Source organism: Streptomyces sp. NPDC002490 (genome assembly GCF_040296045.1).
Classification (GTDB): Bacteria; Actinomycetota; Actinomycetes; order Streptomycetales; family Streptomycetaceae; genus Streptomyces.
In genome coordinates this window covers 1-57385 of sequence record NZ_JBEOWM010000014.1, presented here as the reverse complement: position 1 = coordinate 57385, position 57385 = coordinate 1, and the positions used below count along the sequence as shown (strand labels likewise).

48 protein-coding genes, 1 pseudogene and 1 riboswitch (2 of these 50 running past the window's edge) are annotated in these 57385 nt (G+C 73.0%); of the genes and pseudogenes, 27 read left to right on the top strand and 22 right to left on the bottom strand.

Going from position 1 to position 57385, the window contains the following annotated elements; translation table 11 throughout:
- Positions 1 to 40, top strand: partial view of a small secreted hydrophilic protein gene (locus tag ABT092_RS11495; protein ID WP_351242405.1) — the end only. The gene continues 314 nt to the left of window position 1, outside the view; only the last 40 of its 354 coding nucleotides appear in the window; the start codon falls outside the window, past its left edge; it ends in the stop codon at positions 38 to 40.
- A protein-coding gene (locus ABT092_RS11490; protein WP_351242403.1) for a sensor histidine kinase crosses the window boundary here: on the top strand, positions 1 to 1511 show its 3' portion. The gene continues 4 nt to the left of window position 1, outside the view; only the last 1511 of its 1515 coding nucleotides appear in the window; its start codon lies off the left edge, out of view; it ends in the stop codon at positions 1509 to 1511. The genes ABT092_RS11495 and ABT092_RS11490 overlap by 44 nt, the downstream gene beginning before the upstream one ends.
- The gene (locus tag ABT092_RS11485; RefSeq protein ID WP_351242401.1) at positions 1508 to 2170 is read left to right on the top strand and encodes a response regulator transcription factor; all 663 of its coding nucleotides are present in this window, start codon (positions 1508 to 1510) and stop codon (positions 2168 to 2170) included. The genes ABT092_RS11490 and ABT092_RS11485 overlap by 4 nt, the downstream gene beginning before the upstream one ends.
- A 198-nt stretch (positions 2171 to 2368) precedes the next feature.
- Positions 2369 to 3763, top strand: a complete 1395-nt coding sequence (locus ABT092_RS11480; protein ID WP_445402905.1) for an SLC13 family permease — start codon at positions 2369 to 2371, stop codon at positions 3761 to 3763.
- A gap of 66 nt (positions 3764 to 3829) precedes the next feature.
- Positions 3830 to 5050: a glycerate kinase gene (locus ABT092_RS11475; RefSeq protein ID WP_351242397.1), complete on the top strand. Its 1221-nt coding sequence runs from the start codon at positions 3830 to 3832 to the stop codon at positions 5048 to 5050.
- Here ABT092_RS11475 and ABT092_RS11470 read toward each other — a convergent pair.
- From ABT092_RS11470 to ctaE, 6 genes are all read right to left on the bottom strand, one after another.
- Complete coding sequence (locus ABT092_RS11470) at positions 4993 to 6381, bottom strand: aminotransferase class V-fold PLP-dependent enzyme (protein ID WP_351242395.1); 1389 nt, start codon at positions 6379 to 6381, stop codon at positions 4993 to 4995. The genes ABT092_RS11475 and ABT092_RS11470 overlap by 58 nt on opposite strands.
- A gap of 245 nt (positions 6382 to 6626) precedes the next feature.
- Positions 6627 to 6743, bottom strand: a riboswitch (SAM riboswitch).
- A 107-nt stretch (positions 6744 to 6850) separates the two neighbouring features.
- A complete protein-coding gene (gene trpD / locus ABT092_RS11465) occupies positions 6851 to 7915 on the bottom strand; it encodes an anthranilate phosphoribosyltransferase (protein ID WP_351242393.1) in 1065 nt (354 codons plus the stop codon).
- Between the two features lie 219 nt (positions 7916 to 8134).
- On the bottom strand, positions 8135 to 9775 hold the full coding sequence (qcrB, locus tag ABT092_RS11460) for a cytochrome bc1 complex cytochrome b subunit (protein WP_351242391.1): 1641 nt from the start codon (positions 9773 to 9775) through the stop codon (positions 8135 to 8137).
- Complete coding sequence (gene qcrA, locus ABT092_RS11455) at positions 9772 to 10830, bottom strand: cytochrome bc1 complex Rieske iron-sulfur subunit (protein WP_351242389.1); 1059 nt, start codon at positions 10828 to 10830, stop codon at positions 9772 to 9774. The genes qcrB and qcrA overlap by 4 nt, the downstream gene beginning before the upstream one ends.
- Entirely contained in the window at positions 10827 to 11636 is an 810-nt protein-coding gene (gene qcrC, locus ABT092_RS11450; protein WP_351242387.1) for a cytochrome bc1 complex diheme cytochrome c subunit, read from the bottom strand. The genes qcrA and qcrC overlap by 4 nt, the downstream gene beginning before the upstream one ends.
- A 74-nt stretch (positions 11637 to 11710) precedes the next feature.
- On the bottom strand, positions 11711 to 12331 hold the full coding sequence (gene ctaE / locus ABT092_RS11445; RefSeq protein WP_351242385.1) for an aa3-type cytochrome oxidase subunit III: 621 nt from the start codon (positions 12329 to 12331) through the stop codon (positions 11711 to 11713).
- Between the two features lie 211 nt (positions 12332 to 12542).
- Between ctaE and ABT092_RS11440 the strand changes: the two genes are divergently transcribed.
- Positions 12543 to 12944 (top strand): DNA-binding transcriptional response regulator, encoded by a 402-nt coding sequence (locus ABT092_RS11440; RefSeq protein ID WP_351242383.1) that lies wholly within the window; start codon positions 12543 to 12545, stop codon positions 12942 to 12944.
- 40 nt (positions 12945 to 12984) lie between these two features.
- Here the strand turns inward: ABT092_RS11440 and ABT092_RS11435 are convergent, their stop codons facing one another.
- The 4 genes from ABT092_RS11435 to ctaC form a co-directional block, all read right to left on the bottom strand.
- Complete coding sequence (locus tag ABT092_RS11435) at positions 12985 to 14250, bottom strand: L,D-transpeptidase (protein WP_351242381.1); 1266 nt, start codon at positions 14248 to 14250, stop codon at positions 12985 to 12987.
- A gap of 129 nt (positions 14251 to 14379) precedes the next feature.
- On the bottom strand, positions 14380 to 14778 hold the full coding sequence (locus ABT092_RS11430; protein ID WP_351242379.1) for a cytochrome c oxidase subunit 4: 399 nt from the start codon (positions 14776 to 14778) through the stop codon (positions 14380 to 14382).
- Positions 14775 to 16523 (bottom strand): aa3-type cytochrome oxidase subunit I, encoded by a 1749-nt coding sequence (gene ctaD / locus ABT092_RS11425; RefSeq protein ID WP_502968421.1) that lies wholly within the window; start codon positions 16521 to 16523, stop codon positions 14775 to 14777. Before ctaD ends, ABT092_RS11430 begins: the two co-directional genes overlap by 4 nt.
- Before the next feature lie 2 nt (positions 16524 to 16525).
- Complete coding sequence (gene ctaC, locus ABT092_RS11420; RefSeq protein ID WP_351242376.1) at positions 16526 to 17485, bottom strand: aa3-type cytochrome oxidase subunit II; 960 nt, start codon at positions 17483 to 17485, stop codon at positions 16526 to 16528.
- A gap of 360 nt (positions 17486 to 17845) precedes the next feature.
- Between ctaC and ABT092_RS11415 the strand changes: the two genes are divergently transcribed.
- Complete coding sequence (locus ABT092_RS11415; RefSeq protein ID WP_351242374.1) at positions 17846 to 19231, top strand: cysteine desulfurase/sulfurtransferase TusA family protein; 1386 nt, start codon at positions 17846 to 17848, stop codon at positions 19229 to 19231.
- Positions 19232 to 19281: 50 nt separating this feature from the next.
- Here ABT092_RS11415 and ABT092_RS11410 read toward each other — a convergent pair whose 3' ends face one another.
- Entirely contained in the window at positions 19282 to 20262 is a 981-nt protein-coding gene (locus ABT092_RS11410; RefSeq protein ID WP_351242372.1) for a carbohydrate kinase family protein, read from the bottom strand.
- A 185-nt stretch (positions 20263 to 20447) separates the two neighbouring features.
- Between ABT092_RS11410 and ABT092_RS11405 the strand changes: the two genes are divergently transcribed.
- Positions 20448 to 20666, top strand: a complete 219-nt coding sequence (locus ABT092_RS11405) for a hypothetical protein (protein ID WP_351242370.1) — start codon at positions 20448 to 20450, stop codon at positions 20664 to 20666.
- 143 nt (positions 20667 to 20809) lie between these two features.
- Entirely contained in the window at positions 20810 to 22342 is a 1533-nt protein-coding gene (locus ABT092_RS11400; protein ID WP_351242368.1) for a hypothetical protein, read from the top strand.
- A 107-nt stretch (positions 22343 to 22449) separates the two neighbouring features.
- On the opposite strand, the gene erpA is transcribed toward ABT092_RS11400, so the two are convergent.
- Positions 22450 to 22806 carry an iron-sulfur cluster insertion protein ErpA gene (gene erpA / locus ABT092_RS11395; protein ID WP_351242366.1) on the bottom strand — a complete coding sequence of 119 codons (357 nt, stop codon included), beginning with the start codon at positions 22804 to 22806 and terminating at the stop codon, positions 22450 to 22452.
- A 403-nt stretch (positions 22807 to 23209) separates the two neighbouring features.
- Between erpA and nadA the strand changes: the two genes are divergently transcribed.
- Complete coding sequence (gene nadA, locus ABT092_RS11390) at positions 23210 to 24388, top strand: quinolinate synthase NadA (protein WP_351242364.1); 1179 nt, start codon at positions 23210 to 23212, stop codon at positions 24386 to 24388.
- A 78-nt stretch (positions 24389 to 24466) separates the two neighbouring features.
- On the opposite strand, the gene ABT092_RS11385 is transcribed toward nadA, so the two are convergent.
- The 5 genes from ABT092_RS11385 to ABT092_RS11365 form a co-directional block, all read right to left on the bottom strand.
- Positions 24467 to 27592: an efflux RND transporter permease subunit gene (locus ABT092_RS11385; RefSeq protein WP_351242362.1), complete on the bottom strand. Its 3126-nt coding sequence runs from the start codon at positions 27590 to 27592 to the stop codon at positions 24467 to 24469.
- 210 nt (positions 27593 to 27802) lie between these two features.
- A complete protein-coding gene (locus tag ABT092_RS11380) occupies positions 27803 to 28480 on the bottom strand; it encodes a response regulator (RefSeq protein ID WP_351242360.1) in 678 nt (225 codons plus the stop codon).
- Positions 28477 to 29859 (bottom strand): sensor histidine kinase, encoded by a 1383-nt coding sequence (locus ABT092_RS11375; protein ID WP_351242359.1) that lies wholly within the window; start codon positions 29857 to 29859, stop codon positions 28477 to 28479. The genes ABT092_RS11380 and ABT092_RS11375 overlap by 4 nt, the downstream gene beginning before the upstream one ends.
- Positions 29859 to 30137 (bottom strand): PspA-associated protein PspAA, encoded by a 279-nt coding sequence (gene pspAA, locus ABT092_RS11370; RefSeq protein ID WP_351242358.1) that lies wholly within the window; start codon positions 30135 to 30137, stop codon positions 29859 to 29861. The genes ABT092_RS11375 and pspAA overlap by 1 nt, the downstream gene beginning before the upstream one ends.
- 31 nt (positions 30138 to 30168) lie before the next feature.
- On the bottom strand, positions 30169 to 30951 hold the full coding sequence (locus ABT092_RS11365; protein WP_351242357.1) for a PspA/IM30 family protein: 783 nt from the start codon (positions 30949 to 30951) through the stop codon (positions 30169 to 30171).
- Between the two features lie 309 nt (positions 30952 to 31260).
- On the opposite strand from ABT092_RS11365, the gene ABT092_RS11360 reads away from it, so the two are divergent.
- From ABT092_RS11360 to ABT092_RS11350, 3 genes are all read left to right on the top strand, one after another.
- Positions 31261 to 31890 carry a DUF3043 domain-containing protein gene (locus tag ABT092_RS11360; protein WP_351242356.1) on the top strand — a complete coding sequence of 210 codons (630 nt, stop codon included), beginning with the start codon at positions 31261 to 31263 and terminating at the stop codon, positions 31888 to 31890.
- A 50-nt stretch (positions 31891 to 31940) separates the two neighbouring features.
- Positions 31941 to 32693 carry a class I SAM-dependent methyltransferase gene (locus ABT092_RS11355; RefSeq protein WP_351242354.1) on the top strand — a complete coding sequence of 251 codons (753 nt, stop codon included), beginning with the start codon at positions 31941 to 31943 and terminating at the stop codon, positions 32691 to 32693.
- Positions 32694 to 32767: 74 nt separating this feature from the next.
- A complete protein-coding gene (locus ABT092_RS11350; protein WP_351242352.1) occupies positions 32768 to 33832 on the top strand; it encodes a S1C family serine protease in 1065 nt (354 codons plus the stop codon).
- A gap of 120 nt (positions 33833 to 33952) precedes the next feature.
- On the opposite strand, the pseudogene ABT092_RS11345 reads toward ABT092_RS11350, so the two are convergent.
- Positions 33953 to 34156, bottom strand: a pseudogene (locus ABT092_RS11345) (hypothetical protein); the annotation flags it as partial.
- Positions 34157 to 34247: 91 nt separating this feature from the next.
- On the opposite strand from ABT092_RS11345, the gene ABT092_RS11340 reads away from it, so the two are divergent.
- Complete coding sequence (locus ABT092_RS11340) at positions 34248 to 35456, top strand: bifunctional adenosylcobinamide kinase/adenosylcobinamide-phosphate guanylyltransferase (RefSeq protein ID WP_351242348.1); 1209 nt, start codon at positions 34248 to 34250, stop codon at positions 35454 to 35456.
- A 7-nt stretch (positions 35457 to 35463) separates the two neighbouring features.
- Here the strand turns inward: ABT092_RS11340 and ABT092_RS11335 are convergent, their stop codons facing one another.
- On the bottom strand, positions 35464 to 36357 hold the full coding sequence (locus ABT092_RS11335; protein WP_351242346.1) for a class I SAM-dependent methyltransferase: 894 nt from the start codon (positions 36355 to 36357) through the stop codon (positions 35464 to 35466).
- Between the two features lie 170 nt (positions 36358 to 36527).
- On the opposite strand from ABT092_RS11335, the gene cobT reads away from it, so the two are divergent.
- The 8 genes from cobT to ABT092_RS11295 all read left to right on the top strand — a co-directional run bounded on the left by cobT (position 36528) and on the right by ABT092_RS11295 (position 48776).
- Entirely contained in the window at positions 36528 to 37574 is a 1047-nt protein-coding gene (gene cobT / locus ABT092_RS11330; protein WP_351242344.1) for a nicotinate-nucleotide--dimethylbenzimidazole phosphoribosyltransferase, read from the top strand.
- Positions 37575 to 37584: 10 nt separating this feature from the next.
- A complete protein-coding gene (locus ABT092_RS11325; protein ID WP_351242342.1) occupies positions 37585 to 38403 on the top strand; it encodes an adenosylcobinamide-GDP ribazoletransferase in 819 nt (272 codons plus the stop codon).
- Positions 38404 to 38574: 171 nt separating this feature from the next.
- Complete coding sequence (locus ABT092_RS11320; protein ID WP_351242340.1) at positions 38575 to 40131, top strand: leucyl aminopeptidase; 1557 nt, start codon at positions 38575 to 38577, stop codon at positions 40129 to 40131.
- Between the two features lie 240 nt (positions 40132 to 40371).
- A complete protein-coding gene (gene lpdA / locus ABT092_RS11315; protein WP_351242338.1) occupies positions 40372 to 41760 on the top strand; it encodes a dihydrolipoyl dehydrogenase in 1389 nt (462 codons plus the stop codon).
- Between the two features lie 62 nt (positions 41761 to 41822).
- Positions 41823 to 43673: a 2-oxoglutarate dehydrogenase, E2 component, dihydrolipoamide succinyltransferase gene (gene sucB, locus ABT092_RS11310; protein WP_351242336.1), complete on the top strand. Its 1851-nt coding sequence runs from the start codon at positions 41823 to 41825 to the stop codon at positions 43671 to 43673.
- A 323-nt stretch (positions 43674 to 43996) separates the two neighbouring features.
- Positions 43997 to 44641, top strand: coding sequence for a GntR family transcriptional regulator (locus ABT092_RS11305; protein ID WP_351242334.1), 645 nt, complete (start codon positions 43997 to 43999; stop codon positions 44639 to 44641).
- A gap of 355 nt (positions 44642 to 44996) precedes the next feature.
- Entirely contained in the window at positions 44997 to 47702 is a 2706-nt protein-coding gene (gene aceE / locus ABT092_RS11300; protein WP_351242332.1) for a pyruvate dehydrogenase (acetyl-transferring), homodimeric type, read from the top strand.
- Positions 47703 to 47813: 111 nt separating this feature from the next.
- Positions 47814 to 48776 (top strand): helix-turn-helix transcriptional regulator, encoded by a 963-nt coding sequence (locus ABT092_RS11295; RefSeq protein WP_351242330.1) that lies wholly within the window; start codon positions 47814 to 47816, stop codon positions 48774 to 48776.
- On the opposite strand, the gene ABT092_RS11290 is transcribed toward ABT092_RS11295, so the two are convergent.
- Positions 48767 to 49738, bottom strand: a complete 972-nt coding sequence (locus tag ABT092_RS11290) for an SDR family oxidoreductase (protein ID WP_351242328.1) — start codon at positions 49736 to 49738, stop codon at positions 48767 to 48769. The genes ABT092_RS11295 and ABT092_RS11290 overlap by 10 nt on opposite strands.
- A gap of 132 nt (positions 49739 to 49870) precedes the next feature.
- Here ABT092_RS11290 and ABT092_RS11285 point away from each other — a divergent pair, with 132 nt between their 5' ends.
- Positions 49871 to 50398 (top strand): DUF4240 domain-containing protein, encoded by a 528-nt coding sequence (locus ABT092_RS11285; protein WP_351242573.1) that lies wholly within the window; start codon positions 49871 to 49873, stop codon positions 50396 to 50398.
- A gap of 25 nt (positions 50399 to 50423) precedes the next feature.
- Here ABT092_RS11285 and ABT092_RS11280 read toward each other — a convergent pair whose 3' ends face one another.
- Positions 50424 to 50912, bottom strand: a complete 489-nt coding sequence (locus tag ABT092_RS11280) for a GNAT family N-acetyltransferase (RefSeq protein WP_351242326.1) — start codon at positions 50910 to 50912, stop codon at positions 50424 to 50426.
- 125 nt (positions 50913 to 51037) lie between these two features.
- Between ABT092_RS11280 and ABT092_RS11275 the strand changes: the two genes are divergently transcribed.
- Positions 51038 to 51937: a TIGR01777 family oxidoreductase gene (locus tag ABT092_RS11275; protein WP_351242324.1), complete on the top strand. Its 900-nt coding sequence runs from the start codon at positions 51038 to 51040 to the stop codon at positions 51935 to 51937.
- 204 nt (positions 51938 to 52141) lie between these two features.
- The gene (locus ABT092_RS11270; RefSeq protein WP_351242322.1) at positions 52142 to 53482 is read left to right on the top strand and encodes an NAD(P)/FAD-dependent oxidoreductase; all 1341 of its coding nucleotides are present in this window, start codon (positions 52142 to 52144) and stop codon (positions 53480 to 53482) included.
- Between the two features lie 42 nt (positions 53483 to 53524).
- Here the strand turns inward: ABT092_RS11270 and ABT092_RS11265 are convergent, their stop codons facing one another.
- On the bottom strand, positions 53525 to 55090 hold the full coding sequence (locus tag ABT092_RS11265; RefSeq protein WP_351242320.1) for an NsdA family TPR-like regulatory protein: 1566 nt from the start codon (positions 55088 to 55090) through the stop codon (positions 53525 to 53527).
- A gap of 225 nt (positions 55091 to 55315) precedes the next feature.
- On the opposite strand from ABT092_RS11265, the gene lipB reads away from it, so the two are divergent.
- Both lipB and lipA read left to right on the top strand, forming a co-directional pair.
- Positions 55316 to 56131 carry a lipoyl(octanoyl) transferase LipB gene (gene lipB, locus ABT092_RS11260; RefSeq protein ID WP_351242318.1) on the top strand — a complete coding sequence of 272 codons (816 nt, stop codon included), beginning with the start codon at positions 55316 to 55318 and terminating at the stop codon, positions 56129 to 56131.
- 189 nt (positions 56132 to 56320) lie between these two features.
- Complete coding sequence (gene lipA / locus ABT092_RS11255; protein ID WP_351242316.1) at positions 56321 to 57286, top strand: lipoyl synthase; 966 nt, start codon at positions 56321 to 56323, stop codon at positions 57284 to 57286.
- The last annotated feature ends 99 nt before the right edge of the window (positions 57287 to 57385 follow it).

The window sequence follows — 57385 nt, the reverse complement described above, 5'->3', positions numbered from 1 at the left end:
CGACGGCCCGGGCGGCGACGACGCCGGTGACGACGGCTGATCCGGTGCGACGCTGGGTGTCCGCCCGGCTGCGCATCCTGCTCTGGCTCCTGCTGGTGATGGCGGTGGCGCTCGGCGCCGTGGCCTTCGCCACCCGTTCGGTGCTCCTGAAGGAGGCCGACGACCGCATCCGCGGACTGCTCGTCCAAGAGACCGCCGAGTTCGCGAACCTCGCCCGACAGGGCGTCGACCCGCGGACCGGCCAGCGCTTCACCGACCCACAGGCACTGCTGAGGCTGTTCCTGGAGCGCCAGTACGCCGACCCCGACGAGGAGTTGCTGGGACTGACCGAGAAACCCGGGGACCGTCCCCGCAAAATGGTCCAACCCCGGGAGCCCCGGGTGAAGAACCCGTTGGCCAAGGACGAAGGGGCGTTCACCGAGATATTCGAGTCCGAGGATTCGCTGGGCACCCTGCACCGCTCCCGGGGCGAGGTGCGCTGGGCGCGGGTGGACATCGAGGCGGACTCCCGGATGCCGCGGGCCGCCTTCGTGGTGGCCTTCCACCCCGGCGGCGAGCAGAAGAAGGCCGACGACGTCTTCACCATGCTGCTCGCCATCTCCGGGGTGGCACTGCTGATGACCACCGGCATCGGCTGGGCCGTCGCCGGACGCATCCTGCGGCCGGTGCGGCTGATCCGCACCACCGCCGCCCAACTCACCGAACAGGACCTGACCAGGCGCATCCCGGTGCAGGGCCGCGACGACATCGCCGCGCTCGCCGAGACGTTCAACGCCATGCTCGACCGGTTGGAGCGCGCCTTCGCCGCCCAGCGCGAGTTCGTCGACGACGCCGGTCACGAACTGCGCACCCCCATCACCATCGTCCGGGGTCATCTGGAGCTGATGGGCGACGACCCCGCCGAACGCGAGGAGACCGTCCGGATCGTCCTGGAGGAACTGGAGCGGATGAGCCGGATCGTGGAGGACCTGCTGCTGCTCGCCAAGGCCGAACGGCCCGACTTCGTCGCCCCCGAACCGGTCCAGCTCGGCGAGCTGACCGCCGACGTGTTCGTCAAGGCCCGGGCGCTCGGCGAACGGACCTGGCTGCTCGGTTCGATCGCCGACGCCGAGGTCCGGCTCGACGCCCAACGCATCACCCAGGCCATGGTGCAGCTCGCCCAGAACGCGGTGCAGCACACCGTCACCGGCCAGCAGGTCACCATCGGCTCCCGGATCGAGGAGGGGCGGGTCGAGCTGTACGTGGCGGACGGCGGTCCCGGCGTCCAACCCCAGGACGCCCAGGTCATCTTCGAGCGGTTCCGACGGGGCACCGCCCGCCGCGGTGCCCGGGCCACCGGAGCGGGGCTCGGCCTCGCGATCGTCAGGGCCATCGCCGAAGGCCACGGGGGACGGGTCGAACTGCGGACCACCGAGGGCGGCGGCGCCACCTTCGTGCTCGTCTTCGACCTGGATGCCGAAACCATCCTGCTGACCGCCGGCGAGGAGCCCGCTGAGGAGGCCGTGCCGTGAACCGGATACTCATCGTGGAGGACGAGGAACGCATCGCCTCCTTCGTGGAGAAGGGACTGCGCGCCAACGGCTTCGCCACCACCGTCGTCGGCGACGGCGAGGCCGCCTACGAGTACGCCGTCACCGGCGGCTTCGACCTCATCGTGCTCGACATAGGGCTGCCCGGGAAGGACGGCTTCACCGTCCTGCGGCAGCTGCGCGAGGCCCGCGTCTCGGTCCCCGTGATCGTGCTCACCGCCCGGGACTCGGTGCGGGACACCGTCGCCGGACTCGAAGGCGGCGCCGACGACTGGATGACCAAGCCGTTCCGCTTCGAGGAACTGCTCGCCCGGGTCCGGCTCCGGATGCGCACCGCCGCCCGGGCCCCCGAGGTGACGGTGCTGCGCAACGGGGAGCTCAGCCTCGACCTGCGCACCCGCCGGGCCCGCTCCGGACAGCGCACGGTCGACCTGACCGCCCGCGAGTTCGTCCTGCTCGAACTGTTCCTGCGCCACCCCGGACAGGTCCTGTCCCGGGAACAGATCCTGTCCCACGTGTGGGGGTACGACTTCGACCCCGGCTCCAACATCGTGGACGTGTACGTCCGGGCGCTGCGCAAGAAGCTGGGCGCGGACCGGGTGGAGACCGTCCGCGGCATGGGCTACCGGCTGCCCGAGTAGCCGCAGGACTCCGCTGTCCCCCACCCCGCACGGGGTCACCCACGGTGCGCGCCCGCGCACTCCGGTGGCCCCGTGCAGGCGTCTTCGCCCGCCGGTGCCGGCGGGGCCCGCCTTCCGTGAAGTTCCCTTCATCAACGGCTCATGGAGCACTCACCGCCCGGGTGAAACCTTCTTCATGTGACTGTGAACTACCGGCAAATGGCGACCCTGTGCGTGGCCCTGAGCATCTGTGCGGTGCTCGTGGTACCCGGCAACTTCCCGGGACTGGGCGGCGACGCGCGGATCACGCTGGCCGTCTTCGCGCTGGCCACCTGCGCGTGGATCGGCACCCCGATCGACGACACCTACATCGCGCTCGGCGCCGGACTCGCCCTCACCGCCACCGGCGTGATCAGCAGCGACGCGCTGTTCGGCACGCTCGGCGACGACACCGTGTGGCTGCTGATCTGCGCCTTCGTGCTGGCCGCAGCGGTCTCCCGGACCGGGCTGGCCGGCCGCGCCGCGGCCTTCCTGGTCAGCGGCGCCCGCAACGTCCGTCAACTCGTGCACCTGACGACGGCCGCCCTGGTGGTGACCGCGTTCGCGGTGCCCGCCACCTCCGGCCGGGCCGCGCTCGCCATGCCGGTCTTCCTGGCCCTGGCCAAGGTCCTCGCCGACCGCAAGCGCCTGGTGGTGATGCTCGCCCTGCTGTTCCCCACGGTGATCCTGCTCTCCGCGGTCGCCACCCTGATCGGCGCGGGCGCGCACCTGATCACCGTGTCCGTGCTCTGGGACGCGGTGGGCCAGCGGATCGGCTTCACCGAATGGCTGCTCATCGGCCTGCCGTTGGCGATCGTCTCCTCCCACCTGGCCGCCGAGGTGGTGCTCTTCACCACCACCAAGCGCGCCGACCGCGAAGGCCCCGTCCAGATCACCGCCGAGGAGATCCAGGAGCACAGCGAGCGGCCCGTCACCGGACCCTGGGAGCCGGCCGAGACCCGCTGCGCCCTGCTGCTCGCCACCGTGATCGCCCTGTGGTGCAGCGAGCCGCTGCACCGGGTGCCGCCCGCCGTGGTGGCCCTGATCGGTGCGGTCGTGGCCTCCTCCCCCGCACTGGGCACGGTGCGGCTCAAGGACGCCCTGAAGACGGTGCCCTGGTCGATGCTGCTGTTCATGGCGGCCACCATGGCCATGGGCCTGGCCCTGTCCGACTCCGGGGCCGCCGCCTGGCTGGTGGGCGGCATCCCGCTGGACCTGCCGCCGTGGCTGTTCCTCGCCGTGGTCATCACCGTGTCCACCGGCGCCCACCTGCTCCTCCAGTCGCGCTCCGCGCGCTCCTCGGTGCTGGTGCCGCTGGTCGTCGCGGCAGCGGCCTCCGCCGGGGTCAACCCGGTGGCCGCGGCCCTCGCCTCCACCGCCGCCGCCGGCTTCTGCCACACCCTGCCGGCCTCGGCCAAGCCCGTCACGCTCTACTCCGACGTGCCCGGCATCCCGACCTACACCCCGGGGGACCTGCTGCGGATGTCCGCCGTGCTGGCTCCGCTCACCGCCGTGCTGGTGCTGCTGTTCGCCGTCGCGGTCTGGCCGCTGCTGGGCGTCCCCCTCACCCCCTGACCGGGGCTTCGGCCCCGCACCCGCGGGCGATCCGCCCGCACACCCTCACCCCCAGGAGTACCCACGATGCTCACCCGATTCGCCGTCGCCCCCAGCGGCTTCAAGGAGTCCCTGTCCGCCGAAGCCGCCGCCGAAGCCATCGCCGCCGGCGTGCGCAGGGTGCTCCCCGACGCCGAGATCGACCTGATACCGCTGGTCGACGGCGGCGAGGGCACCGCCCGCGCCCTGGCCACGGCGTCCGGCGGACGGTTGGTCCCGCTGCGGGCCACCGGCCCCACCGGGGAGCGCATCGGCACCCACTTCGCCCTGCTCGGCGACGCCGAGGGCACCGCCGTGGTCGAGATGGCCGCGATCGCCGGGCTCTCCCTGGTGCCCCGGGGCCTGCGGGACCCGGGGGCCACCACCACCTACGGCGTCGGCGAGTTGATCCTCGCCGCCCTCGACGCCGGGGCCCGGCACGTCCTCGTCGGCTGCGGCGACTCCGGGACCTCCGACGGCGGCGCGGGCGCCCTCCAAGCGCTCGGTGCCCGACTGCTGGACGCGGACGGCGAGGAACTCCCGCGCGGCGGCGGCGCCCTGTCCCGGCTGGACCGCATCGACGCCACCGGGCTGGACCCGCGGCTGGCCGAGACCCGCATCCGGGTCGCCTGCAACCCGTACAACGTGCTGTGCGGGGAGCGCGGGGTGGCCCGGGTCTTCGGCCCGCAGAAGGGCGCGACCCCCGAGCAGGTGGAGCAGTTGGCCGCCGCCCTGGAGCACTGGGCCGCCGTTCTCACCCGTGACCTCAAGGTGCCCACCGACCTGTGCCACGGCCGCGGCACCGGAGCCTCCGGCGGCCTCGGCGCCGGACTCGCCGCGCTGGGCGCCGAGTTGCTGCCCCGGTTCGAGGTGCTGCTGGACCGCATCGGGCTCGACGAGCGGCTGGCCCGCGCCGACCTGGTCATCACCGCCGAGGGCGCGCTGGACCACCAGACCCCGCGCGGCAAGGTCCCCGCCGAGGTCGCCCGCCGCGCCAAGCTGCACGACCGCCCGGTGTTGGCGCTGGCCGGCACCCTGGGCGAGGGCGCCCACCGGGTGCGCTCGGTCGGGGTGGACGCCTACGCGTCGATCATGCCCGCGCCGATGGACCTCACCGAGGCGCTCGGCCGCGGCGGCGAGTTGCTCACCGACGCCACCGAACGCGCCCTGCGGATGGTCCAGCTCGGCACCCGGCTGTCCGGGGGCCGTCCTCAGGAGCCGGTGGGCGCCGTCCGGTCCGGCACGCAGCGCCCGTCCTCGGTGCGGTAGCTCCAGCGGGCGCCCTCGACGACGAGTTCCCGCACGGCCCGGACGAACCGGTCCACGTGCTCGTCGGGGGTGCCCGCGCCGAAGCTGACCCGGACCGCGTTCAGCGAACGCTCCCCGGGTGCGGCCTCGGGCGCCCCGCACTCCCCCGGGTCCTGCGGGTCGGTGCCCAACAGGGTGCGCACCAGCGGGTGGGCGCAGAACAGCCCGTCGCGCACCCCGATCCCGTACTCGGCGGAGAGCGCGGCGGCGAAGTGCGAGCTGTTCCAGCCGTCCACCACGAAGGAGAGGACGCCGACCCGGGGCGCGTCGTCCCCGAACAGCGACAGCACCCGCACCTGGGGCACCTCGGCCAAGCCGGCGCGCACCCGGTCGATCAGCTCCTGCTCCCGGGCCACCAGACGGTCGAACCCGGCCTCGGTGAGCGCCGTGCAGGCGGAGGCGATGGCGTAGGCGCCGATCACGTTGGGGGAACCGGCCTCGTGGCGGGCCGCGTCCTCGTGCCACTCCACGTCCACGCCCCCGTCGGCCCGGCGCGACACCTTCCGGGAGGCACCGCCGCCGGCCAGGTACGGCTCGGCCGTGCGCAGCCAGTCCGCGCGCCCGGCGAGCACCCCGGAGCCGAAGGGGGCGTAGAGCTTGTGTCCGGAGAAGGCGATCCAGTCGACGTCCAGGTCCGCCACGTCCACCGGGTGGTGCGGGGCGAGTTGGGCCGCGTCCAGCACGATCCGGGCGCCGTGGGCGTGCGCGGCGGCGGCCAGTTCGCGCACCGGCCACAGCTCCCCGGTGACGTTGGAGGCGCCGGTCACGCAGACCAGTGCCGGCCCGTACGGGTCGCGGTCGGCCAGCGCCCGCTCCAGGGTGTCCACCGCCTCGGCGGGGGTGCGCGGCGCGTCCAGGTAGGTGACGCGGGCGTCGCGCCAGGGCAGCAGGGAGGCGTGGTGCTCGGTCTCGAAGACGAACACCTGGCAGCCCGCGGGCAGGGCGGCGGCGAGCAGGTTCAGCGAGTCGGTGGTGGAGCGGGTGAACACCACCTGGTCGCCCTCCCGGCAGCCGAGGAACCCGGCGACGGTCCGGCGGGCGTTCTCGAACAGGTCGGTGGAGAGCTGGGAGAGGTAGCCGGCGCCCCGGTGGACGCTGCCGTAGTAGGGGGCGTAGGCGGCGACGTCGTCCCAGACCCGCTGGAGGGCGGGGGCGCTGGCGGCGTAGTCGAGCGCCGCGTAGGTCACCTCGCCGCCGGTGACGAGGGGGACGGTCACCTCGCGGCCCAGCACGGGCAGCAGCGGTTCGGCGGCGGTGCAGGCGGGCTCGGCGGTGGTGGCACGTGCGGACATGACGGACTCCCGGGTGAGGCAGGGCGCGTCTGAGCCACGCCGGACCGCCGCGCGGCGGGACGTCGACCGGCACCGGACGGCGGAGCGCACGGACCGGAACGGGACGGGGCGTGGGAGGACGCGGGAAGGGGTGAAGGGACACACCGGACGGGGCGTGCGCGGAGGTGGGGCGCTGCGCCCTATCGCATTCGCTTGCTCACGGAAACCGCTCCCTCGACGACCAGGACCCCTGGAGAGACGCGAGGGGTCCGCGCTTGCCGTAGACCTCGCTGCCTACGACCTGGTCTTCACCCGGGGCACCCCGCCACGGACGGAGGGTTGCCGGACAGCAGGCCGGGGCCGATGCGCTGTCACTCATGACCTGGGATGCATCATGCCAGACGATCGCGCGGGCGCACCACCCCGTCCCGGCGGTGCGCCGCCGGCCGCCCCGCACGGGGCGGGACGGCCGGCGGGAGGACGGGTGCGGTCAGGCGTTGGTGGCGGCGACCCAGCGCTCCAGGACCCGGTGGGCCGCACCGGAGTCGATCGACTCGGCGGCGCGCGCCAGGCCGGTGCGGATCTGCTCGGTCAACGGCTCGGTGCCGGGCGTCAGCGCCACCAGGGCCGCCGCCGAGTTCAGCAACACCGCGTCCCGCACCGGTCCGGTCTCGCCCGCGAGCAGCCGGCGGGTCACCTCCGCGTTGTGGGAGGCGTCCGCCCCGCGCAGCGCCTCCACCGGCACCAGGTCGATGCCGACCTCCCGGGGGTCGAAGCGCTGTTCGGCCACCGCGCCGTCGCGCACCACCCACACCGTGGAGGGGGCGGTGGTGGTCAGTTCGTCCAGGCCGTCGTCGCCGCGGAAGACCAGGGCGGAGGAGCCGCGTTCGGCGAGCACGCCGGCGACCACCGGCGCCATCCGCGCGTCGGCGACCCCGGTGGCCTGCGCCCGGACCCGGGCCGGATTGGTGAGCGGGCCGAGGAAGTTGAAGACGGTGCGGATGCCCAGTTCCTTGCGGGCGGCGCCGACGTGCCGCATGGCCGGGTGGAACTTGGCGGCGAAGCAGAAGGTGATCCCGGCCTCCTCGGCGACCTCCGCCACCCGCTCCGGCGTCAGTTCCAGATCGACGCCCAGCTTCTCCAGCACGTCGGAGGCCCCGCTCGCGGAGGAGGCGGCGCGGTTGCCGTGCTTGACGACCTTGGCCCCGGTCCCGGCGACGACGATCGCGGACATGGTGGAGATGTTGACGGTGCGGGCGTTGTCGCCGCCGGTGCCGACGATGTCCACGCTGGGACCGGGCACCTCGATGGTGCGGGCGTGCCGGTACATGGCGTCGACGAGTCCGGTGAGCTCCTCCACGGTCTCGCCCTTGGCCCGCAGGGCGACGGCGAAGCCGGCGATCTGCGCGTCGGTGGCCTCCCCCTGCATGATCCGGTCCATCGCCCAGGCGGTGGCGTCGGCGCTCTGGTCCGCCCCCGAGAGCAAGGCGGTGAGGACCTCCGGCCAGGAACGGGCCGCCAGGGTGTCGCCTCCGGCGGGGGTCACAGCGCTCATGGGTCGCTCCTGGGTGCGGGCCGTGCGGGGTGCGTACGGCGTACGGGGACGGGGCCGCCCGGAGGGGCGGCCGTCGACGTCGCGTGTCGTGCGGTGTCGTCGTGCCTGGGGATCCACCCTATCGAGGCGCGGAGGACGCGAAGGGCCCCGTCCGTGCAGTGGACGGGGCCCTTCGGGTGGCGACCCGCCGGGGCCCGTGCGGGCCCCGGCGCGGGAGACTCAGTGGTGGCCGTGGCCGCTCTGGATCTCCTTGTACTCCTCGACGCTGGGCTTCTCGATCTGCCCCTGCTCGCCGTAGTAGCCCTTGGAGAGACGGGCCCGCAGCTTCTGCACCGGGGAGACCTTGCGCTTCACGCCGTTCTCGTCGACCAGCGGGCCGATCTCGACCGGCTTGTACTGCTCGTGCTGGGTGAGCGTGTGCAGCTGCTCCTGGTTGAGCGGCTCGTGGACCTCGATGAACTCACCGTGCGGCAGGCGCTTGATGATGCCGGACTCGCGTCCGTGCAGCACCTTGTCCCGGTCCCGGCGCTGGAGGCCGAGGCAGATCCGCTTGGTGACGATGAAGGCCACGACCGGCCCCACGAAGAACGCGATGCGGACGAACCAGGTGATCGCGTTGATCGAGAGGTGGAAGTGCGTGGCGACGAGGTCGTTGCCACCGCCGATCAGCATGACCACGTACCAGGTGATCCAGGCGACGCCCACGGCCGTACGGGTCGGAGCGTTGCGCGGACGGTCCAGCAGGTGGTGCTCGCGCTTGTCACCGGTGACCCAGGACTCGATGAACGGGTAGACCGCGATCGCGACCAGCACCAGCGGGAAGACCATCAGCGGGATGAACACGCCCAGGACGAGGGTGTGTCCGGCGAAGTTGATCTCCCAACCCGGCATGACGCGGATCAGGCCCTCGGAGAAGCCCATGTACCAGTCGGGCTGGGCGCCGGTGCCGACCATGTCGGGTCGGTAGGGGCCGATCGACCAGATGGGGTTCAGGGTGAACAGCGCCGAGATGACCGCGATGACGCCGAAGACCAGGAAGAAGAAGCCGCCCGCCTTGGCCATGTAGACCGGCATCAGCGGCATGCCGACGACGTTCTTCTGGGTCCGGCCGGGGCCGGGGAACTGGGTGTGCTTGTGGTAGATGACGAGGATCAGGTGGGCCACGATCAGGCCCAGCATGATGCCCGGCAGCAACAGCACGTGCGCGGAGTAGAAGCGCGCCACGAAGTCGTGGCCCGGGAACTCCCCGCCGAAGAGGAAGAACGACAGGTACGTGCCCACGATCGGCACGGAGAGGACCGCGCCCTCCATGAAGCGGACACCGGTGCCCGACAGCAGGTCGTCCGGGAGCGAGTAGCCGGTGAAACCGGTGAACATGCCGAGGACGAACAGCAGGAAGCCGAAGACCCAGTTGACCTCGCGCGGCTTGCGGAACGCGCCGGTGAAGAACACGCGCATCATGTGCGCGAACATGCCGGCCAGGAAGATCAGCGCGGCCCAGTGGTGGATCTGCCGGATCAGCAGACCGCCGCGGACCTCGAAGGAGATCTTCATGGTCGAGTTGAACGCCTCGGACACCAACTGGCCCTGGAGCGGGGCGTAGGGGCCGTGGTACTCCACCTCGTTCATCGACGGGTGGAAGAACAGGGTCAGGTAGACACCCGTGAGGATGATGATGATGAAGGCGTAGAGGCAGACCTCACCCAGCATGAAGGACCAGTGGTCCGGGAAGATCTTGCGCATGTTGGCCTTGGCGAGGGAGTAGATCCCCAGCCGGCCGTCCGCCCAGTCGGCGACCCGCTCGCCCGCGGGCGCTTTGCCCCGGCGGGTCTGGGTCTCGGTGGTCGTCGTGGTACTCATCCGCGCTCCCAGAAGGCCGGACCGACAGGCTCGTCGAAGTCGCCGAGCGCCTCGAGGTAACCCTCCTTGTTCACACCGATCCGCAGCTGCGGGAGCGGGTGGCCGGCGGGGCCGAAGATGACCCGGGCGCCGTCGGAGAGGTCGAAGGTGGACTGGTGGCACGGGCACAGCGCGTGGTGCGTCTGCTGCTCGTACAGGCTGATCGGGCAACCGACGTGGGTGCACACCTTGGAGTAGGCGACGATCCCGTCGTGCGACCAGGCCAGTTCCTGCTTGTCCTTGATGTCCCCGGGCTGGAGCCGGACGATCATCACGGCGGCCTTGGTGATCTCGACCAGGAAGTCGTGGTCGTGCTCCTCCAGGCCCTCGGGCTTGACGAAGGTCAACGAACCGACGGCGATGTCCTCGGGACGCAGCGGCTCGTCGGTGTTCATGTTGACGAGCAGCTTGCCCTTGGCCCACAGGGTGTGGCGGAGCTTGGTGCCGGGCGCCGGGCCCAGACCGCCGAGCAGGACGACGCCGGAGAGCGGGAACAGCGCCAGCGCACCGAACATCGTGTTGCGGATCAGCTTGCGCCGGCCCATGCCGGACTCCTCGGCGCCCTGCCGGAAGTCCGCCATGACCTTCGCCTTGACCTCGGGGGAGGCGGCGATGGGGTGGCGCTCGTCGGCAATCTCCATGTCGGACATCAGGGTGCGGGCCCAGTGGACCGCTCCCGCGCCGATGAGGAACAACGACACGCCGAGGGTCAGGCCCAGGGTGAAGTTGAGGGCGTTGGTGTGCCCGATCGGCCACACGTAGATGGCCTTGTCGACCGGGATCATCACGTACGCGACGATGAAGCCGATCGTGCCCAGCATCGACAGCACGAACATCAGGGCCACGGTGCGCTCGGACCGCTTGGCGGCCCGCTCGTCGATGTCCTGGATGCGGTGCTCGTGCGGCGGCAGTCCCGGGTCCGCGAACGGGTTCTCCGTGTCCGCGAGGGCTACCGAGCCGTGGGCGTGGTCCTGCGCTGCGGGCAGGTTCTCTTCTGGAATGTCTTGGCTACTCATGACTTCTTGGCCTTTGCGGTCCGAGCGGCGACCCAGATGGCAGTGATGATCAGCGCACCGAGACCGAAGATCCAGGCGAACAGGCCCTCACTGACCGGCCCGAGGCCGCCGAGGGTCAGACCACCTTGGTTGACCGTCTTGTCCCCGTTGACCGCGTTGACGTAGGCGATGATGTCCTTCTTCTCCTTCTCCGGCAGCGTGGTGTCGGGGAAGGAGGGCATGTTCTGGGGCCCGGTCTGCATGGCCTCGTAGAGGTGCTTGGGGCTGACGCCCTCCAGGCTGGGGGCGTACTTGCCCTTGGTGAGGGCACCGCCCTGACCGGTGAAGTTGTGGCACTGCGCGCAGTTGTTGCGGAACAGCTCACCGCCGTTGGCGGCGTCCGCGCCTTCGAGGCTGTATTGGTCCTCGGTGGGCACCTCCGGGCCGGGGCCCATCGTGGAGACGAAGGCCGCGAGCTGGTCGATCTGGGCCTGCGTGTAGACCTTCTTCTTCTTCGGGGCCTGGGCACCCTGGGCCACCATCGGCATCCGGCCGGTACCGACCTGGAAGTCGACGGCGGCGGCGCCGACGCCCGCCAGCGGCGGACCGTCGGAGCTGCCCTGACCGGCCGTGCCGTGGCAGCTGGCGCAGCCGACGGCGTACAGCTTCTTGCCCTCTTCGATGGCGAGGGACTGGGCGGTCTCATCGGCCTGCGCCTTGTCCGCCGGCGCGAACGCGGCGTACAGCCCCCCGGTGGCCGCCAGCGCGAGGAGTAGGACGACGACCGCCGCCAGCGGGTGGCGTCGTCGTGCGGAGAGCTTTTTCACGGATTACCCCGGTGTCAGGATCTTCTGCGTCGATGCTTCTGGTTGTCGGGAGCGGCCCTGGGGGCGCGGCCCGATTACTTGATCAAGTAGATCGTGGCGAAGAGGCCGATCCACACGACATCGACGAAGTGCCAGTAGTAGGACACGACGATCGCGGCGGTCGCCTGCTCGTGGGTGAACCTTCTGGCCGCGTAGGTGCGACCCAGGACCAGGAGGAAGGCGATCAAGCCCCCCGTCACGTGCAGTCCGTGGAAGCCGGTGGTCAGGTAGAACGCGGAGCCGTACGGGTCGGAGGACAGCGACAGGCCGTACTCCTTCACCAGCTCCGTGTACTCGAAGATCTGACCGCCGATGAAGATCGCACCCATGATGAAGGTCACGATGAACCACATCCGGAGCTTCTTCACGTCCCCGCGCTCGGCGGCGAAAACGCCGAGCTGGCAGGTGAAGGAGGAGAGCACCAGGATCGTGGTGTTCGTCGCCGAGAACGGGAGGTTCAGGGTCGACGCCTGTTCCTTCCAGAAGTCGGGACCGGTCACCGATCGCAGGGTGAAGTACATCGCGAAGAGCGCCGCGAAGAACATCAGCTCGGAACTCAACCAAATGATGGTTCCGACGCTGGTGAGGTTCGGCCGATTGACCGACGGGTGCGCGGGCCCGGTTTCTACTGTCGTTGCTGTCGCCACGACCGACATTATGTCGGTCGCTTATCTCGCCCTCACTCCGGGGGGTGCCGTTCGGTGTGTCCACCCCGTGTGCGCTGCCCGGATGGCCCATCGAAGCGGCGTCCGAACCGGTGTTGACGACGTGTCCGAGCGAGTAGCATCCGCCCCAGCGGTTCCCGTCCCAGGCATCCCACAGCCCCGGGCCCCACGGTCCCGGTGCCCGCACGCACTCGGAGGAACAATGCAGCCGACCGCCACGGTGCTGGTCTACAGCGACGACGCGAACACGCGGGAGCAGGTGCGGCTGGCCGCGGGGCGCCGACCGGCCGCGGACCTGCCGCCCGTCGAGTTCGTCGAGTGCGCCACCCTGCCCGCGGTGCTCAAGGAACTGGACCGGGGCGGCATCGACGTGTGCGTGCTGGACGGGGAGGCGGTGCCCGCGGGCGGCATGGGCGTCTGCCGGCAGATCAAGGACGAGGTGTTCCGCTGCCCGCCGGTGCTGCTGCTGATCGGCCGGCCCCAGGACGCCTGGCTGGCCACCTGGAGCCGCGCCGAGGCCGCGGTGACCCACCCGGTGGAGCCGGTGGAGTTCGCGGAGGCCCTGGCCGGGCTGCTGCGCAGCCGGCTGGCCGTGCGGGCGTAGGAGGGTCCCGCGGGCCCCGTTCCGGCGCCGCGTCCCCGGCTCAGGTCCGGGGGCGCAGCCGGGCCTGCTGGGCCGGGGGCGGGGTGCGGGGGCCGGCGTCACCGGTGACCGCGCTGCCCTCCTGCCACTCCGTCCAGTCCAGGTTCCAGTCCCCGTACCCGTTGCCGAAGGGCGCCATGTCCTCGCCGTAGCTGTTGACGACCTTGACCAGGTCCCCCGGGCGGACGGTCTCGTAGAACCAGGCCGCGTTGCCGGTGCTCATGCCCACGCAGCCGTGACTGACGTTGGCGGAGCCCTGCGAACCCACCGACCAGGGTGCGGCGTGCACGTACTCCCCGCTCCAGGTGACGCGGGTGGCGTAGTACACGGGGAGGTCGTAGGACTCCGAGGTGCCCGCGGCGATGCCGATGCTGGTACCGCGCATCCGGACGAAGTACTCCTTGCCCAGGACCACCTTGATGCCGTTGCGGGTCTCGAAGCCGGGCTTGCCGGTGGTGACCGGGATCGAGTTGATCTGTTCTCCGTTGCGGTACACCGTCATGCGGTGCGCGGAGGCGTCGGCGACCGCGACGATCCGGTCCCCCGTGGTGAAGGTCAGCGGCGCGCTCTCGCCGCCCCACAGCCGGGTCCCCACCTTGATGCCCTCCAGGGCGCTGCGGGCCCGGACGGTGGCGTTGACGGGCCAGTACTCCTTGGGGCGGTAGTGCAGGACCTGGTCGTCGAGCCAGTACCAGGAGCCCTCGACGGCGGGCATCGACTCGACCTTCAGCCCGCGTTCGACCGCGGCACGGGCCTTCTTGTCGGTGACGGGCTCGCTCAGCTCGGCGATGATCGGCTGCCCCACCCCGTAGGTGCCCTCCTCGGGGCCGAAGGTGACCGTCAACTCGCGCTTCTTGGCAGGGACTCCCGTCTCGAAGGTGACGACCCTGCGGCCGGGCGAGCCGTCCGCCTTCTCGGTGCTGACCCGGGCCGTGTAGTGGGCGCCCGCGGCCAAGGGGACGGTGGTGCGCCAACGGGTGCCGTCCGCGGAGAGGGTGCCGGCCACGTACCGGCCGGCGGCGTCGGTGGCGGTGACGTCGGTGATGCGGCCCCCGCCGCCGGGCTTGGCCGTGATCTCCAGCGGCCGGTCGGGGTCGAGCTTGGCACCGCTCGCGGCGGCTCCCAGGACGACCTGGCTCGCCGCGTCGTACGGCGCGGCGGACAGCGGATGGCCGGCGGGCTCGTCACAGGCGGTGGCGCCCGCGAGGAGGGCGACCACCAGCGTCGTGCAGCTCATGACCGTACGCGTGCGCGGTGAGTGGTTCATGGTTGCGAGCCTATGAACGTCCCCCCTGTCAAGCACGGCGGGTGAGCCGTACGGGGGGTGTCGGGGCGTACGACGGGGCCCGGACCTCCGGGTGGAGTGTCCGGGCCCCGTACGGGTGCTCAGCGGGTGCTACTGGTTCTGGTTCTCGCCGTGGTAGTACTCGAAGACCCAACCCAGCAGGCCGACCACGAGGATCGGCGCCGAGAAGTAGAGCAGCCACCAGCCGAAGATGACGCCGCAGAAGGCGAACGCGCCGCCCACCGCGAGCGCGAGCGGCTGCCAGCTGTGCGGGCTGAAGAAGCCCACCTCACCGGCGTCGTCCGCGACGTCGGCCTCCTTGTTGTCCTGTGCGCCCGCGTCGACCCGCCGGGCCGTGAAGGCCAGGTAGTAGCCGATCATGATGCACAGGCCGAAGGCCATGAAGAGCGCCGTGGTGCCGACCGGCTCCTTCGACCACACGCCATAGACGATCGCCATGACGAGCACGAAGACGCTCAGCCAGATGAACATCTTGCCCTGGATCTTCACTTGCCGGCCTCCTTGCCGCCAGCCAGCGCCTCACCGGAACCGGGGCCGAGGTGCCCGCCCGCGTTCTCCAGCTGGTCGAGCGCGGCGATCTCCGGGTGATGCAGGTCGAACGCCGGGGATTCGGAACGAATGCGCGGCAGGGTGACGAAGTTGTGCCGGGGCGGCGGGCAGGACGTGGCCCACTCCAGCGAGCGGCCGTAGCCCCAGGGGTCGTCGACCTCGACCTTCTTGCCGTACTTGGCGGTCTTCCAGACGTTGTAGAAGAACGGCAGCATCGACAGGCCGAGCAGGAACGAGCTGATCGTGGAGATCGTGTTCAGGGCGGTGAAGCCGTCCGCGTTCAGGTAGTCCGCGTACCGGCGGGCCATACCCTCGGCGCCCAGCCAGTGCTGGACCAGGAAGGTGCCGTGGAAGCCGATGAACAGCGTCCAGAAGGTGATCTTGCCGAGGCGCTCGTCGAGCATCTTCCCGGTGAACTTCGGCCACCAGAAGTGGAAGCCGGCGAACATCGCGAAGACCACGGTGCCGAAGATGACGTAGTGGAAGTGCGCGACCACGAAGTACGAGTCGGAGACGTGGAAGTCGAGCGGCGGCGAGGCCAGGATGACACCGGTCAGACCACCGAAGGTGAAGGTGATCAGGAAGCCGATCGCCCAGAGCATCGGGGTCTCGAAGGACAGCGAGCCCTTCCACATCGTTCCGATCCAGTTGAAGAACTTCACGCCGGTCGGGACGGCGATGAGGAACGTCATGAAGGAGAAGAACGGGAGGAGCACGCCACCGGTGACGTACATGTGGTGCGCCCACACCGTGACCGAGAGGCCGGCGATGGCGATCGTCGCGCCGATGAGTCCGGAGTAACCGAACATCGGCTTGCGGCTGAACACCGGCAGGACTTCGGAGATGATGCCGAAGAACGGCAGGGCGATGATGTACACCTCGGGGTGGCCGAAGAACCAGAAGAGGTGTTGCCAGAGCAGTGCGCCGCCGTTGGCCGGATCGAAGATCATCGAGCCGAACTTCCGGTCCGACTCCAGTGCGAAGAGGGCCGCGGCCAGCACCGGGAAGGCGAGCAGGACCAGCACACCGGTCAGCAGCACGTTCCAGGTGAAGATGGGCATGCGGAACATCGTCATGCCGGGCGCGCGCATGCAGATGATCGTGGTGATGAAGTTGACCGAGCCGAGGATCGTGCCGAAGCCGGAGAAGGCCAGACCCATGATCCACATGTCCGCGCCGATGCCCGGCGAGCGGACCGCGTCGGAGAGCGGCGAGTAGGCGAACCAACCGAAGTCCGCGGCACCGTTCGGGGTCAGGAAGCCCGCGACCGCGATGAGCGAACCGAACAGGTAGAGCCAGTAGGCGAACATGTTCAGTCGCGGGAACGCGACGTCGGGGGCACCGATCTGGAGCGGCATGATCCAGTTCGCGAAGCCCGCGAACAGCGGCGTCGCGAACATCAGCAGCATGATCGTGCCGTGCATCGTGAACGCCTGGTTGAACTGTTCGTTCGACATCAGCTGCGTGCCCGGGCGGGCGAGCTCGGCGCGCATGAACAGCGCCATGACGCCGCCGATGATGAAGAAGACGAACGAGGTGACCAGGTACAGGGTACCGATGGTCTTGTGGTCGGTGGTGGTGAGCCACTTGACCACGACGTTGCCGGGCTGCTTGCGACGGACCGGCAACTCGTTCTCGTACGAGTCGTCAGCCACCTTCGCGTCCCGTGAAGGGTCGTTGATGATGCTCACAGTTGGTTCGTCTCCCGGTTCTTCTCCTGCTTCGTCTGCTCGATACCGGCCGGGACGTAACCGGTCTGGCCCTTCTCCGCGAGCTGCTTCAGGTGCTCCTGGTACGCCTCGGGAGAGACGACCTTGACGTTGAAGAGCATGCGGGAGTGGTCGGTACCGCAGAGCTCGGCACACTTGCCCATGAAGATCCCCTCCTTGTTGGGGGTGACCTCGAAGGCGTTGGTGTGGCCCGGGATGACGTCCAGCTTCATCAGGAACGGCACCACCCAGAAGGAGTGGATGACGTCGCGCGAGGTGAGGACGAAGCGGACCTTCTCCCCCTTGGGGAGGACGAGGGTCGGGCCGGGGTTGTTGTTCTCCGGGTTCCGGGTGCCGGGGACGCCGAAGTCGTACACGCCGCCCGCGTTGGCCGGGAAGTCCTCCTGGAAGCGGTCCGGGATGGCCGCGAGGTTCTTGTCCTTCTTCGCGTCGCCCGTGGAGCCGGGGACCTGCTCGATGTAGTTGAAGGCCCAGGACCACTGGTAGCCGACCACGTTCACCACGTGGGCGGGCTTGTCGTCCAGCTTCAGGAGCTTCGACTCGTCGCGCGCGGTGAAGTAGAAGAACACCGAGACGATGAGGATCGGAACCACGGTGTACAGGGCCTCAAGCGGCATGTTGTACCGGGTCTGGGGGGGAACTTCGACCTTGGTGCGGCTGCGCCGGTGGAAGAAGACACTCCACAGGATCAGGCCCCACACCAGCACGCCGACGGCGAGCGCGGCGGCCCACGAGCCCTGCCACAAAGAGAGGATGCGGGGCGCCTCCTCGGTGGCCGGGCTCGGCATACCCAGGCGGGGGAAGTCCTTGTATGTGCAACCGGTGGCGGTCGCCAGGACCAGGCCCGCAGTCAGTGCCTGCAGCAGCTTCCGCCGCATCGGGCGCCGCGGCGAGCGGTCGGAGCCGTTGGGACTCACGTAGCGCCTTCCCGAGAGTCTCGCCCGCGCGGTCGGCTGCGGCCTTCTCGCTGGTCGGTCGCCGCCCTGCGGCGGGCAGGGGTTTGGATGTTTATGCGGACCAAACCCTACTGGACGCTATTTGGGGTCGCGCGGGGAGGGTGCCCAACGCGCCGTTCGACTCCCCGAAGGGGTGGTGCGCTGCTGGTCGGAGCCCCGGAGGTCAAGCGGAAGACGCTGTTCCAGGCCGGATCGGAGCGCGGGATCGGCCCCGGGCGCGGCCCTTCTGACGCCCCCTCCGGAAGCCGCCCGCCGACACGTGGCGCCTCCCCCGTTCGGCGGGCGCCCCGGCCCGGTGGGGGCGGGGGTTACGGTACGGGCGTGTCCTACTTCGACGCCGCGTCCTCCGCCCCGCTGCACCCCGTCGCCCGCCAGGCCCTCCTCGCCTCGCTGGACGAGGGGTGGGCCGACCCCGCCCGGCTGTACCGCGAGGGCCGCCGGGTCCGGATGCTCCTGGACGCCGCCCGGGAGGCGGCGGCGGAGGCGGTGGGCTGCCGACCGGACGAGCTGGTGTTCACCCCTTCGGGGACCCGGGCCGTGCACGAGGGGGTGGCCGGGGCCCTGGCCGGTCGGCGACGCGTGGGCGACGGGCTGCTGGTCTCCGCGGTCGAACACTCCTCCGTCCTGCACGCGGCCGAGGTCCACGAGGCCGCGGGCGGCCGGGTGACGACGGTCCCGGTGACCCGGACCGGGGCGGTGCGGGTGGACGCCTACGCCGAGTTGCTCCGCCCGGACACCGCACTGGCCTGCCTCCAGTCCGCCAACCACGAGGTGGGCACCGAGCAGCCGGTGGCGGACGTCGCCGAACGGTGCCGGGCGGCCGGGGTGCCGCTGCTGGTGGACGCCGCGCAGTCGCTGGCCTGGGGTGCGGTGCCCGGGGAGTGGTCCCTGCTCACCGGCAGCGCCCACAAGTGGGGCGGCCCGGCGGGCGTGGGGGTGCTGGTGGTGCGCAAGGGGGTGCGGTTCGCCCCGCGCGGGCCGGTGGACGAGCGGGAGTCGGGGCGGGCGCCCGGCTTCGAGAACGTGCCGGCGATCGTGGCCGCCGTCGCCTCGCTGCGGGCGGTGCGGGCCGAGGCCGCCGCGGAGGGCGCCCGGCTGCGGGCGCTGACCGCCCGGCTGCGGGAGCGGGTGGCGGCCGAGGTGCCCGACACCGAGGTGGTGGGGGACCCGGAGCACCGGCTTCCGCACCTGGTCACCTTCTCCTGCCTGTACGTGGACGGCGAGAGCCTGCTGGGCGAGCTGGACCGGGCCGGGTTCTCGGTGTCCTCGGGCTCCTCGTGCACCAGCAGCACCCTGACGCCCAGCCACGTGCTGCGGGCGATGGGGGTGCTCAGCGAGGGCAATGTCCGCGTCTCGCTGCCGGTGGGCACGGACGGGGCGGACGTCGAACGGTTCCTGGCGGTGCTGCCCGGGGTGGTGGAGTCGGTGCGCGGACGGTTGCGCGGGGCGGCTCCCGACCCGTCCCCGGCCGGCCCGCCGGTGGAGGAGCTGGTGGTGGACGCCCTGGGGAAGCGGTGCCCGCTGCCGGTGATCGAGCTGGCGAAGGTGATCGACCGGGTGCCCGTGGGCGGCGCGGTCGTGGTGCTCGCCGACGACGAGGCGGCCCGGTTGGACATCCCCGCCTGGTGCGAGATGCGGGGACAGCGGTACGCGGGCGAGTCCCGCACGGAGCGGGGGTCCTCCTACCGGGTGGTCCGACTGGTGTGAACGGGGTGCCGGGCCGGGGCCCGGCACCGCGTCGTTCCCGGGGCCGCCGTTCAGGGGCAGCGGAGGTGCGACCGCACCTCGTTCGCGGCGTCCTCGCCGTACGCCTTGGTGAAGCGGTCCACGAAGTGGACGCGGCGCAGCTGGTACTCCTGGGTGCCGAGGGTCTCGATGACCAGGGTGGCGAGCATGCAGCCGACCTGGGCCGCCCGCTCCAGGCCGACGCCCCAGGCGAGGCCGGACAGGAAGCCGGCGCGGAAGGCGTCGCCGACGCCGGTGGGGTCGACCTTGGCGTCCTCCTCGGGCACCCCGACCTCGATGGGGTCGTGTCCGACCCGCTCGATGCGGACGCCGCGGGCGCCGAGGGTGGTGACCCGGTGGCCGACCCGGCCGAGGATCTCCTCGTCGCTCCAGCCGGTCTTGGCCTCGATCAGGCCCTTCTCGTACTCGTTGGAGAAGAGGTACGTGGCGCCGTCCAGCAGGACGCGGATCTCGTCGCCGTTCATCCGGGCGATCTGCTGGGAGAAGTCGGCGGCGAACGGGATGTCGCGGCTGCGGCACTCCTCGGTGTGGCGGAGCATGCCCTCCGGGTCGTCGGCACCGATGAGGACGAGGTCGAGGCCGCCCACCCGGTCGGCCACGGCCTTGAGCTCGATGAGGCGAGCCTCGCTCATGGCGCCGGTGTAGAAGGAGCCGATCTGGTTGTGGTCGGCGTCGGTGGTGACCACGAAGCGGGCGGTGTGCAGCACCTCGGAGATGCGGACCGACTCGGTGTCGACCCCGTGCCGGTCGAGCCAGGCGCGGTACTCGTCGAAGTCGGCACCGGCGGCCCCGACCAGGATCGGCCGTGCACCGAGCTGACCCATGCCGAAGGCGATGTTGGCGCCGACGCCGCCGCGACGGACGTCGAGGGCGTCGACGAGGAAGGAGAGGGAGACCGTGTGCAGTTGATCGGCGACGAGTTGCTCGGCGAACCGTCCGGGGAAGGTCATCAGATGGTCGGTGGCGATGGAGCCGGAGACTGCGATACGCACGGCGGGGCGCTCCTGGGGGAACTGGGGGGCGGCTGGAGGGGCCCGCGTACGGTGCACGGCCCGGGGCCCGAAAGTGAACACTTCACGCTACCCGGTCGTCGCAACGGTCCGAATCACCCGAAAGCCGGAAAACTACCTGATAGTAGGGCTTCTTTCGTACGGTTCCGGACGCCTACCGTTTCCTCATGGCCGATCTCCCCCTCCCCGACCGCTCCCCCCACGACCTCGAAGGCGGTCTCGCCGCACTGCGCGGCGACTGCGCCCGGATGGCCCCGCACTGGCAACCGGAACCCCGGTCGGCGCCACCGCCGGCGCGGGCGCTGACCGGAGTCGTCGTCCCGCCCTCCGCCGCCCGGCTGCTGGACGCGATGTTCGCCGCCGGGTTCCCGCGCCACGGGGGGTGACACCCGGGAGGGTGACGTCCCGCGTCGGCGGGGAACCGTGCGCCCTCCGCCCGCGTCCCATCGGCGTCCGCCGGCCGGTGGACGAGGGCCAGACCCGCCCGCGCTCCTTCGCGCGGATGCGGCGCAGGCGAAGGAGCGATGCGGTGAGCAGCAACCCAGTCGGCCCGGTCACCCCCGACGACACCGTGCGTCGGCGCGCCCCCCGGCGTTCCCGGGTCACCGTCGCCGCCGTCACGACGGCGGTGCTGGTCGCAGGCGGCGGCACCTACTGGGCCGTGGCCGCCGGCCAGAGCGGCGGGGCGGACCGGACGGCCGCCTCCGAACGGAACGGCGACCCCCCGCCGTTGGCCTTGGACGACCATCCGGTCCGTGCGGGTTCACCGGGGATCGCGCCCGGGGAGCCCGACCCCTCGGGCGGGCGGTACCGGGCGCGCGGGGCCCTGCCCGAGGGCCCGAAGGCCGCGGCCGTCCACCGGCCGGACGGGCCGGTCGGACGGGACCGGGTCGGCCGGTTGGCGGCGGCCCTCGGGGTGGCGGGCGAGCCGGTGCGCGACGGCGACGCCTGGCGGGTCGGGACGGCGGAGGCCGGCACCGGCGCCTCCTTGCAGGTCGCCGCGGGCGGGGCCGGGGCGTGGACGTTCACCCGGAACGCGACGGATCCGCACTGCGCGGCGGTGACCCGGTGCGCCACCGAGGAGCAGCCCCGTGCGCCGCGGGTGCCGGGCGCTTCCGCGGAGGTGGAGCCGATCGACGAGTCGGGGGCCAAGGCCGCCGCGGCGCCGGTGCTCAAGGCGCTCGGCCACGGCGGCGCGAAGCTGGACGCCCGGCAGCTGATGGGGACGACCCGGGTGGTGAACGCGGCGCCCGTGGTGGACGGCCGACCCACCTTCGGTTGGTCGACGGGGCTGCGGATCGGACCGGGCGGCGAGGTCGTCGGCGGGAACGGGCAGTTGGCTCCGCTGGCCCGGGGCGCGAGCTACCCGGTGATCAGCGCGGCGAAGGCGCTGGCGCTGTTGAACGGGACGGGCGGACGGCCGGTGGGGATCGGCGGCTGCGCCACCGCGGTGCCGCACCGTGAGGACACCACCGCGTCCTGCCCCGAGAGCGTGAAGGCGCCGGCGGCGAAGCCGCTGCCGGTGACCGGTGCGGAGTTCGGGCTGGCCTCCCAGCTCTCCGGGGGCGCTCCGGTGCTCGTCCCGTCCTGGCTGTTCGAGGTGCGCCCGGAGGGTTCGGACGAGCCGTACACGGTGACCCATCCGGCCGTCGCCCCGGAGCACCTGGTCACGGGCCCCGCCGTACCGCCGGCCGGCCCCAAGACCCCGGCCCCGGGGCTCTCCGTGCCGGCCCCGTCGAAGGGGGCGCCGGTCTCCCGGGACACGGAGGTCGGCTGGTACGAGGTCGCGGGGACCCGGCGGGACCGGCTGGTGCTGCACTTCACCGGCGGGGTCTGCGGTACGTACGAGGCGACGGCGCGGGCCCGTGGCGACGAGGTGGTGGTGCGGGTCACGGAGACCGTCGAGGACGGGCGGATGTGCGTGGCCCTGGCGAAGTACTACGAGATGACCGTCGAGCTGGACGGGCCGCTCGGGGACCGGAAGGTCGTGGACGACCGGGGTGCGCCGCTGGCGGACCGGGCTCCGGCGGGCTGGCCGCAGCAGGCGGAGGAAGCCCCCTGACGCAGCGCGGGACGTGAACGCGGTGGTGGCGGTACCCGGACGGGTACCGCCACCACCGCGTTGGGGCGACCGGACGCGCCGCACGGGGCGGCGGGCCGGGCCTCGGCTCAGCTGAAGGAGTCGCCGCAGGCGCAGGAGCCCGTGGCGTTCGGGTTGTCGATCGTGAAGCCCTGCTTCTCGATGGTGTCGACGAAGTCGATGGAGGCGCCGACGAGGTAGGGGGCGCTCATGCGGTCGGTGACGACCTTGACCCCGTCGAAGTCCTTGACGACGTCGCCGTCGAGGGACCGCTCGTCGAAGAAGAGCTGGTAGCGCAGGCCGGAGCAGCCGCCGGGCTGTACGGCGACCCGCAGGGCCAGGTCGTCGCGGCCTTCCTGGTCGAGCAGAGCCTTGACCTTCGCCGCGGCGGCGTCGGACAGGATGATGCCGTCGGTGGCGGTCGTGGTCTCGTCCGATACGGACATCTACATCTCTCCCGGGTTGTACGGAGACTGCTTGCCGACGTAACAACCGGCGGGGCTGCGGATTCATTCCGGGCCCGGGTGCGTCTTCGGCATCGCGCCTTGCGCTTCCCATGCTCGCACACGGACCGGCGGGGCGGCCATGCCCGCAGGGGCGCTCCGCCACCGCCCCGATCAGCGGACCGCGGGGGCGGCGAATTGGGGAACGTCCCTGGTCCGGGGGGTGGCGCGGACCTCGGAGCGAATGCGTCACATTGACACGAGGGCCATCGTCAAACTGACGTGAAGCGGTTATCATAGATAACGTCAAAACGACGAAAAGGGGCCTCCGGAGTCGGGTCAGTCCGCCCGGGGGCCACCTGCGAGCCGCCGGGGGTCAGACCCCGCAGAGAAAGGGTGCGTGATCGTGACCACCGCCCAGCCCCTGGACGTCCAGCCCAGCCCCCTGGCGCTGCTGCTGCTCGGCCGGGAGGCCGATCCACGCAGCGAGCGCGGGGTGGAGTGTCCCGGTGACCTGCCCTCGCCCTCCGACCCGGACCTCGTCGAACGCGCCCGGGCGGCCAAGGAGAAGCTCGGCGACAAGGTCTTCGTCCTCGGGCACCACTACCAGCGCGACGAGGTCATCCAGTTCGCGGACGTCACGGGCGACTCCTTCAAGCTGGCGCGCGACGCCGCGGCCCGGCCCGAGGCCGAGTACATCGTCTTCTGTGGCGTGCACTTCATGGCGGAGTCCGCGGACATCCTGACCGGAGACGACCAGAAGGTGGTCCTGCCGGACCTGGCCGCCGGGTGCTCCATGGCCGACATGGCCACCGCGGAGCAGGTCGCCGAGTGCTGGGACGTGCTGACCGAGGTCGGCATCGCGGAGCGCGTGGTGCCCGTCTCGTACATGAACTCCTCCGCCGACATCAAGGCGTTCACCGGACGGCACGGGGGCACCATCTGCACCTCGTCCAACGCCCGGCGGGCACTGGACTGGGCCTTCTCCCGGGGCGAGCAGGTGCTGTTCCTGCCCGACCAGCACCTGGGGCGCAACACCGCGGTGCGGGACCTGGGGATGTCCCTGGAGGACTGCGTCGTCTACAACCCGCACAAGCCGGGCGGCGGGGTGACCCCGGAGCAGCTGCGGGCCGCCAAGATGATCCTGTGGCGGGGCCACTGCTCGGTGCACGGACGGTTCTCGCTGGAGTCGGTGGCGGACGTCCGCGCCCGGATACCCGGGGTGAACGTGCTGGTGCACCCGGAGTGCCGGCACGAGGTCGTCGCGGCGGCGGACCAGGTGGGGTCGACCGAGTACATCATCAAGGCGCTGGAGGCGGCGCCGGCCGGCTCGAAGTGGGCGATCGGCACCGAGCTGAACCTGGTCCAGAGGCTGGCGAATCGTTTCGCTCCGGAGGGCAAGGAGGTCGTCTTCCTCGACAAGACGGTGTGCTTCTGCTCGACCATGAACCGGATCGACCTGCCGCACCTGGTGTGGGCGCTGGAGTCGCTGGCCGAGGGCACCCTGGTCAACCGGATCTCGGTGGACCCGGAGACCGAGCGGTTCGCCAAGCTGGCCCTGGAGCGGATGCTCGCCCTCCCGTAGCCGCCCGCCGCACCGCACGACGGACGACCCCCCGGCCGTTCCCGGCCGGGGGGGTCGTCCTGTGCGTCGTCCGACGGGTCAGACGCGGACCGGCTCCGGGGAACCGGCGTCCTCGGACGCCTCCGGGCCGGCCGGGCCGCCGCGCTTGGCCGCGCGCTTGGCCTGCTTGCGCTCCTTGCGGAGCTCGACCATCGCGTACAGCGTCGGGACCAGCAGCAGGGTCAGCAGCGTGGAGCTGATCAGACCGCCGATCACGACCACGGCCAGCGGCTGGGCGATGAACCCGCCCTCACCGGTGACCCCGAGGGCCATCGGGAGCAGGGCGAAGATCGTCGCGAGGGCCGTCATCAGGATCGGGCGCAGCCGGTGCCGGCCGCCCTCGATCACGGCCTCCACGACCCCGTGGCCCCGGGCCCGGTACTGGTTGATCAGGTCGATCAGGACGATCGCGTTGGTGACCACGATGCCGATGAGCATCAGCATGCCGATCAGCGCGGGCACGCCCATCGGGGTGCCGGTGACGATCAGCAGCCCGAGCGCGCCGGTCGCCGCGAACGGGATGGACACCAGCAGGATCAGCGGCTGGACCAGCGACTTGAAGGCCGCCACGAGCAGCATGAACACGATGGCGACGGCCGCGAGCATGGCGAGGGCGAGGGAGGCGAACGCCTCCTCCTGGTCCTCGGAGACCCCGCCGATGGTGGCGGTGGCGCCCTCGGGCAGCTCCAGTTCCTTGAGCTTCGTCTGCAACTCGGTGCCGACCGCGCCGGTGTTGTCGCCGGTGGGACGGGCCGTGACGGTGGCCGAGCGCTGGCCGTCGATGCGGGTCATCGAGACCGGGCCGTCGACGAGTTCGACCTTCGCGAGCTCGCCGAGCCTGGCCGGGCCGACCGGCAGGTCCTTGAGCTCCTGGAGGGTGCCGGCGGGCTTCGCCGAGCGGATCACGATGTCGCGCTCGGTGTCGTCCAGGACGGCCTTGCCCGAGGGGGTGCCGCGCACCGCCTGGGCGACGACCGCACCGAGGGCGGCCTCGTTCAGCCCGGCCCGGGCGGCCTTCTCGGTGCCCTTCACGGAGATCCGCGGGACGGACTGCGCCAGGTTGCTCTGCACGTCGGTGACGTCGTCCAGCTTCGCGACCTCGGCACGGACCTGCTCCGACGCCGTGCGCAGCACCTCGGGGTCGGCCGCCTTGACGACCACGCTGAGGTCCTGGGCGCCGAAGCCGTCACCGGCCGAGATGGTGGTGTCGCCGATGTCGGAGAGCCCGCGCAGGCCCTTCTCGATCCGGTCCTGGGTGGCGTCGAAGTCGGCGTCCTCCACCAGGCCGACCTGGTAGGTGGCCTGGTTGGTGTCGGTGCTGCCGCCGAAGGCCGCCATGAAGCCCGAAGAGCCCACGGTGACCTGGTAGTTCTTGACACCGTCGACACCGTCGAGCATCTTCTCGACCTTGCGGGCCGCGGCGTCGGAGGCGGCCAGACCGGTGCCCGGCTTGAGTTCCTGCCGGATGGTCAGGACCTCCTGCTCCCCGGGGTCGAGGAAGTTGGTCTTCAGCAGCGGGGCCATGCCGAAGGTGGCCAGCAGGACCACCACCGCGATGCCGAGGCTCACCAGACGACGGCGGGTGGCGAACATCAGGACGGGCACGTACGAGCGCTGGAGGCGGCTCTTGGCCTCCTTCTCCTCCGCCTGGCGACGGGCCTGTTCGGCGTCGACCCCCCGGACGGCCTTCGGCGGCCTCAGGAACCAGTACGACAGCACCGGGACCACCGTCAGCGAGACCAGCAGCGAGGCGAGCAGGGCCGCCGTGATGGTGAGGCTGAAGGAGGAGAAGAGGGCGCCGACCATGCCGCCGACGAGCCCGATCGGCAGGAACACGGCGACGGTGGTGAGCGTGGAGGAGGTGACCGCGCCCGCGACCTCCTTGACCGCGGTGAGGATGGCCTCCTTGCGCTCCTCGCCGTAGCCGAGGTGCCGCTTGATGTTCTCCAGCACCACGATCGAGTCGTCGACGACCCGGCCGATGGCGATGGTCAGGGCGCCCAGGGTGAGCATGTTGAGCGACAGGTCACGGCTCCACAGCACGATCAGCGCGAGCACCACGGAGAGCGGTATGGACACCGCGGTGACCAGCGTGGAGCGGAGGGAGGCGAGGAAGACGAGGATGACCACGACCGCGAAGAGCAGACCGAGGGCGCCCTCGGTGGTGAGGCCGTCGATCGCCTTGGAGACGGCCGGGCCCTGGTCGCTGACCACGGTCAGTTCGGCGCCCTTGCCGAGGTCGGCCCGGAGGTCGGGCAGGGCCTTCTCGACCGCTTCGGAGATGGCGACCGAGCTGCCGTCCTGGTCCATGGTGACCATGACCGCGAGGCTGGGCTCGCCGTTGGTGCGGGTGAGCGAGTCCGCCTTCGCGGGCTCCTGCTCCACGGTGGCCAGGTCGGCGAGCCGGACCGGCTTCTTGACGCCCTCCCCGGTCACCACCAGGTCCTGGATCTGACGGAGGCTGGTGAAGCCGCCGCCGACCTGGACGGTGCGGTTGGCGCCGCGCTCCTCGAAGGAGCCCGCCGGGACGGTCGCGCCGCCGGCCTGGAGCGCCTGGCCGAGCACCGCCGCGTTCACCCCGGCCGCCGCCATCTCCTTCTCGTCCGGGGTGACGGTGACCTGGAGTTCGCGGACGCCGTCGACGGCGACCTGGCCGACTCCGTCGATCTCCTTCAACTCCGGCAGCACCGTGCGTTCCAGCTGCTCCTTGAGGGCCTGCTGGTCCCGGTCGGCCGAGGCGGCCAGCACGACGGTGGGCATGTCGTCGGTGGAGCCGGCGATGACCTGCGGGTCGACGTCGGCCGGCAGCAGCGCGCGGACCCGGTTCACGGCCTGCTGGACGTCGGCGACGATCCGATCGGAACCGTCGCCGTAGTCGAACTGCGCCATCAGCACGGCGTTGCCCTCGCTGGCGGTCGCCGTGATGCCGGTGATGCCGTCGACGGCCTCGATGCCGTCTTCGAGCGGCTCGACCACCTGCTTCTCGACCACGTCCGGGGAGGCACCCGGGTACGGGGCGATGACGGAGACCATCGGCAGTTCGATGGAGGGCAGGAGCTGCTGCTTGAGTTGGGGGATCGCGAGGGCGCCGAAGACCATCGCGATGATCGACACCAGCCCGACCAGGGCGCGTTGGGCAAGGCTGAATCTCGACAGCCAGGACATGGGTGGAGGCTCTCTTCTGTGGCGGGAACACAGGCCCGCGACGGGGCGCGGGCGCGACGGGAGGCGGCTCTACACCCCCCACCACCACCCTGGCCCACGGGAGGAGGAACGTTCCTCGCTCCCAGGTGCCTTTCCTTATGCCGGGCATACTGCGGGTGTAGTACGCGGGCTACACCTTGCGGGGTAGGAACGCGGGCATTGCCGCGCGGCTCAGCCGCGGGGCCTCACCAAGCCCGATTCGTAGGCGATGACCACGAGTTGGGCCCGGTCCCGCGCGCCCAGCTTGGCCATGGCCCGGTTCACATGGGTCTTCACGGTGAGCGGCGAGACCTGGAGCCGCTCGGCGATGACGTCGTTGGAGTGACCGCCCGCGACCTGCACGAGCACCTCGCGTTCCCGGCCGGTGAGCGCCTCCAACCGCTCCGAGTGCGCGTGCCCGGACGCCCCGGAGTCGTCGCCCTGGGCCAGGAACCGCGCGATCAGCCCCTTGGTCGCGGTCGGGGACAGCAGCGACTCCCCCGCGGCGACCAGTCGTATGGCGCCCAGGAGTTCCTCCGGCTCGGAGCCCTTGCCGAGGAAGCCGGAGGCCCCGGCGCGCAGCGACTGCACCACGTACTCGTCGACCTCGAACGTCGTCAGCATCACCACCCGCACCCCGGACAGCTCGGGGTCCCGGCAGATGGCCCGGGTGGCGCTGAGCCCGTCCGTGCCCGGCATGCGGATGTCCATCAGGACCACGTCGGGGCGGGTCCGGGCGGCGGTCCGGACGGCCTCCGCACCGTCGGACGCCTCCCCCACCACCTCCATGTCGGCCTCGGACTCCACGAGGACCCGGAACGCGCTGCGCAGCAGGGCCTGGTCGTCGACGAGCAGTACCCGGATGGTCACGGCGCCTCCCCCGTCTCCCCCGCGCCGGAGCCGGGGCGGGTGTCGACCGGCAGGATCGCATGGACCCGGAACCCGCCCCCGTACCGGGGACCCGCGGTGAGGACGCCGCCGAGCGCGCTGGCCCGTTCGCGCATGCCCAGCAGGCCGTGGCCGCCGCCCGGGCGGTCGGGGTGCTCCGGCGGGGCCGGCGGGCCGGCCCCGCCGGCCGCGGCGGCGTCCCGGGAGCCGTCGTCGAGCACGGTGACCTCGATGTGGGGTCCCACCCGCACCACGCTCACCTCGGCGCGGGCCCGGCCCCCCGCGTGCTTGCGCACGTTGGTGAGGGCCTCCTGGACGATCCGGTACGCCGCGAGGTCGACCGCCGCGGGGGGCTTGCCGCCCCGGTCGCCGCGGGCCACCTCCACGGTCAGCCCGGCGTGCCGGAAGGTGTCGACGAGTTCCTCCAGCCGGTCCAGTCCGCTGATGGGCTCGGTGGGGGCCGTGGGGTCGCCGCTCTGGCGCAGCAGCCCGACCGTGGCGCGCAGTTCGTCGAGGGCCGACCGGCTGGCCTCCCGGACGTGGGCCAGCGCCTGGGCCGCCTGGTCGGGCCGCTTGTGCATGAGGTGGGCGGCCACGCCCGCCTGGACGTTGACGAGGGCGATGTGGTGGGCGACCACGTCGTGCAGGTCGCGGGCGATGCGCAGGCGCTCCTCGGCGACCCGTCGACGGGCCTCCTCCTCGCGGGTGCGCTCGGCACGCTCGGCGCGCTCCCGGATGGCGTGGATGTAGGCCCGGCGACTGCGGACCGCGTCGCCGGCCGCCGCGGCCATGCCCGTCCAGGCGAACACACCCACGTTCTCCTGGTGGTACCAGGCCAGGGGGCCGGCCACCATGGCCACCCCGGTCAGCGCGGCCATGGTCAGCAGGCCGACGCGCCAGGTGGTGGGCCGGTCGGTGCGGGCGGCGACGGTGTAGAGGGCGAGCACGGCGGTCATCGCCACCGGCGAGCGCGGGGAGCTGAGCGGAGAGCTGAACAGCAGCTCGACCTGGGTCAGCGCGACGGTGATCCACAGCACCGGGAGCGGGGCCCGGCGCCGGAACGCCAGGGCGGTGGCCGACAGCGGCATCAGCACCAGGCTGAGCGGATCGGGGGTGCGGGTGTTCCACTCCATGGGGCCGAACCGGGCGTGCGGACCGTACGGGTTGAGCACGGCGAAGCAGAGCATGAACGCCAGCACGACCAGCGCCAGGGCCGCGTCGGCGACCGCGGGGCGGACGCGGAGGTACCCGCGCACCGCCCTGGCCCGCTCGACGACGGCCGCACCGGGCGACGGGTCCGGAACGGCCCGACCGCAGGCGCGGCCGACCGGCGGTCGGAGTAAGGGGCGGGACGGTGGCATCAGTTGGGGATCAGGCCCTCGTCCGTCAGCAGGGCCCGGATCTCGTCCAGGCCGGCGTCCGGGGAGGGCAGGATCAGCTCGGACGGCTCCAGGGAGTCGTCGGGCAGGGGCGTTCCCACCTCCCGCACCCGGTCGAGGAGGGCGGTGAGCGTCCGCCGGAACCCGGGGGTGTCGCCGCTCTCCAGCTCGGCGAGCAGCTCGTCGTCCAGGGCGTTCAGCTCGGTGATGTGGCTGTCCGCCAGTCGTACCTGGCCCTCCCCCATGATCCTTACGATCATGACGCCCTCCTCGGCGTGTGTGCGGCCGGACCTACTGCTTGTCGAAGCGCGGGGCCTCCCGCTGCGGCTGCTGGTTCCCGGCGCCCTGTTGGCCGCCCTCGATGGCCGTCTGCGGGGCGCTGCCCCCGGCCAGCTCGGCCTTCATCCGCTGGAGTTCCAGCTCCACGTCGGTGCCGCCGGAGATGCGGTCCAGTTCGGCGGCGATGTCGTCCTTGGCGGTGCCGGTCGGGTCGTCGAGCGCGCCCGAGGCCAGCAGTTCGTCGATGGCGCCGGCCCGGGCCTGGAGCTGCGCGGTCTTGTCCTCGGCGCGCTGGATCGCCAGGCCGACGTCGCCCATCTCCTCGGAGATGCCGGTGAACGCCTCGCCGATGCGGGTCTGGGCCTGGGCGGCGGTGTACGTGGCCTTGATGGTCTCCTTCTTGGTGCGGAAGGCGTCGACCTTGGCCTGGAGCCGCTGGGCGGCCAGGGTGAGCTTCTCCTCCTCGCCCTGGAGGGTCTGGTGCTGCGTCTCCAGGTCGCTGACCTGCTGCTGGAGCGCGGCCCGCCGGGAGAGCGCCTCGCGGGCGAGGTCCTCGCGGCCGAGCGCCAGCGCCTTGCGGCCCTGGTCCTCCAGCTTGCTGGACTGGCCCTGGAGCTGGTTGAGCTGGAGCTCCAGGCGCTTGCGGGAGGTGGCGACGTCGGCGACCCCGCGCCGGACCTTCTGGAGCAGCTCCAGCTGCTTCTGGTAGGAGTAGTCGAGGGTCTCGCGCGGGTCCTCGGCCCGGTCAAGGGCCTTGTTCGCCTTCGCGCGGAAGATCATCCCCATACGCTTCATGACACCGCTCATGGGCTTCGCGCGCCCCCTTCTGACGGACTTCGGGCTCAAGCTCCAACAGGTCCCACAGTAAGGGCCCTGCCTCCATTACCGCACTGTTCGGCCGCGGATGCGCTCATCCCCAAGGACGACTGCCGCCACCGCCGATCCGGCGCGAGGAGGAGGCGTCACCCGGAGAACCGGTCCGCTGACCGTCGGTGCCGTGACGTGCGAACCGCCCGAAAGCGGAACGCACACCTCCTCGCGTCCGGCGTCGTGTCCCGTAGGACGTCCGGTGTTGCCGGATCGTTCCCCGCCGGACTGGGGTCCATGCGCCCCCACCCCGTACCCTTGGGTGTTGTGTTCCGTAGCCGTGCCAAGACAGAGAAGACCGCCACCGCCGAGCAGACGCCGGTAGCCGCGGCCCACCAGCCCCGTGACCCGCAGGCGCCCAAGGGTCGCCCGACGCCCAAGCGGAGCGTCGCGCAGTCCCAGCGCCGCAGCGTGGCGAACACGCCGATGACGCGCAAGGAGGCGTCCAAGCGCAACCGCGACGAGCGGCGTGCCGCGTTGGAGCGGCAGCGCCAGGCGCTCGCCAGCGGCGACGAGCGGTACCTGCCCGCCCGGGACAAGGGCCCCGTGCGGCGCTTCGTCCGCGACTACGTGGACTCGCGCTTCCACATCGCCGAGTTCTTCCTGCCCATGGCCGTGGTCATCCTGGTCCTGAGCATGGTCCGGGTGCCGACGCTCCAGAACGCCGCGCTGCTGCTGTGGATGTTCGTGATCGCGCTGATCCTGCTCGACTCCTCGCTGCTGGTCATCCGGCTGCGCAAGGAGCTGCGCACCCGCTTCGCCGACGTGCCCAAGCGCGGTGCCGTCCCCTACGGTCTGATGCGGACCCTCCAGATGCGTCGGCTCCGGCTGCCCAAGCCGCAGGTCAAGCGCGGGGAGCGACCCTGACCCAGGACGTCTCCCTGGGCGCCTTCGACGCCGGGGACGCACTTCCCCCCGTGGGGTTGCCGGACGTGGTGCGCCGCGAACTGGTGGCGCGCCAGTTGGAGGAACAGATCACGGCGCGGTTCCGGACCGGCCGACGACTGCGGGTCCTGGACGTGGGCGCGGGCCGGGGCACCCAGGCCCTGCGGCTGGCCCGCGCCGGCCACGCCGTGACGGGGCTGGAACGCGATCCGGCACGCCTCGCGGTGGCCCGCGCGGCGCTGGCCGCGGAGCCGGCGGGCGTCCGGGAACGGGTGCGCCTGCTGGAGGCCGACGGACGGGACACCGGGGTGCACTTCCGCCCCGGCGGCTTCGACGTGGTGCTCTGCCACGGGCTGCTGATGTACGTGGCGGAGCCCGATCCGGTGGTCGCCGGGCTGGCCCGGATGCTGGCCCCCGGGGGCCTGGTGTCACTGCTGGTGCGCAATGCCGATGCGCTCGCCCTGCGCCCCGGGCTCGCCGGGGACTGGACGGCGGCGCTCGCGGCGTTCGACTCGGCCGTGGGGCGGAACCGGCGCGGAGTGGAGGTCCGGGGCGACCGGCTGGACGCGGTGACCGCGACGCTCGCCGGCATCGGGGCCCCGCTGCGGGCCTGGTACGGGGTGCGGGTGTTCACCGACCGCACCGGCGTGCAGGAGTGGGGGCCCGCCCGGGGCACCGGAGCCGGTGACCTGGAGTCGCTGCTGGCCGCCGAGGAACGGGCCGGGCGCACCGACCCGTACCGGGCGGTCGCCGCCTTGCTGCACCTGTGCGGGGTGCGGGGGTAGGGCGGCGCCCGGACCGGAACCCGAACGGCGGGCTCCGGCGGGTCCACGGGGCGGCCGGGGCACAGACTGCGGGCATGAGCGCATCTCGTACCGCGTGGGCGGGGGTCGTGGTGTCCGTGGGGGCCCTGTTGACGGGCTGTTCCGGGGGCGGCGGTGCGCTGCGGGCCTCGGCGGCCACGCCGGTCCCCGAGCGGGCCGCCCCCGCCGCACGGTCGGCGGACGCCCTCCAGAGCGACTACGAGGAGGCCATCGCCCACGTGCTGCCGTCCGTGGTGCAGATCCGCGGTCGCCAGGACCTGGGGTCCGGGGTGGTGTACGACGACCGGGGCCACATCGTCACCAACGCCCACGTCATCGGCGACGAGCGGTCCTTCCAGGTCACCACGGCGGGCAGCGAGCAGCCGCTGACCGCCCGGCTGGTGTTCTCCTACCCCGAGCAGGACCTCGCGGTGGTGCGGCTGGACCGGGTGCCCGCGGGGCTGCGGCCGGCCACCTTCGGGGACAGCACCGAGGTGCGGGTGGGGCAGATCGTGCTGGCGATGGGCTCGCCGCTGGGCCTGTCCTCCAGCGTGACCGAGGGGATCGTCTCGGCGACCGGGCGCACGGTCAGCGAGAGCACCGACGGCGGCGGGACGGGCGCCACCATCGCCAACATGATCCAGACCTCCGCCTCGATCAACCCGGGCAACAGCGGAGGGGCGCTGGTGGACCTGGACAACGAGGTCATCGGCATCCCCACGCTCGCCGCCACCGACCCGGCGTTCGGCAACGCCGCGGCGCCGGGCATCGGGTTCGCGATCCCCTCGTCGATGGTGACCACGGTCGCGGACCAGATCATCGCGGACGGGAAGGTCACCGACTCGGGCCGGGCGGCGCTCGGCATCACCGGGCGGACCGTCGTGGACCAGGACCAGCAGCCGGCCGGGGTGGCGGTGGTGTCCGTGACGGGCGGCGGCGGGGCCGACGACGCGGGCATCCGCCCCGGCGACGTCCTGACCCGGGTGGCCGACGAACCGGTGCCCACGATCACGGCGCTGGCCGAGGTGCTCGCCGGGGAGAAGCCGGGCGACCGGGTGCCCGTGACGTACCTGCGGGGCGGGGCGGAGACGACCGTGGACGTCACCCTCGGCGAGGTGTGAGCCCGGCCGGGGGCGGCCCGGCCGGGCGGAGCCTCAGGGAGCGGCGGGCCCGGCCCCTGCAGGGGCGTCGGGGGCGGCGTCCCCCTCGGCGGGTTCCGGGGACCCGGCGGGCTCCTCGGGCTCGGCGTGCAGGCTCATCGGACCGTAGATCCGCGTGCCGTCCTCGGAGAGGAACACCTGGTCGGCGCCGCCGGCGAGCAGGTCCCGCCAGTGCTCCCCGATCCAGGTCTCGGCGTCCCCCTGGGTGGTGAACTCCTCCGGTTCCACCGCCGGGGAGACCTCCGTACCATCGGTCTTCTCGAACCGCCACGTCCACGCCGCCATGCGAACCTCCCGAAGGTAGATCACGGTTGTCCGTGCAGCCGGAAGCCTAACCGGGCGGGCGCCCGGCACACCCGCACGGGAAGATCTAGCCGTGGAACTCACTCTGCTCGGTACCGGCGGGCCGGACGGCCTGCCCCGTCCCGACTGCCCCTGCGCGGTCTGCTCCCTCGCCGTGGGGCGGGCGGTGCGCGGCCCCTCGGCGGCGCTCGTGGACGGCACGCTGCTGCTCGACCTGACCCCGGGCGCCGCGTTCGCCGCGGCGCGGGCGGGGCGGACCCTGACCGGGGTGCGCCAGGTGCTGTTGTCGCATCCGCACGACGGGCCGGCGGTGGAGGTGCCGCCGGGGCTGCCGCAGCCGGGGCGGGTGCCCGACGGGCGGGAGTTGGCCCTGCTGACCGGGCACCGGGTGCGGGCCGTGCCGATGGACTCGCCCGGCACCGGGTACGCGGTGACCGGCCCGGACGGGCAGCGGGTGCTGTACCTGCCGCCCGGCGCGGCACCGGCCGGGCTGGCCGAGCAGGAGGCGCGGTACGACCTGGTGCTGGCCGACGTGGTGGGCCGTCCGGACGCGCTGGCCCGGTTGCGCGAGGCGGGGGCGGTCGGCCCGACCACCGACGTGGTGGCGGTGCACCTCGACCACGACGTGCCGCCGGGGCGGGAGTTGGCGCGGCGGCTCGCGGCGGCCGGGGCGCGGGCGGTGCCGGACGGGACGACGCTGAGCGTGGGCGCGTTCGAGGAGGTGCCGGACGTGCCGCGCCGGACCCTGGTGCTGGGAGGGGCCCGGTCGGGCAAGTCGGTGGAGGCGGAGCGCCGGTTGGAGGGCTTCCCCGGAGTGGTGTACGTGGCCACCGGCGGCAGCTACCACGGGGCGCCGGGCGACGCGGAGTGGGCGGCGCGGGTGGGGGCGCACCGGGAGCGCCGGCCCGGGTCGTGGCGGACGGAGGAGACCTGCGACCTGGTGCCGCTGCTCGCCCGGACCGGGCCGCCGCTGTTGATCGACTGCCTGTCGCTGTGGCTGACCGATGCGATGGACGCGGTGAACGCCTGGGACGACGCGGAATGGGCGGCGGACGGTGAGCGGGAACTGCGGCGGCGGGTCCGGGAGTTGACGGATGCGGTGCGGGCCACCCGGCGGGTGGTGGTGGCGGTGTCGAACGAGGTCGGGGCGGGGATCGTGCCGGCCACCGCGTCCGGGCGCCGCTACCGGGACGAGCTCGGGCGGTTGAACGCGGCGTTCGCGGCGGAGTGCGAGCAGGTGCTGTGGGTGGTGGCCGGGCAGGCCGTGGAGTTGCGCGGCTGAACCGGCCCTACGCCGGGTCCCGGCGGGCGATCAGCCGGTAGGCGGAGGCGCGCCCGGCGACGGGGCCGGGCGGGCGCAGCGCCCGGTCGAGGACCCGGCCGAGGCGCAGCGGGGCGGTGGCGGGCCGGGCGCCGGGACCGCGGCGGGCGGTCAGCAGGAGGGCTGCGGCGGTGCCGGCTCCGGCCGGGCGCAGGGCGCCGCGGTGGTCGACCAGGACGAGGGTGGCGCCCAGGACGCGCAGGGCGCGGTGCAGATTGGCCTCGGGGATCAGGTGCAGGGGGCCGGGGCGGTGGTAGGGGGCCCACCAACGGCCGAGGGCGGCGGCGCGGCAGCGCGGGTCGGTGCCCTCGATCAGGAGGTGGCCGCCGGGGCGCAGCACCCGGAGGGCGGCGCGGAGTTCGGTGCGGGGGTCGGGGACCCGTTCGAGGTGGCGGAAGAGGCTCACCACGTCGTAGCGGGCGGCGAGCCGGGGGGCGAGGTCGGGGAGGGTGCCGTGGTGGGCCTCGTCGAGGCGGTCCCCGGCGAGGGCGAGTTCGGGTGCGGTGTCGAGGCCGTCGAAGGCGGTGTAGGGGTGCACGGCGCGGGCGGCGGCGGGGAAGTCGGCGGGGCCGGTGCCGACGTCCAGCCAGCTCTCGGGTTCGCCGAAGGGGAGCAGGGCGCGGGCGGCGCCGAGGTGGTCCCGGTGGCGGCGCAGGGCGCGGTCGGGGTCCGCCGGGGGCGGCGCCGGGGCGGTGGGGTCGGGGGTGCGGAAGACGTGGCGGCAGGTGCGGCACTCGTCGAGGTCGCCGGGGAGCACGGGGGTGCGGACCTTGGTGCGCAGGGTCGCCGCGCCGCACCAGGGACAGCGGCGGTGGGCGGGGTGGTCCGGGGCGGGGGCGGTACGCGCGGGCACGGAGGGCACGAAACGGAACGTAAGGGATCAAGGGGGCGGGTTCAACGAGGGTCGGGGCGGGCCGCTCCCCGTGCCGCCCCCGCGGTGGACCGCTCCGCGCCGCGGGCCGTGTCGGAGAGGGTCCGGACGGCTCCGGGGAACCCGGTCGGGCGGGCACCGGTGGCGGTACTGTTCGGCGAATGAGCTCCCTGAATCTCGACGACTTCACCGACCTGATCGACCGTCCCGACGCCGGGTTGCGCAACGACGCCGAGGAGCGCAGGGAACGGCAGGACGTGCCGCCCGGGGCGCTGGGCCGGCTGGACGAGTTGGGCGGTTGGCTGTCGGCGGCGCAGGCGGCGGTGCCGGTGCGCCCGGTGGAGCGTCCCAAGGTGGTCCTGTTCGCGGCCGACCACGGGGTGGCCCGCTTGGACGTCTCGACCCGGGCCGCGGGCAGCGCGCACGAGTTGGTGCGGGGCGTCCTCGACGGCTCCCGTCCGGTGGCGGTGCTGGCCCGACGCAGCGGGGTGCCGGTCCGGGTGGTGGACGTGGGCCTGGACTGCGAGCCGGACGCCTTGCCGGCGGAGGTGACGCGGCACCGGGTGCGGCGGGGCTCGGGGCGGATCGACGTGGAGGACGCGCTGACCGCCGAGGAGGCGGAGGCCGCGTTCCGGGTCGGGACGGCCCTCGCGGACGAGGAGGCCGACTCCGGCACGGACCTGGTGGTGTTGGGCGATCTGAGCGTGGGCGGGACCACGGTGGCGGCGACGCTGATCGCGGCGCTGTGCGGGACGGACGCCTCGGTGGTGACCGGGCGGGGCGGGGCCCCCATCGACGACCTGGCCTGGATGCGCAAGTGCGCGGCGGTGCGGGACTCGCTGCGCCGGGCCCGACCGGTGCTGGGCGACCAGCTGGAGTTGCTCGCCACCGTGGGCGGGGCGGACTTCGCGGCGATGACGGGGTTCCTGTTGCAGTGCGCGGTGCGCAGGACGCCGGTGATCCTGGACGGGGTGGTGTCGGCGGCCTGTGCGCTGGTCGCCCAGCGGGCCGCGTTCCGGGCCCCGGACTGGTGGCTGGCCGGGCACGACTCCGGGGAGCCGGCGCAGGCCAAGGCGCTGGACCGGATGGCCGTCGAGCCGCTGCTCGCCCCGGGCGTGCGGGTGGGCGAGGGCACCGGGGCGCTGCTGGCGCTGCCGTTGGTGCGGGCCGCCGCGGCGCTCGCGGCCGAGTTGCCGGTGCGGGACTGAGCCGGGCGCGATGACGGGGACCACGGACGGGGACCACGACGAGCGGCGCCCCGGGCGCGGGGAGGGCGTCCGCTTCGCGCTGGGCACGCTGACGGTACTGCCGGTGCGGGTCGCCCACTGGGACCGGCCGGCGGCCCGGTCCGGGATGTGCTGGGCGCCGCTGGCCGGGCTGGTCGTCGGCGTGCTGGCGGCGGCCTCGGCGGGGCTGTTGCTGCTCGGGGGCGCACCAGTGGCGCTGGCCGCGGTGGCGGCGGTCGCGGCGGGGGCGGTGCTCACCCGGGGGCTGCACCTGGACGGGCTCGCCGACGTCGCGGACGGGCTGGGCAGCGGGAAGCCCGCCGCCGACGCCCTGCGGATCATGAAGCAGTCGGACATCGGCCCGTTCGGCGTGATCGCCCTGGTGCTGGTGGTGCTCGGGCAGGTCGCCGCGCTGGCCGCGCTGTACGCGGACTCCTGGACCTCCGGTGCGGCCGGCACCGTCCTCGCCGCGGTGACCGCCCGCCTCGCGCTGACCCTGACCGCCCGGCCCGGGGTGCCGGCGGCCCGGCCCACCGGGCTGGGCGCGGCGGTCGCCGGGGCGGTGCCGTCCGGGGCCGCGTTCGGCGTGCTGGTGCTCGTCGCCGCCGCCTCGGCGGGGGTCGGCGGGGTGCTGGACGGACCGGGCGGGGCGCTGCGCGCCCTCGCCGCGGTGCTGGCCGGCTGCCTGGTCGCCGAGGGGTTGCTGCGGCACTGCGTGCGACGGTTCGGCGGGGTGACCGGAGACGTGTTCGGAGGCGTCGCGGAGGCCGCCGGCACCGCCGCGCTGGTGGTCCTCACCCTGGGCCGGTGACGCGCGGGCCGGGGCGTCCCACCGGTGGACGGCCCCGGCGTCACGGAGCGTAGGCTCCTCACTGGCACACTTCCGGCCCGACCCACCAGCGTCGGGTACGGGGCCGGTCGGGCCACCACCACCCTCACGGCTCAGCCGCTGGACACTCCTAGGAAGCGAGACCCCACCACCGTGACTGCTCTCACTCTCAGCACCGCCGCGGCGTCCGGACTGCGCGCCGACGCGATCGTCGTCGGCGTGGCCAAGGGCGCCCAGGGCCCCGTGCTCGCTCCGGGCGCCGAGGCCGTGGACCAGGCGTTCGACGGCGCCCTCGCCGCCGTCCTGGAGACGCTCGGTGCCTCGGGCGGCGAGGGCGAGGTGATCAAGGTCCCCTCCCCCGCCGGGCTGAAGGCCCCGGTCGTGCTGGCCGTCGGGCTGGGCTCGGCGTCCGCGGCCGAGGGGGCGACCGACGCCGCCGCCGACGCCGCCAACTACACCGACGAGGTGCTGCGGACCGCCGCCGGTGCCGCCGCCCGGGCGCTGGCCGGGGCGCGCAAGGCCGCGTTCGCCCTGCCGATCGCCGATGCGGAGGCCGTGGGGGCGATCGCGGAGGGCGCCCTGCTGGGTGCGTACGCCTTCGACGCGTACAAGGAGACCGGCCGCGGCAACAAGCTCGCCAAGAAGGGCAAGCCGCCGCTGGCGGAGGTCGCCGTCCTCGGCGGCAAGCCCCGTGACAAGGCCCACAAGGCGGCCGTCGCCCGTGCGGTGGCGATCACCGAGGAGCTGAACCGCGCCCGCGACCTGGTGAACACCCCGCCCAACGACCTCGACCCGGAGGCCTTCGCGGCCGTCGCCTCGGCCGCCGCCAAGGAGCACGGGATCAAGGTCCAGGTGCTGGACGAGAAGGCCCTGGCCAAGGGCGGTTACGGCGGCATCCTCGGGGTCGGCGCCGGGTCCGCGGCCGGCCCCCGGCTGGTCAAGCTCAGCTACACCCACCCGGACGCCGAGAAGCACCTGGCGTACGTGGGCAAGGGCATCACCTACGACTCGGGCGGCATCTCGCTGAAGCCCGCGGGCCACAACGAGACCATGAAGTGCGACATGGCCGGTGCCGCCGCCGTGTTCGCCGCGGTCGTCGCGGTCGCCCGGCTGGGCCTGGCGGTGAACGTCACCGGCTGGCTGGCGCTCGCCGAGAACATGCCCTCCGGCACCGCCACCCGCCCCGGCGACGTGCTGCGGATGTACTCGGGCAAGACCGTCGAGGTGCTGAACACCGACGCCGAGGGCCGGCTGGTGCTCGCCGACGCGATCGCCAAGGCGTCCGAGGACGAGCCCGACGCGATCGTGAACGTGGCGACGCTCACCGGGGCCATGATGGTCGCGCTCGGCAACCGCACCTTCGGCATCTGCGCCAACGACGACGCGTTCCGCACCGCCGTGTTCGAGACGGCCGAGGAGGTCGGCGAGCCGGCGTGGCCGATGCCGCTGCCGGAGCACCTGCGCAAGGGCATGGACTCGACCACCGCGGACATCGCCAACATGGGCGAGCGGATGGGCGGCGGGCTGGTCGCCGGGCTGTTCCTGCGCGAGTTCGTCGGCGCCGGTCTGACCTGGGCGCACCTGGACATCGCCGGCCCCGCCTTCAACGAGGCCGGCCCCTTCGGCTACACCCCCAAGGGCGGCACCGGTTCCGGTGTGCGCACCCTGGTCCGGTTGGCGGAGCGCACCGCCTCCGGCGACCTGGGCTGACCCGTCCCGAAGCACCCCTCGACCGTGGTGGCGTCGGGCTCCGGCCCGGCGCCACCACCGTGTGTGAGCCATACCACGCACCGGCCCGGCGTCCCGACACCCCCCGAGTAGTGCAAAGATGGGCAACGGCAGGACAGGGCCCCACCACAGGGCCGGAGTAACGAGCGGCCACACCAGCCGACGGCCGGACACCCTCCGAAACCGGAGCCGGCGCGCGGCGCAATGCATGGAGGACGTGACGTGGCGAACGACGCCAGCACCGTTTTCGACCTAGTGATCCTCGGCGGTGGCAGCGGTGGTTACGCCGCGGCCCTGCGCGGCGCGCAGCTGGGTCTGAACGTCGCCCTGATCGAGAAGAACAAGCTGGGCGGCACCTGCCTGCACAACGGTTGCATCCCGACGAAGGCCCTGCTGCACGCCGGCGAGGTCGCGGACCAGGCCCGCGAGGCCGAGCAGTTCGGCGTCCGGGCCACCTTCGAGGGCATCGACATCAAGGCCGTCCACAAGTACAAGGACGACGTCATCGCGGGCCTCTACAAGGGTCTCCAGGGCCTGGTGGCCTCCCGCAAGGTGACGTACATCGAGGGCGCGGGCCGGCTGTCCTCCCCCACCTCGGTCGAGGTGAACGGCCAGCACGTCCAGGGCCGCCACGTGCTCCTGGCCACCGGCTCCGTGCCGAAGTCGCTGCCGGGCCTGGAGATCGACGGCAACCGGATCATCTCCTCGGACCACGCGCTGACCCTCGACCGGGTGCCCGCCTCCGCGATCATCCTGGGCGGCGGCGTGATCGGCGTCGAGTTCGCCTCGGCGTGGAAGTCCTTCGGCACCGACGTGACGGTCGTCGAGGGCCTCAAGCACCTGGTGCCCGTCGAGGACGAGAACAGCTCCAAGCTGCTGGAGCGGGCGTTCCGCAAGCGGGGCATCAAGTTCAACCTCGGCACCTTCTTCGAGAAGGCGGAGTACACCCAGGACGGCGTCCGGGTGACCCTCGCCGACGGCAAGGTCTTCGAGGCCGAGGTGCTGCTCGTCGCCATCGGCCGCGGCCCGGTCTCCCAGGGCCTGGGATACGAGGAGCAGGGCGTCGCGATGGACCGCGGCTACGTCCTCGTCGACGAGTACATGCAGACCAACGTGCCGACCGTCTCCGCCGTCGGTGACCTGGTCCCCACGCTCCAGCTCGCGCACGTCGGCTTCGCCGAGGGCATCCTGGTGGCGGAGCGACTGGCCGGTCTGAAGACCGTGCCGATCGACTACGACGGCGTGCCCCGGGTCACCTACTGCCACCCCGAGGTCGCCTCCGTGGGCATCACCGAGGCCAAGGCCAAGGAGATCTACGGCGCGGACAAGGTCGTCGCCCTGAAGTACAACCTGGCGGGCAACGGCAAGAGCAAGATCCTGAAGACCGCGGGCGAGATCAAGCTCGTCCAGGTCAAGGACGGAGCCGTGGTCGGCGTCCACATGGTCGGCGACCGGATGGGCGAGCAGGTCGGCGAGGCCCAGTTGATCTACAACTGGGAGGCGCTGCCGGCCGAGGTCGCCCAGCTCATCCACGCCCACCCGACCCAGAACGAAGCGCTCGGCGAGGCCCACCTCGCACTGGCGGGCAAGCCCCTCCACTCCCACGACTGATCTCCGGTCACCGGGCGCGACGACCACAGACTTCCGCACTTTCGTAAGGAGCAACCGAAACCATGGCGGTTTCCGTATCCCTTCCGGCGCTCGGTGAGAGCGTCACCGAGGGCACTGTCACCCGCTGGCTGAAGGCCGAGGGCGAGCGCGTCGAACTCGACGAGCCGCTGCTGGAGGTGTCCACCGACAAGGTCGACACCGAGATCCCCTCCCCCGCCGCCGGCATCCTGGCCTCCATCAAGGTCGCCGAGGACGAGACGGTCGAGGTCGGTGCCGAGCTCGCCGTCATCGACGACGGCAGCGGTGCCCCCGCGGCCGCCCCGGCCCCGGCCGCCGCCGAGGCCCCCGCCGCCCCCGCGGCTCCCGAACAGCCCGCTCCGGCCCCGGTCGCCGAGGCCCCCGCGGCCCCGGCCGCTCCGGCCGCTCCGGCCGCGCCCGCGGCTCCGGCGGGCGCGGCCGAGGGCACCGACGTGGTGCTCCCGGCGCTCGGCGAGTCCGTCACCGAGGGCACCGTCACCCGCTGGCTGAAGGCGGTCGGCGACTCGGTCGACGCCGACGAGCCGCTGCTGGAGGTGTCCACCGACAAGGTCGACACCGAGATTCCGGCGCCCGTCTCCGGCGTGCTGCTGGAGATCGTCGTCGGTGAGGACGAGACCGCCGAGGTCGGTGCCAAGCTGGCCGTCATCGGTGTCGCCGGTGCCGCGCCCGCCGCGGCCCCCGCTCCGGCCGCGCCTGCCCCGGTGGCTCCGGCTCCGCCCGCCCCGGCTCCGGCGCCCGCGCCGGCGGCTCCCGCGCCCGCTCCGGTCCAGGCCGCCCCCGCAGCGCCCGCTCCGGTCCAGGCCGCCCCCGCAGCGCCCGCGCCGGCTCCAGTCGCCCCCGCGGCGCCGGCTCCGGTCGCTCCGGCCGCCCCCGCCCCGGTGGCTCCGGCCCCGGCCGCCCCGGCTGCTCCGGCCGCCGCGCGTCCGGCCGACGACGGCGCCTACGTCACGCCGCTGGTGCGCAAGCTGGCCTCCGAGAACGGGGTGGACCTGGCGTCCCTCCAGGGCACCGGGGTCGGCGGACGCATCCGCAAGCAGGACGTCCTCGCCGCCGCCGAGGCCGCCAAGGCCGCCCGGCCCGCCGCCGCGGCCCCGGCCGCCGCGCCCTCCGCTCCGGCCCCGGCCCGCAAGGCCCCGGCGCTGGAGGTCTCCCCGCTGCGCGGGCAGACGGTCAAGATGACCCGGATGCGCAAGCTCATCGGCGACAACATGATGAAGGCGCTCCAGACCCAGGCGCAGCTCACCTCGGTCGTCGAGGTGGACGTGACCCGTCTGATGCGCCTGCGCGCCCAGGCCAAGGAGACCTTCGCGGCCCGTGAGGGCGTGAAGCTGTCCCCGATGCCGTTCTACGTGAAGGCGGCGGCCCAGGCGCTCAAGGCGCACCCGCTGATCAACGCGCGGATCAACGAGGACGAGGGCACCATCACCTACTTCGACACGGAGAACATCGGCATCGCCGTGGACTCCGAGAAGGGGCTGATGACCCCGGTCATCAAGGGCGCGGGCGACCTGAACATCGCCGGCATCGCCAAGAAGACCGCGGAGCTCGCCAACGCGGTGCGGACCAACAAGATCCGCCCCGACGACCTGGCCGGTGCGACCTTCACCATCAGCAACACCGGTTCGCGCGGCGCGCTGTTCGACACGGTGATCGTGCCGCCCACCCAGGCCGCCATCCTGGGCATCGGGGCCACGGTCAAGCGCCCGGCGGTCATCGAGACCGCCGAGGGCACCGTGATCGGCGTCCGGGACATGACGTACCTGTCGCTGTCCTACGACCACCGTCTGGTCGACGGTGCCGACGCCGCCCGGTACCTGACCGCCGTCAAGGCGATCCTGGAGGCCGGCGAGTTCGAGGTCGAGCTCGGGCTGTGAACCCGTGGTGTCCGCGTCGCACGTCGACGCGGACACCGTCCGGTGCCGCCCGTACGGGAGGACGATCCGTCCCCCGTACGGGCGGCACTGCGTTTCCCGGGCCCGTTCCCCGGCCCCGTGGGGCCCCGTTTCCGCCCTGTAAGGCTCGCCACACCTGCGAGGACGTCCCCGTCCGAGACACGTCAAGATGGGGGTGTGGCCGTATTGTCTATGGGTCAATGCCCTAGGCCGTGTCCGACCCGTGGCGTCGTCCGCCCGAAGGGTGGACGGGCACGTCGGGCCCGGTTCCGGGGTCACCATGGCCCGGCAGCAAGGAGCCCCGCATGACCGCGCCCGTCGTCCACTCGCTGCGCGAACAGATCCGCGAGCACATCGTGGAGGGGATCGTCAGCGGGCGTTGGAAGCCGGGCGAACGGATCGTCGAACGACGGATCGCCACCGAGCTGGAGGTCAGCCAGACGCCGGTGCGGGAGGCGCTGCGGGAGCTGGAGTCGCTGCGGCTGATCGAGTCCTCCCCCAACAAGGGCGTGCGGGTGCGCAACCTCACCGCCGCCGACCTGGAGGAGAGCTACCCCGTGCGGGCCGGTCTGGAGGCGATCGCCGCGGAGCTCGCGGCCGAGCGGCTCGCGGTGGACTGCTCGGCGCTGGAGCCGCACGTCGCGGCGTTGTACGAGGCGGACCGGCACGCGGACGGCACCGGGCAGGTGCGGCACACCGTGGCGTTCCACCGGGAGCTGGTGCGGGCCGCCCGCAACGGGGTGCTGCTGCACACCTGGGAGGGGTTGGGCATCGAGGTGTTCACGGCCCTGTCGATCCGCTGGTTGGGCACCGTCCAGCAGTCCTACGCGGAGGAGCACGAGGCCCTGGTGGCGGCCTTCAAGCGCCACGATCCGGCCATCGCGGAGTTGGTGAAGGCCCATGTGCTCGGCTGTGCGCCCCGCCCCGACGCGGGGCTCTGCGGGCCCTGAGCGCAGCGCACCGGACGGGCCGGTGGGAGCGCTCCGGCAGCACCGGAGGTCATCGACGGCCTCAGGGGGCACGGACGCCTCAGACGGCTCAGACCCCCATGGACCCCGCTCAGATGTGCGAAACAGCCGCTTTCACCTGCGAAAGCAAGGCACCGCATGCCTATGGCCGGGGCACTGGGTGCCTACTTTCTTCATCTGAAGAGGTTTTACCGCCCAAGCCTTTGATCGATCATCGATCAGGGGGTTAGAGTCCCCGTTGGACCTCTACCAGAGTCCCCGCCCTGTCCTGCCAAGACCAAGGGCACCCCGAACCCCTACCGATGAGGGAACCCCTTCGACTCCGGAAGGCGGCGACATGACCGACCCCACCGCAATTCAGCCGAGCGCGCTGGACCAGCTCCCGGACCGCGACCCCGAGGAGACCGCCGAGTGGCAGTCCTCCCTGGACGCCGTGACCAAGGCTGCCGGCCCGCACCGCGCCGCCTATCTGATGCGGCGCACGCTGGAGCGGGCCGAGGGCGCCGGTCTCGCGCTGCCCAAGCTGCTGGAGACCGACTACGTCAACACCATCCCGACCGCCGCCGAGCCCGAGGCCGACGGCGACCCGGAGATGGAGCAGCGCATCACCGCGTGGAACCGCTGGAACGCGGCGGCCATGGTGAGCCGCGGCAGCAAACTCGGCGTCGGCGGCCACATCGCGACCTTCGCGTCGGCCGCCTGGCTCTACGAGACCGGCTTCAACCACTTCTTCCGGGGCAAGGAGGCCGCGGACGCGCCCGGCTCCGGTGACCAGCTCTACATCCAGGGCCACGCCTCCCCCGGCATCTACGCCCGCGCCTTCCTCGACGGGCGCCTCTCCGAGGGCCACCTCGACCGCTTCCGCCAGGAGGCGGGCGGCAGCGGCCTGCCCTCGTACCCGCACCCGCGGCGGCTGCCCTGGCTCTGGGAGTTCCCCACCGTCTCCATGGGCCTCGGCCCGCTCTCCGCGATCTACCAGGCCCGGTTCAACCGGTACCTGACCAGCCGCGGCGTCAAGGACCTCTCCGCCTCGCACGTGTGGGCGTTCCTCGGCGACGGCGAGATGGACGAGCCCGAGTCGACGGCGGCCCTCAACCTCGCCGCTCGCGAGGGGCTGGACAACCTCACCTTCGTGATCAACTGCAACCTCCAGCGCCTCGACGGCCCGGTGCGTGCCAACTTCAAGATCGTGCAGGAGCTGGAGGCCCAGTTCCGCGGCGCGGGCTGGAACGTCGTGAAGTCGCTGTGGGGCTCCGCCTGGGACGAGCTGTTCCAGCTCGACACCACGGGCGCCCTGGTACGACGGCTGCGCGAGGTACCCGACGCGCAGGTGCAGACGTACCAGACGCGCGACGCGGCCTACATCCGCGAGGACTTCTTCGGCAAGGACCCGGCGCTGGTCGAGCTGGCCAAGCTGCTCAGCGACGACAAGATCCTGGAGTGCTTCCACCTCTCGCGCGGCGGCCACGAGCCCCGCAAGGTGTACGCCGCCTACCGGGCCGCCCTGGCGCACAAGGGCGCGCCGACGGTGATCCTGGCGCAGACCGTGAAGGGCTTCACGCTCGGCAAGGGCTTCGCGTCCAAGAACGCGAACCACCAGATGAAGAAGTTGTCCACGGACGAGTTCAAGTGCATGCGGGACCTGCTGGAGCTGCCGATCTCGGACAGCGCCTTCGTCGACGACGTGGTGCCCTACGGCCACCCCGGCGCCGACTCCCCCGAGGTCCGCTACCTCCAGGAGCGCCGCGCGGCGCTCGGCGGCCCGGCCCCGGCCCGCCGCACGCACCCGCTGGCCCCGCTGCCCGCGCCGGCCGAGAAGACGTTCGCGTCCTTCGACAAGGGCTCCGGCACCCAGTCGGTGGCCACCACCATGGCGCTGGTCCGGCTCCTGAAGGACCTGGTCCGGGACAAGGAGACCGGTCACCGCTGGGTGCCGATCGTCCCCGACGAGGCGCGCACCTTCGGCATGGAGTCGCTCTTCCCGTCGCTGGGGATCTACTCCCCCAAGGGCCAGACGTACGAGCCGGTCGACCGCGACCAGCTGATGTACTACCGCGAGGCCACCAACGGCCAGATCCTCAACGAGGGCATCACCGAGGCCGGCTCGATGGCCGACTTCATCGCCGCGAGCACCGCGTACGCGACGCACGGCGAGCCGATGATCCCGCTGTACATCTTCTACTCGATGTTCGGCTGGCAGCGCACCGCGGACCAGATGTGGCAGCTCGGCGACCAGCTCGGCCGGGGCTTCCTGGTCGGCGCCACCGCCGGGCGGACCACGCTCACCGGTGAGGGCCTCCAGCACGCGGACGGCCACTCCCCCGTCATCGCCGCGACCAACCCGGCCGCCCTCAGCTACGACCCCGCGTTCGCCTACGAGGTGGCCGCGATCGTCAAGGAGGGGCTGCGCCGGATGTACGGCGAGGCCGTCGAGGGCGAGGACCGGGACGTCTTCTACTACCTCACGGTCTACAACGAGCCGCTGCCGCAGCCCGCGAAGCCGGCCGGGGCGGACGAGGGCATCGTCAAGGGCCTGTACCGCTTCAACACCGCCGAGTCGGCGGGGCTGACGCCGCCCGCGGGCGCCGCCCGCATCCAGTTGCTGGGCTCCGGCACGGCCATCCACTGGGCGCTGAAGGCCCAGCGGTTGCTGGCCGAGGAGTGGGGCGTCGGCGCGGACGTGTGGTCGGCCACCTCCTGGACCGAGCTGCGGCGCGACGCGCTGGAGGCGGACGCGGCGGTGCTGCGCGGCGAGGAGCGGGTGCCGTTCCTGCGCACCGCGCTCGCCGGTGCGGCCGGCCCCGTGCTCGCGGTCAGCGACTACATGCGGCAGGTGCCGGACCAGATCGCCCAGTGGGTCGAGCAGGACTGGTCCTCGCTGGGCGCCGACGGGTTCGGACTCTCCGACACCCGTGACGCCGCGCGCCGCCACTTCGGCGTCGACGCCGAGTCGATCGTGGTGGCCGCGCTGGCCCAGCTGGCGCGCCGCGGTGAGGTCCCCGCGACCGCGGTCAAGGAGGCCCGCGAGCGGTACGGACTCTGAGCCGGGCGGTGCGGGGCCCGGTGGCCCCGGCCCCCGCACCCGCCGGTCCCCTTCGGGCCCCCGCCTCCGGGCGGGGGCCCTTCGGCGTTCCGACCGGGGGATGATGGGGGGATGCGCGCGGCTCGGCTGATCAGGATGGTGCTGTTGTTGCAGGCTCGGGTGTCGATGACGGCGGCCGAGCTGGCGCGGGAGCTGGAGGTGTCGGAGCGGACCGTGACCCGGGACGCGCAGGCTCTCTCGGCGGCCGGGGTGCCGGTCTACGCGGACCGGGGCCGCACTGGCGGCTACCGGCTGGTGGGCGGGTACCGCACCGGGTTGACGGGGTTGGGGCGCGGGGAGGCGGAGGCGCTGTTCCTGTCGGGGGTGCCGGGTGCGTTGCGGGACATGGGGTTGGCCGACACGGCTTCGACGGCCCGGCTCAAGGTGTCGGCGGCGCTGCTGCCCGCGCTGCGGGGCGCGGCCGGGACCGCGGAGCAGCGGTTCCACCTGGACGCGCCGGGTTGGTTCCACGACGAGCCCGCCCCCGAGCTGTTGGCGCCGGTGGCGGACGCGGTGTGGAACGACCGCCGGATCGCCGTGCGCTACCGGCGGGGCGGGGCCGGTGAGGTGGAGCGGGTGTTGGAGCCGTACGGGCTGGTGCTGAAGGCGGGGGTCTGGTACCTGTGCGCCCGCGTGGACGCCGGCGCGCACCGGGTGTACCGCCTGGACCGGTTCACCGCGGTCGAGGCGGACGGGGGGCGGTTCGTCCGGGACGGGGCCTTCGACCTGCCGGGGTTCTGGGAGCAGCGGGCGGCGCAGTTCGTGCGGGCGCTGTGGCGGACCTCGGTGACCCTGCGGTTGTCGCCGGAGGGGGTGGCGCGACTGCGGTACGCGGTGGGGCCCGCCGCCGAGGAGGCGACGGCGGGCGAGCCGGACGGGGAGGGGTGGGTGACGGTCACCGTGCCGACCGAGTCGGAGGAGGTGGCGTACACCCAGGTCCTGGTGTTGGGCCCGGAGGTGGAGGTGCTGGCGCCGGCCGGGCTGCGGGAGCGGTGTGCCGGGGCGGCGCGCCGGGCCGCGGCGCGCTACCGGTAGTCGGCGACCTCGGGGGCCCCGCCCTCCTTCTCGGCGAGCATGTAGCCCCAGACGTCCGGGCGGGAGCCGTCGAGGTCGGTGACGCCGTACGCGCGGGCGAGGTCGGCGCTGTCGAGGGAGGTGCCGTTCCAGCGGTGGTGCTCGGGGTCGGCGACCAGGGCGGCGAGTCCGCGGGCCAGATAGGTCGGGGACTCGGAGACCGACCAGTGGGGTTGGGCCTCGGTGTTCTCCCGCCAGGTCTCCTCGGTGACGCCGAAGTGGTCCAGCATCTCCTCGGAGCGCAGGAAGCCGGGGGTGACGGCGACGGCGGTGGAGCCGACCGGCGCCAGTTCCTCGCCGAGGATGCGGGCCATCCGGATCGGGGCGTTCTTGGCGAGGTCGTAGTAGAAGTTGCCGCGGTACTCGTCGTTGCTGCGGGCGGTGCCGTCGGTGACCTCGACGAGCAGGGCGCCGGGGTGCCGCACCAGCAGGGGCAGGGCGATGCTGCTGGTGATGACGTGGCTGCGCACCCCCAGGTCCAGGATCCGCAGGCCCCGGTCGAGGTCGATGTCCCACAGCCGGGTGTCGAAGTCGAGCAGGGGGTTGCCGCCCCACATGTCGTTGACGAGCACGTCGAGCCGTCCGTGCTCGCGTTCCACCCGGGCCAGCAGGTCCCGCACCCGGTCGGGCTCCAGGTGGTCGGTGGGGACGGCGGTGCCCGAGCCGCCGGAGCCGGCGTCCCGGGCGGCGGCGTCGACGAGTTCGGCGGTCTCCTCGATGGTCTCGCCGGGTCGGCCCAGTTCGCTGACCTTCTCGCGGGTGGTGCGGCCGGTGGCGTAGACGGTGGCACCGGCCCGGCCCAGTTCCACCGCGATGGCCCGGCCCGCGCCCCGGGTGGCTCCGGCGACCAGGGCGATCCGGCCGCGCAGGGGGGCGGTGCGGGGGCGTGCGGAAGCGGCGTCGTGCGCCGTGGTGTGCGTCATGTGCCAATCGTGGCCGGGAATCCGGACATCCTCCGTCAGGCTTTGCGGACGGATCGGGGATCGGGCCGCAAGGGCGGAACGGGACCGGCTCGGCGTGCGACCGCGGGGCGCAGGGCAGATGCTGGTCCCGTGATGGACGAGACGGAGTTCTGGGAGCTGGTCGACGGCGCGCGCGAGGCCGCCGACGGCGACCCCGAGGAGCAGGCGGACGCGCTGGTCGAGCGGCTGGTCCGGCTGGACCCGGAGTCCGTCCTCGACTTCTCCCGGCACTTCGAGGCCCGCTACCGGCGCGCCTACCGCTGGGACCTGTGGGGCGCCGCCTGCGTGCTGCTGGACGGGGTGAGCGACGACGCCTTCGACTTCTTCCGGTGCTGGCTGATCGGACAGGGTCGGGAGGTGTTCGAGGGGGCCCTGCACGACCCGGACGACCTGGCGGAGCTGTTGGACGGGTTCGACCCGGCGGTGGACGGGGACGCGGAGGAGCTGGGGTACGCGGCGGACGAGGCGTACGAGCGGCTGACCGGGGCCGTCACGCCCGAACTGGGGCTGCCCCCGGCGCCCCCGGAGCCCGCCGGGGTGCCGATGGACTTCGAGGACGACACGGTGCTGGCCCGCTACTACCCGCGGCTGTGGGACCGGTTCGGCCAGTCCGAGGCGTGAGCCGGCGCACGCCGGCCCGGTGTGCTCACAGGGAGCGCCCCATGCACACGTCGTCCACGTACCGTCCGCCGACGAAGAACTCCTCGGGGAGCACCCCTTCGACGGCGAACCCCTCGGAGGCGTAGAGCGCCCGGGCGGGGGCGTTGGGGCCGAGCACCCGCAGGGTGAGCCGCCGCGCCCCCCTGCTGCGGGCCTCCGTCACGGCGGCCCGCAGCAGGGCGCGGCCCGCGCCCAGGCCCCGGGCCTGCTCGGCGACGGCGAGGCCCTGGATCTGCCGGACGTGCGCGTTGGAGGCCAGCGGGGTGGGGAAGCCGAGCTTCAGATAGCCGGCGACCTCCCCGGCGACCTCGACCACCAGGTGGTCCTCGGGGCGGGAGCGCCCGTCGAAGAAGGGCGCGTAGGGCGGTTCCGGAGCCGGGCTGACCGCGTGCAGCGGGGACCAGGCGGCGCGGTCGAGCCGGGCCAGCGCCTCCTCGTCCTCGGCACGGGCGGGACGTACGTGCAGTTCGGGCATGCGGGTCACCCTAGGGGGCAGGGGTGGTGGTGGGGCAGGGGTTTTCCGCCCCGCCGTCACCCGTTCCGGCGCGCCCGGACCCGGGTGCGCGGCTCCGTGTGGTGCACGTTCGGCAGGATGGGGTCATGCAGCCTTCCCGTATCGCCGTGGCCGGGGCCTCGGGGCTCATCGGCTCCGCGCTCGTCCGCTCCTTGACCGCCGACGGCCACCAGGTGGTGCGGCTGGTGCGCCGCCCGCCCCGGGGCCCCGACGAGGTGCGCTGGGACCCGGTGCGCCAGCGGATCGAGCCGCCCGGGCTGCTGGACTGCGAGGCGGTGGTCAACCTGGCCGGGGCGGGGGTCGCCGACCACCGGTGGACCACCTCGTACAAGAAGCAGATCCGGGACAGCCGGGTGCTGGGCACGGTCACCCTCGCCGAGGCCGCCGCCGCCCTGGAGGTGCCGCCGCGGGTGTTCCTCAACGGCAGCGCGGTCGGCTTCTACGGGGACACCGGGGACCGGGTGGTCGACGAGGACGCCCCGCCCGGCAGCGGCTTCCTGCCCTCCCTGACGGTGGAGTGGGAGGAGGCGGCGGCGCCCGCCGAGGAGGCCGGCATCCGTACCGTGTTCGCCCGCACCGGGCTGGTGGTGTCCCGCCACGGCGGTGCCTGGCAACGGTTGTTCCCGCTGTTCAAGACCGGCCTCGGGGGGCGGCTGGGCAGCGGGCGCCACTACTGGAGCTACATCGCGCTGTACGACGAGGTGGCCGCGCTGCGCCATCTGCTGGCCGCGGAGGACCTGTCCGGGCCGGTCAACCTGACCGCACCGGAACCACTGACGAACCGTCAGATCACCGCGGCGATGGGCCGGGTGCTGCACCGGCCGGCGGTGTTCGCGGCCCCCGCGGCGGCGGTGCGCCTGGTGCTGGGCGAGATGGCCACCGACGTGCTGACGAGCACCCGGGCCGTCCCCCGGAAGCTGCTGGAGTCAGGGTTCGCCTTCACCTTCCCGGACGTCGAGGACGCCCTGCGGGCCGCGCTGCGCTGAGCCGCGCCGCCCGGTCGACGGCGCACGGCCGGGCCGCCCCGCCCCCGGGGCGCCTCCGCCGTGCGACCGGCGTGCGTCCGTACCACGGTGTCGCGCGCCCTGCCGGGGGCGGGGCACGGCTCCTACGCTCGACCGGAACTCATGTACGTCACGGCCGTGTCGGGGGCCTGGTGCGCTCGACCGCGCAACCTCGGGGAGGAGCACGTGCTTGAGCCCGCACGTCAAGCGGAGATCGTCGTCGTCGGAGCCGGGGTCGCCGGACTCACCGCCGCCCGACGACTGACCGGGGCGGGGATACCCACCGTGGTCCTGGAGGCGTCCGACCGGCCCGGCGGTCGGATGGCGACCGAGGAGGTCGACGGCTTCCTGCTCGACCGGATCGCCCGACCGCTGTTCACCGCCCACGCCGAACTGCGGCGCACACCGGGGCTGGAGGGGCTGGTGCTGCGCCCGTTCTCACCCGGTGTGCTGGTGCCGGGCGAGGGGCGGCTGCACCGGGTGGGCGAACCCCGTCCCATCCGGCGCGCACGGGGCGCATTCAAGACTGCACGCGCCCTGGCAAGCGCCCCCAGAGGCGGTCCGCGACCGGGGTGGGCGCCCCGGTCGGGCGCCGTGGGGAGCCCGCTGGACCAGGCCCGACTGGGCGCGGCGCTGGCCCGGCTGGCCGACACCCCGGTGGAACGGTTGCTGGCCCGGCCGGAGTGCCCCGCCTCCGAGGCCCTGCCCACCCGGGGCGTCCCGTCCCGGACGGTGGAGGGCTTCGTGCGCCCGCTGTTGGCCGCGCTGTTGTGCGACCCGGAGCTGTCCACGTCCAGCCGGTGCGCCGACCTCGCCCTGCACGCCTTCGCCCGGGGGCGGCTCTGCCTGCCGGAGGGCGGGGCCGGGGCCCTGCCCGACGGCTTGGCCGCCGGGCTGCCGACGGGGACGCTGTGCACCGGGGTGCGGGTCCGTTCGGTGTCGACGAACCGGGTGGTCACCGAGGAGCACGGAGAGATCCGCTGCCGGGCGGTCCTGCTGGCCACCGACGCCCGGTCCGCCGCCCGGCTGCTGCCGGGGCTGCGGGTGCCCGACTTCCACCAGGTGACCGTGGTGCACCACGTGGCCGAGGTGCCTCCGCTCCTGGACCCGGCCTGGGTCCTGGACACCGAGCGGCGCGGTCCGGTGGCCCACACCGCGGTGGTCAGCCGGGTCGATCCGACCCGGGCCCCGGCCGGCCGGTCCCTGGTCTCCTCCACCGTTCTCGGCCCCCCGCCGTCGGACCTGGACCGGGCGGTGCGGGCGCAGTTGGCCGGGCTGTACGGCACCGGGACGGCCCGGTGGGAGCTGCTGTCGGTGCGGCACGTCCCGGACGCGGTGCCCGCGACGCCCGCCCCGCACGACCCGCAGCGGCCGGTGCGGGTCGTGGACGGCCTGTACGTGTGCGGGGACCACCGGGAGACCGGCGGCCCGGCCGGGGCGATCCGGTCCGGGCACCGGGCCGCGGCGGCCGTCCTCGCGGACCTCGCCCCGGAGTCGGCGCACCGGGCGGAGCACCTCGCGGCCTGACCGCCTCCGGGGTCCGGGTCCCGGACCCCGTGGGGGCGGCCGTCAGATCAGTGCGACCTTGTCCCGGTAGCCGCGCGCCTGCGCGGTCTCCCGGTACGGCTCCAGGCGCCGTTCGAAGTCGCGGACGTACTCCAGGGCCCGTACCGAGCGCATGTCGGCGGCCTGCTGCGCGGCCTCCGCGCCCAGGGCGCACGCCTGGTCCAGTTCGCCGAGGCCGAGGCGGGCGCAGGCCAGCACGACCCGGCAGAACAACCGGCTGCGGGCGTACCCGGGCGCCCGCAGTTGGAGGGAGCGCTCGGCGTGCTGGGCCGCGGCCCGGTACTGCTGGAGGTCCCGGTAGCAGTGCCCGAACTCGTCGGCGAGTTGGGCCTCGTCGAAGAACCGGGCCCACTGCGGGGGTTCGTCCCCGGGGCGGGCGGCGTCCAGGGACCGTTCCGCCCGTACCAGCGAGGCGGTGCACGCCCGCACCTCGCCGAGCACCCCGTGCCCGCGCGCCTCGGCGGCGTGCAGCAGGGCCTGGACGGCGTGCGGGGCGGAGGAACCGATGCCCTGTTGGGCGACCCGGGCCAGTTGGACCGCCTCCCGGCCGTGGCCCAGGTAGACGGCCTGCCGGCTCATGGTGATCAGGACGTAGGCGCCGTAGGCCCGGTCACCGGCCGCCTGGGAGAGCCGCAGGGCCTGCACGAAGTACCGCTGGGCGAGCCCGTGGGCACCGATGTCGTACGAGGTCCAGCCGGCCAGCCGGGTCAGCTCGGCGGCGGCGCCGAAGAGCCGCCGCCCGGTCTGCTCGCCGTAGACCCCGCGCAGCATCGGCTCGGCCTCGTGCTCCAGGTACCGGACCAGGGCCTGCCGGGCGTGCCCGCCGCCGTAGGCGTTGTCGAGGGTGCGGAACAGGTCGGCGACGGAGCGCAGGGCGGCGATGTCACCGGCGGTCACCCGGTGGCCGGGGCCGCGCTCGGTGCCGCGCTGTCTGGGGTGGGAGGCGGGTCCGCGGCCCTGGGCCGGGATGCGCAGCCCCGCCGGCACCGCGGGCGCGGGGCCCGCCTCGGGGCGGGCGGGTCGGGGTGCCCCGGAGCCGGTGCGGGCCGCCGGGACGGTGGCCCGCTCGGGCTGCTCGGCGCGTTCGGGGTGCTCGGGGCGCGGTCGGTCGTCGCTGCGCGCCACCCGGTCGTCGGCGCGGCCGATCAGCCAGTCGCGGCTGGGGACCACGAGTCCGGCGGGGGTGAAGGCGATCTTGCGGAGTTCGGCGTGGCTGCCCGAGTCCTTGCGCCACAGCCCGCTGACGATGTCCACCGCCTCTTCGGGGCCCGCGGCGAACTCCAGCCCGGCGTACACCGGGGCGCAGGCGTCGAGGCCCAGGTCCTGGGCGGTGAGTCTGCGTCCGAGGCGCCGGGTGAACACCTCGGCGATGAGCGCGGGCGTGGTTCCGCGGGGTTGCTGCCCGCGGAGCCAACGCGTCACGGACGTCTTGTCGTACCGCAGGTCGAGCCCGTGTTCCAGTCCGAGCTGGTCGACCCGGCGGGCCAGCCCCGCGTTGGAGAACCCTGCCTCCGCGATGAGGGCGGCTAGTTGGCGGTTGGGGGTGCGCTGCGGAGGTCGTTCCGTCATCAGCTGTGCGGTCTCCTGCCTGTCGGGCCACACGTGAGCGGCCCTTACGGCCTTGTGAACGGCGCGAATGTAGCGGGAGAAGTAGCCCGCAACGCCGCCTTCGCCCCGCATTCATCCGATCGTGTGAGGATCGGCTCGACAGCTGACGCGTGGCGACGGGTCGTACAGTGGCGGGGGTGGAGAGGTGGCAATTCCCACCCGAAACGCTCTAGGGAGGCACGTACCGTGAGTGAGCTGCGGTTCGTCCGGCTGGGATTCGGCACGGACGCGGTGGACTACCAGGTGGCCTGGGACGAACAGCGACGGGTGCACGCCGCCCGCTTCGCCGACGAGGTCCCGGACACCTGCCTGCTGCTGGAACACCCGCCCGTCTACACCGCAGGGCGGCGCACCGAGGACAGCGAGCGCCCCCTGGACGGGACCCCGGTGATCGACGTGGACCGGGGCGGAAAGATCACCTGGCACGGCCCCGGGCAGCTGGTCGGCTACCCGATCCTGAAGCTGCCGCGCCCGGTGGACGTCGTGGCGCACGTCCGCCGGCTGGAGGAGGCCCTGATCCGGGTCTGCGCGGAGTTCGGGCTCCGGACCAGCCGGATCGAGGGCCGCAGCGGGGTGTGGATCCTGGGCGACCCGGTGGAGCAGCGCCCCGCGCTCGGCGGGCTCTCCCTCGACTTCGACCCCCGGCTGGCCGACGAGGAGTACGACGCCCGGTTGATGGGCCCCGAGTACGCACCGTCCAACGCGGGCCAGCGCGGCGAGGACCGCAAGATCGCCGCCATCGGCATCCGGGTCGCCAAGGGCGTCACCATGCACGGCTTCTCGCTCAACGTGAACCCCGACAACACCTGGTTCGACCGGATCGTGCCGTGCGGCATCCGGGACGCCGGGGTGGCCTCGCTCGCCGGCGAACTGGGCCGGGAGCTGACCGTCGAGGAGGTGCTGCCGGCGGTGGAGCGCCACCTCGCCGAGGTGCTGGCCGACGCCGTGCCGCTGCCCCGCGAGGTCACCGGGCGCCCGGCCGCGCCGCTGCCGGCCGCCTGACCGGACGGTCCGGTGGGTGTCGCCCGGCGGGTGGGCACCCACCGGAACGCGGCACCCGGTGCCATTTACAGCTATTTCCCCGAAGGGGGGAATGCCTCCCCCGAGGTCGGAGGTTGGCACCGGCAACGGGGCTACATCTTTCGGGCGTACTCTGGTGGACGCCCAAGAATCGAAGCACAGGGAGCCGATGTGTCCGCAGTCGCACCCGACGGACGCAAGATGCTGCGCCTGGAGGTCCGCAACAGCCAGACCCCCATCGAGCGCAAGCCCGAGTGGATCAAGACCCGGGCGAAGATGGGTCCCGAGTACACGAAGATGCTGAACCTCGTGAAGGGCGAGGGGCTGCACACCGTGTGCCAGGAGGCCGGCTGTCCCAACATCTACGAGTGCTGGGAGGACCGCGAGGCCACGTTCCTCATCGGCGGTGACCAGTGCACCCGGCGTTGCGACTTCTGCAACATCGACACCGGCAAGCCGCAGGCCCTCGACCGGGACGAGCCGCGCCGCGTCGGCGAGTCCGTCGTCACCATGGACCTGAACTACGCCACCGTCACCGGCGTCGCCCGCGACGACCTCGCGGACGGCGGCGCCTGGCTGTACGCCGAGACCGTGCGGCAGATCCACGCCATGACCTCCGGGCGGGCGGACGGCCGCACCAAGGTGGAGTTGTTGGTCCCGGACTTCAACGCCGAGCCGGAGGCCCTCGCCGAGGTCTTCTCCTCCCGCCCCGAGGTGCTGGCCCACAACGTCGAGACGGTGCCCCGGATCTTCAAGCGCATCCGCCCCGGCTTCCGCTACGAGCGGTCCCTGAAGGTCATCACCGAGGCCCGCGCCGCCGGCCTGGTCACCAAGTCGAACCTGATCCTCGGCATGGGCGAGACCCGCGAGGAGATCAGCCAGGCCCTGCGCGAGTTGCACGAGGCGGGCTGCGAACTCATCACCATCACCCAGTACCTGCGGCCCTCCGTCCGGCACCACCCGGTGGAACGCTGGGTGAAGCCGCAGGAGTTCGTGGAGCTGAAGCAGGAGGCCGACGAGATCGGCTTCTCCGGCGTGATGTCCGGCCCGCTGGTCCGCTCCTCGTACCGCGCCGGGCGCCTGTACCAGATGGCCGTGGAGAAGCGCGGCGCGTACGTCGCCGCCCAGGCGGTCTGACCCGGGGGTTGCGCCGCCACTCGCAGCCTTGACGCCGACCCGACCCGACCGAAGCGCGCCCGACACCCATCCGGAGGAGCGCACATGCGCGTCACTTCA

Bases quoted from the DNA above. Each gene is read 5' to 3' on its own strand.
- ABT092_RS11480 (WP_445402905.1), top strand. From the start codon at position 2,369: ATGGCGACCCTGTGCGTGGCCCTGAGCATCTGTGCGGTGCTCGTGGTA.
- ABT092_RS11475 (WP_351242397.1), top strand. From the start codon at position 3,830: ATGCTCACCCGATTCGCCGTCGCCCCCAGCGGCTTCAAGGAGTCCCTG.
- ABT092_RS11470 (WP_351242395.1), bottom strand. From the start codon at position 6,381: ATGTCCGCACGTGCCACCACCGCCGAGCCCGCCTGCACCGCCGCCGAA.
- trpD (WP_351242393.1), bottom strand. From the start codon at position 7,915: ATGAGCGCTGTGACCCCCGCCGGAGGCGACACCCTGGCGGCCCGTTCC.
- qcrB (WP_351242391.1), bottom strand. From the start codon at position 9,775: ATGAGTACCACGACGACCACCGAGACCCAGACCCGCCGGGGCAAAGCG.
- qcrA (WP_351242389.1), bottom strand. From the start codon at position 10,830: ATGAGTAGCCAAGACATTCCAGAAGAGAACCTGCCCGCAGCGCAGGAC.
- ctaE (WP_351242385.1), bottom strand. From the start codon at position 12,331: ATGTCGGTCGTGGCGACAGCAACGACAGTAGAAACCGGGCCCGCGCAC.
- ABT092_RS11440 (WP_351242383.1), top strand. From the start codon at position 12,543: ATGCAGCCGACCGCCACGGTGCTGGTCTACAGCGACGACGCGAACACG.
- ABT092_RS11435 (WP_351242381.1), bottom strand. From the start codon at position 14,250: ATGAACCACTCACCGCGCACGCGTACGGTCATGAGCTGCACGACGCTG.
- ABT092_RS11405 (WP_351242370.1), top strand. From the start codon at position 20,448: ATGGCCGATCTCCCCCTCCCCGACCGCTCCCCCCACGACCTCGAAGGC.
- erpA (WP_351242366.1), bottom strand. From the start codon at position 22,806: ATGTCCGTATCGGACGAGACCACGACCGCCACCGACGGCATCATCCTG.
- ABT092_RS11385 (WP_351242362.1), bottom strand. From the start codon at position 27,592: ATGTCCTGGCTGTCGAGATTCAGCCTTGCCCAACGCGCCCTGGTCGGG.
- ABT092_RS11375 (WP_351242359.1), bottom strand. From the start codon at position 29,859: ATGCCACCGTCCCGCCCCTTACTCCGACCGCCGGTCGGCCGCGCCTGC.
- pspAA (WP_351242358.1), bottom strand. From the start codon at position 30,137: ATGATCGTAAGGATCATGGGGGAGGGCCAGGTACGACTGGCGGACAGC.
- ABT092_RS11365 (WP_351242357.1), bottom strand. From the start codon at position 30,951: ATGAAGCGTATGGGGATGATCTTCCGCGCGAAGGCGAACAAGGCCCTT.
- ABT092_RS11360 (WP_351242356.1), top strand. From the start codon at position 31,261: ATGCGCCCCCACCCCGTACCCTTGGGTGTTGTGTTCCGTAGCCGTGCC.
- ABT092_RS11350 (WP_351242352.1), top strand. From the start codon at position 32,768: ATGAGCGCATCTCGTACCGCGTGGGCGGGGGTCGTGGTGTCCGTGGGG.
- cobT (WP_351242344.1), top strand. From the start codon at position 36,528: ATGAGCTCCCTGAATCTCGACGACTTCACCGACCTGATCGACCGTCCC.
- ABT092_RS11325 (WP_351242342.1), top strand. From the start codon at position 37,585: ATGACGGGGACCACGGACGGGGACCACGACGAGCGGCGCCCCGGGCGC.
- sucB (WP_351242336.1), top strand. From the start codon at position 41,823: ATGGCGGTTTCCGTATCCCTTCCGGCGCTCGGTGAGAGCGTCACCGAG.
- ABT092_RS11305 (WP_351242334.1), top strand. From the start codon at position 43,997: ATGACCGCGCCCGTCGTCCACTCGCTGCGCGAACAGATCCGCGAGCAC.
- aceE (WP_351242332.1), top strand. From the start codon at position 44,997: ATGACCGACCCCACCGCAATTCAGCCGAGCGCGCTGGACCAGCTCCCG.
- ABT092_RS11295 (WP_351242330.1), top strand. From the start codon at position 47,814: ATGCGCGCGGCTCGGCTGATCAGGATGGTGCTGTTGTTGCAGGCTCGG.
- ABT092_RS11290 (WP_351242328.1), bottom strand. From the start codon at position 49,738: ATGACGCACACCACGGCGCACGACGCCGCTTCCGCACGCCCCCGCACC.
- ABT092_RS11285 (WP_351242573.1), top strand. From the start codon at position 49,871: ATGGACGAGACGGAGTTCTGGGAGCTGGTCGACGGCGCGCGCGAGGCC.
- ABT092_RS11280 (WP_351242326.1), bottom strand. From the start codon at position 50,912: ATGCCCGAACTGCACGTACGTCCCGCCCGTGCCGAGGACGAGGAGGCG.
- ABT092_RS11275 (WP_351242324.1), top strand. From the start codon at position 51,038: ATGCAGCCTTCCCGTATCGCCGTGGCCGGGGCCTCGGGGCTCATCGGC.
- ABT092_RS11265 (WP_351242320.1), bottom strand. From the start codon at position 55,090: ATGACGGAACGACCTCCGCAGCGCACCCCCAACCGCCAACTAGCCGCC.